The following is a 56,607-nucleotide window of genomic DNA, read 5'->3' as shown; positions in this document are numbered from 1 at the left end:
GCCTCAATGAGATGCCCTCCGTACAGCATACCGTCGGAGTCTCCCAGGGCAACGTGGATATGGGCGAAAGGCTCGCCGTCCTTTACGCTTACGTTTCCTGCGAGGGACACCAGTTCGTATGTGCCGGTCAGCTCGATGACCTTGTACTCGCCAGCGTCCTCGTCAAAGTAACCGATTTTCGGGTTTTTCAAACTTCCAATGGCACTGACGGTTCCGATCAGAACGTTGTTTTTTCTCGCGAACTCGTTTATGAACCCCAGAAGCTCCTCCCCTTCGGGGACCCTGAACAGAAAATTCCTGCCCCTCGAAAACCTCACGGCACTCACCTCAAAGCTAATAAGCCTCTTCCGATTTAACGGTTTGGGTGAGAAAATGGACACAAAAAGAGCAATAATGCGTATCTTCCCGGAGATTCCGGAATTCGAAGAGGTTGACTTCTCCCAGTACTCGACTCCCTACGGGGCCCTGCTGATGGCCTTCCTCGATAGTGGAAAAACCGGTCTGAGAGAGTTTGAGGAGTTCGTTGAGGAAAACGGCGGGACGAAGGCAGACGTTGGAAGGTTTCTGATCTCAATATTCCAGTACCTTCTCATCAGATACCGTCGCTATGGGGACGAAAGCGTGGAGATACCCGCGTTCAAGATTTTCCTGACCCTAAAAGGCTGGCTCAATGAAAACAACTTCAAGAACGACTACAGAAGGCTCCTTCACTCGTTCGTGGGATATCTCGTGGACATAGCAGGCAAGATCGCGGAAAGGTCCGACTGCGAGATAGGTCCAGCATACATGAAAACCGCCTACCTGCTAACGATTGAAGCGGAGGAAACCTTTGGAGGGGAGTATTTCAGGGAGCTTAAGGAGAAGGCCAGAGAAATGCTTGAGGAGGTTTACAGAAAATGCAAAATCGATAGAACGCTTTTCGAAAAACGAAAGAAGGACTGCTAAGCTGCCTCCATAGCTCGAATCATCTCTCAAGGGTTACCTCCGCGTAGCTCCGGGGGTCTTCCCAGATTCTAACCTTTATGCGCTTCACGTTGTCTCCCGCCTTCTCCGCTATCCTTTCGGCGAACCACTCCGCTATGTACTCAGCGGTGACGTTGGGCTTGTCGAGGATTACCGCCTCGTCCACGGGCAGTTCCAGCCGCTTACCGTTCTTCTCAATGATAACAACGTCCTTCTCTCTTTTGACGACCCAGCTCTCGCTTACCAAGATTCGATGATCAAGGAGCTTTATAAGCTTGCTCAGATGGTTGAAGTCAAATATCATTCCGTTCTCGTTGAGTTCGCCCCATATTTCGACGTCGACATTGTACGTGTGCCCGTGTATCCGGAGACATTTGCTCTCGTAGGGAAGAACCAAGAAGTGCGAGCTGTCGAAGTCCTTGTGCCAGCCAATCTTTCTCTCAACCATGCGGAACGCCATTTCTCCCACCAGGCTACGTTTGGGGAGCACAGGTTATAACAGTTACTGGGTCGGAAGGGAGAAAGTCTATAAAGCAAACCACCGTACCGGTTTTGATAGCCATGCCGATGGGAATGGGACCTGGATGGGGCCGAGGCAGGGGCAGAAAAAGGAAGATGCGCATGATCGGGTTTATCCCCCAAGTTAGGCATTTCTATCCTGCCCTACCCCCTGTAGGACAGCCAAAACCGCCGATTTTCATGACGTATGAGGAATTTGAGGCCCTTCGGTTGGTGGACTATGAGGGGCTAACCCAGGAAGAGGCAGGGAAGAAGATGGGTGTCTCAAGGGGGACAGTCTGGAGGGCTTTGAGCTCGGCCAGAAAGAAGGTTGCACAAATGCTGGTTGAAGGAAGGGAACTGATAATCCTGCCTCAGGGAAACGAGATCCCAAAAAATGCTGGCGAAGAAGAGCTGTAAGGATTAAATTTTTGGAAAAATCTGTTATCTGTTGATTATTGGGTCATTTGACTTGTCTCTTGGTCGTTTTATTTTTTAGGTAAGCCTAATTCTCGTTGGGAGGTTCTCTCAAAATTTTCAGTTAGATTTTACGTGATAAAAGAGACATATTCTTAAAACATTTTGAAATGTAACTTAAACTTGTTAAAATTTAAATTTTGATTTAATGTACAAGTTCAATATACACACTAAAAATTATTGCCAAATAAATACGATTTAGAAATGTAAAAATCCCAAAAAATTTACTATTGTGGAAAAGAATTATTGGCCAAAAGTGCACATTAAGACATGTCAGCCAGATGCCACAAGCCCGACACTAGCTACTCAAGAACCTAGAATAATGGTCAAAAGATAAGGTTATCTCAACACCAATATTTGATTACAATTAATTAAAGATGGAAAGATGGTGCAGTTTGAGATAAGCGCGTTCAGCCCATACAGGGTAGAAAAGGAAGGCGCAGTGGGGGTAGCCTTTTGATAGAGGTACTCACTCAGAGCGCAGAGATGGCACATTCAACACCCAAACACCCACTCACGTGATGAATGCTCTGATGCGGAGCGGCGGCTCAACCAGAAAACCGCAACGCCCTGCGCGCCATTATCTTACCTGTTTTAATATACAGTTATGTGCATAAATTTTGGATATAATGTACCTTATATCCAAAATTCATGGACACTTATGAACATTTAAACTCCCACAGGAGGCAATCCAAATGATTCTGATGTCCCTTGCCCTAACATTTAGAGTAGGAGCTAGGCATACTGTAGCGACAACGTGATTTTATAATGTTCCATTTGGGCACAGGGACGCCGTGAGAGTCAGCTCCCGTACTACTCGCAGGGCTTAACAGGACTCTGCACCACCGTCCCTCAGGTCAATGTCTCCAATGCAACTACTGAGAGATCTGTAGCCCGGTCAGTTTCACACTACCTTCAATTGTAACCAATTTTTGGTTCCTGAAAGCCCGATCTCACAGAAAACTTTTGGGGATCTGGAGTACTTTTGAACAACAAACTTCACGCAGGTTGTTCTCAGGGGTTGTGAGGGGAACAAATGCATGTAGCTAGAAATGACGGCTGTTCTCACCACGCACTCATGCACAGTGATGAACATTTTGTTGAGAATTACTTTATATCGATGGTAATAAATAAGCAGAATTTAACATTATTATTAGTAGTTTTTAGATCCATTATATTAAACAAACTTAATAAAAAAGGCAATGTTAAATTTAACTTCTAAATTTTTGGACACATATATTCCTGTTTATCAAAGTAAATCTTCACCCAAAAATCTGAGGATCAACTTGCACCACAAGACGGGGAGTATGAAAAAAGAATACGGGCCCCGGATAAGGAAAAAGAGGGCTCAAAGGCCCTCTTTTTTCTCCTTCTCCTCTATCCACGCGATTACGTTGTCGACTATCTGTGGGGCCATTCCCACGTAGTTCTCCGGCTTCAGGCTTTCGAAATCATTCTCACTTAGGAACTTTTTGACGTCTTTACTCTCCTTAGCCACCTCTATCAGGTCCCTGTTCTCTTCAAACGCTTTCATGGCAAGCCTTCTAACGAGTTCATGGGCTTCCTGCCTCCCCATGCCCCTCTCAGTCAGCTTCAACATCAGCGGCTCGGCCATGATAAGGTTGTTGGTCAGGTGCAGGTTCCTCCTTATGTTCTCCGGAAAGAACTCAAGGCCTGCAAGGACTTTCTTCATGCTCTTCAGCATCTCATCGAGCAGAACAAAGCTCTCCGGAAGGATAACACGCTCAACAGAGGAGTTGGTGAGGTCTCTCTCATGCCAGAGGGGGTTGTTGAGCAGGGCAGGGAAAACGTTTGAGTAGAGAACCCTTGCGAGCCCGCTCACCTTCTCGCTCCTTATCGGGTTCCTCTTGTGGGGCATGGTCGAAGAGCCAACCTGCTTTTTTCCAAAGGGCTCGCTGATTTCGAGTATCTCGGTCCTCTGGAGGTTCCTTATTTCGAGAGCCATCTTGTCGAGTGTTGAGGCAATGAGCGCCAGAACCATCATAAGTTCGGCGTAGACGTCACGCTGGATTATCTGATTGCTTATCCTGGCGGGCTTTAGGCCGAGGTCTTCCATAACGAGGCGCTGTATTTCGGGGCCTTTCTCTCCAAAACTCGCCATAGTTCCAACGGCACCGCTCATCTGGCCGACTAAAACCCTCTCCTTCAGCTCCTCTAGCCTGTCTATGTGTCTTTGTATTTCGTCGAGCCATATGGCAAACTTCATGCCGTAAGTGGTTGGAACCGCGTGCTGGCCGTGCGTCCTGCCGATGCAGACTGTATACTTGTGCTCCCGGGCGAGGCGTTTGAGTATGGAGCGAAGCTCCTTCAAGTCCTTCTCCACTATCTCAAGGCTCTCCTTTATGAGGAGCGCGTTGGCCGTGTCGATTATATCGTTGGAAGTGGCACCCAGGTGGACGTACTTTCCGTGTTCACCGCAGACCTCGCTTAGGGCCTTGACGACGGCCATTATGTCGTGGTGTATTTCGGCCTCTATCTCCTTGACACGCCCCACTTTGACCCACTTCGTGTTAGCCCTTTCTGAGATAACCCGTGCACTTTCTTCCGGAATATTGCCAACTTTCGCGTGGGCCCTCGCAAGTGCGGCCTCAACGTCCAGAAGTTTTTGCAGCTTGTTCTCCTCGTCCCAGATGCGCCTCATTTCCTCGCTCCCATAGCGGTAATCGATCGGGTGAACGGCCATCTTATCACCAAGTCTATGGCAATTTTTGAATCTTAAAATCTTTCGCTTGACATTAATTTGAAGGAGCAAGATTGGCTATTCGATTCGAGCATCGGAGGCACAGGAGTGTCCAATAACGCTATCTAACGACCGAAAAGTATTTAACTGAAACGCCACGATAGCCTAACGACAAAACTTCCGGAGGTGCCAGAAATGGCTGAGGAGCACGTCGTCTACATTGGAAAGAAGCCGGTTATGAACTACGTCCTCGCCGTGATAACCCAGTTCAACGAGGGCGCCAAGGAGGTCAGCGTTAAGGCTCGCGGTAGGGCCATCAGCAGGGCCGTCGACGTCGCTGAGATCGTCAGGAACAGGTTCCTCCCAGAGGTCAGGGTCAAGGAGATCAGGATCGGCACCGAGGAGCTCCCGACCGCCGACGGCAGGACCGCCAACACCTCAACCATCGAGATCGTTCTCGAGAAGCCGTGAATTTGAGTTCCCTTTCCTTTTCCTTCGGGTTCTTCTGCACGCTTCAAATGCGGTTGAAGTTGTGAAAACCTTTAATACGGCCCCACCGTATTTCTTCCAGGTGGCGCCCTTGGACTACGAGACGATAGACATTCACGACGAAAGAGCCAAGGAGCTGGCCCAGATTCTGATGAACGATAAGGCCATAGCCATTCTCCACCTCGTTGAAGACCGGGCGCTGTCGATAAGCGAGATAGCGCGCGAGCTTAACCTTCCAATTTCTACCGTGTCGTACCACGTAGATAAGATGCTCAAGGTTGGCCTGATTGAGGTAGCTGGAAAAAAGTACGGGAAGAGACTCCAGGAGGTCAAGCTTTACCGAGCCTCCAACAGGCCGATTCTCCTCGTTCCGCGGAAGAGCGTCGCAAAGGTTAAGAAAAAGCCGGTCATGGGATTTGAAAGGCTCCACGTCATCAGCCTTGGAATAGCAGGACTGGTTTCTGTGGGGGTTTACGCGGCTTCAACCAGGTTGCTGGCTCCCATGGGGGCATCTGGAAAGGATTCGGCGTACGAGATTGGAAACATCAGCATGATGTCCGCACCCGGAAAATCGCTCGTATCGGTGGTGTCAAACACCAGCACCACCCAGGCCACAGCGCTTCCTTCAGCACCCACAGCCCACACATCTGCGATTTCGGCCCTTCTGGCCATTGTAACCTTCATCCTAACGTTCCTTCTAGTTTCATACATTTTGAAGCGTCGGGCATGAAGAAAGCTTTTTAAGTTTCTCTCCCAACCCCCGGTTGGCGAGGTGGTAAAATGGCACCGAGGATAGCCGTGGGACAAGTGGTTAAGAGAAAGGCAGTCATCGTCAAGCCGGACGACACCGTCCACAGGGTCGCCAGGATTCTCTCAAAGAACAAGGTGGGGAGTGCGGTTGTTGTTAAAGACGACGAAATCGTTGGAATAATAACCGACCGCGACATACTCGACAAGATCGTTGCGAAGGGGAGAGATCCCAAGACCGTCAAGGTCGAGGAGGTTATGACCGAGAACCCGATAACCATCGAGGATGACTATGAGGTTCAGGACGCGATTGACAAGATGATGGACAAGGGCATAAGGAGGCTCCTCGTCACGCGCCTCGGGAAACCCATCGGATTCGTCACTGCAGCGGACCTTCTCGCCGCTCTCAACACGTACAACACAGAGAACGAAGAGGAGACCAACGAGGAGACGGAGGTCTACGGCATCTGCGAGCTCTGCGGCCAGTACGGTCCCCTCTACAAGGTGTACATCGAAGGCGGAGAGAAGTGGGTCTGCGAGAGCTGCAAGGACAGCCTCAACCTCTGACTCCCTTCAGCTCTTTCATAACTTCATCGAGCACCTCAGCGAAGGCCCTGTTCCTGTTCTCGACGCTCAGCGTGTAGAGCTTTCCAAGGGGACGGAATTTATCGGCCATCTTCCTGTGGACGACCGCCAGCAGCGGTTTCTCGGACTTCAGAACCTCTCCGATAACCCTGACGAACTCGTCGCTCTTGTACTCCATCGGGCCGATCTCGTCTATGACTATCAGGTCCGCCTCAACAAGGGCGCGCCTTATCGCCGAAACGCCGACCCACTCAAGCTCGTCAACGTGGACGACGTACTTCCCGAAGGGAACGCCCGGGAGGTGCGAGGTCCCTCTAACGCTGGCCAGGGTTCCCTCCTCCCCGGTGTCGAGGGCAGTAATCCTGAAGCCTACACGCCTTCCGTTTTTCCGCACCTCTCTTGTGATCATTCCACCGACGAGGTAGCCCCAGCGGTCGGCTTCCCTCGCGACCCTCTCCACCAGCGTCGTCTTCCCGACTCCCGCAGGGCCGGTAACGAATATCCTCAGCACCATTTCAACCACCGAAGGAGCTTTAAGCTCCTCCCTTAAACACTTTGGGGTGGTGGCTGTGGAGATAAGGTACAAGCCCGAGGAACTCACGAGACTCCCGAGGAGTGTGCGCTATGAGCGCGGAAAAGTCATCATGATAGACCAGACCCTTCTGCCAAGGGAGTTTCGCATGATTGAGCTGACAACCGTCGATGAAGTTGCTGATGCAATAATCACCATGAAGGTCCGCGGCGCTCCTGCCATAGGCGCTTCTGCTGCATTCGGTCTGGCCCTCTACGCCGACACTTCGAAGGCCAGAACAAAAGACGAGTTCATGGACGGATTTTACCGGGCGTACAACAGGCTGAAGAACACGAGGCCGACAGCGGTTAACCTCTTCTGGGCGCTCAACAGGGTGAAGAAGCTCGTCGAGGAGCACCTTGAGAGCCCGCTCGACGAGATTAAGAGGCTTATCGTCGCCGAGGCGAAGAGGATAGCCGATGAAGACGTCGAGGCCAACCTCAGGATGGGCCACTACGGTGCCGAGGTCCTTCCGGAAGGGAACGTTCTAACGCACTGCAACGCTGGCAGCTTGGCAACGGTCCAGCTCGGAACTGTTGGAGCGGTTCTCAGGGTGATGCACCGCGATGGGACGCTCAAGCTCCTTTGGGTGGACGAGACGAGGCCCGTCCTCCAGGGCGCGAGGCTTTCAGCCTGGGAGTATCACTACGATGGCATGCCGCTTAAGCTGATAACCGACAACATGGCCGGCTTCGTCATGCAGCAGGGGAAGGTCGATGCCATCATCGTCGGTGCCGACAGGATAGTGGCCAACGGCGACTTCGCCAACAAGATAGGAACCTACACCCTCGCGGTTCTCGCCAAGGAGCATGGGATACCGTTCTTCACCGTCGCACCGCTCTCGACGATAGACATGAGCCTGAAGAGCGGGAAGGAGATACCCATCGAGGAAAGGAAGCCCGAGGAAGTCCTGACCTGCGGCGGCTGCAGGATTGCGCCCGACGTTGACGTCTACAATCCTGCCTTTGATGTCACGTCGCACAGGTACCTGACGGCGATAATAACCGACAGAGGCATCGTTTACCCGCCCTTTGAGAGGAACTTGAAGAGGCTCTTTAGGAAGGAGTGAACTCCTTTCTTTTCTCCTTCAACGACCTCCTCAACAAACACACTCTTTATCTCGCCAATCTCCTCCTCCAAAGCGGGGAGGAGCAGGCCCAAGAGCTCCAAAGGCTCAAGGCAATTGCAGTCGGTGGAATACTCGAAAGGTTCTCCGGAAAGCTCGACCCGGAGCGATACTCCCCCCTCAGTTTTCAGTACTTCAAATGGAAACGTGCCGTTTTCTGCAACCACCTTGCCTTTAACGAGCATCATCTGCTAAATTGAGTCCCCAGATTAAAGGATTTCTTAATCGGGAGGTTTTAAACCGGTGGTTAAACCCTCCGAGAATGTTAAAAGCCTTCGGGCATAGGTTTCCTTGGTGGTGCTCATGTTCTGGCTGAAAACCAAAATAATCGAGGGTGAGGGAAGCCTACGAAGGCTCTCAAAGGAAACCAAAGGCCACGAGCGCGTTCTCATACTCTCTTCACGCTCGATGAAGAGGCACGGCTTCCTGAAGGAGGCCGAGGACTACGTAAGAGAGGCCGGGGCGGAGGTCTTTTCGATAGCTGGACTTCCGGCGGAACCTAGCGTCGAGGTCATAGAGGAGTTCCTTCCGAAGGTGAGGGATTTCGAGCCCGATCTGCTGATAGCCCTCGGCGGCGGAAGCGTCATTGACACGACCAAAGCCCTGAAGGTCTTCTACGACGCTCCCGGGCTGAACTTCGAGGAGATAGCCTTCATAGACCGCTTTTCAAAGCCCAAGCCCGTTCCTAAGCTCAGAACACCGCTGATAGCGATTCCCTCGACGAGTGGAGCTGGAAGCGAGGTCTCGGCCGCGAGCGTTCTGAAGAAGGGAGACGTTAAGTACAACATAGTGACCCCGGAGATAGCGCCCGACGTTGCCATACTTGACCCGCGACTGCCGAGGACTATGCCGGCAGAGGTGGCACGCAATTCCGGCCTTGACGTCCTCGTTCATGGAATAGAAGCCTACACGACAAAGGTGGCGAATCCATTCAGTGACGCCATGGCGATTAAGGCAATAAAGACCGTCTATAAGTGGCTGCCGCTCTCGGTGAAGGGCGATGACGAGGCAAGGGCAAAGGTTCACTACGCAGCAACGATGGCGGGCATAGCCTTCCTCACCGCACGCCTCGGCCTCTGCCATGCCATGAGCCACAAGGCGGCATGGATTGGCCCGCATGGACTCCTCAACGCGATATTCCTGCCCTACGTCATGGAGTTCAACATGGAGCGCAGTGATTATGCAAGGAAACGCTACGCGGAGATAGCGAGGGAGCTTGGCTTCTCGACGGCCAAAGACCTCGTGGAGGTAGTACGGGAGCTCAACGAGATGCTCGGTGTCCCGGAGCTGGGTGAACTGGTGGACGAGGAGACTTTCATGGCAAAGCTGGACGAGATGGCGGAAAAGGCCTACCTCGACGGGCTCGTTGCCTTCAACCCCGTTGAACCGAAGCCGGAGGAGATACGGGAGATCTACCTGAGGGCATTTCGTGGGACGCAAAACAAAAACTTTTTTTCTTAAATCTTTTTAACACTCAAGAACTCCAAGACAAACGTGTGCCTTTAACTTGGAGATATCCCTCGTTAATAGCCCAATCAATAAACTCCTTTGCTATAGGACCAAATCTCCTGTAAAGTTCCAAACTAGTCGCAGATCTGACGGTTTTCATATACTCAATGGCATCTTTGTATTTTTCCTCAGGAGGTCTAGGTGCCCCAATTAAAACGCTAGTTCCAACTTGTGCATATTTGAACTCCGAGTGTATTTTATATGCATCTTTTTCATCAAGAGGAGTGCCACTTCCAACAATGCCTTCATATATTACATAACCCGCTAATGAAGTCCCATCTGTAAAATGGAATTCGGCGTAGGGAGACTTCCTCATACGGAAAATATTGGATAATACAAAATATGGGGGAGTAGTATCCGTTTCTCCCTTAGCTGTCCCAGCATAACGAGGACACACAACCACATTAATCTGGGGGTCTACCAGACCTCTCGTAACTAATTGGGCGACAGGAATGTATCTGATTGTGAACATTGAAGGGCCATCGACCCTATTTTTGGGATAAAGTTCTAGCTCAAGAGCATTTCCAAAAAACTTATCTGGAACCCTACTAACCTTTCCATTCCAAAGTTGATATTTAACAAGCTCCTCTGAGTTGTTTCCATGTTCATCTTCGCGATATTCTGTTGAATATGAGAGATGACCAACACGTGGTTGGTTGCCAAATACATAAATATGTTCTATATCCCAACCTTTAGCATTCGCTAGACGATTAATTATGCGAAAATATAACATTAACCGTTCAATATCGCTTTTTCCAAGAGTAGTTTCACGTGTGGATTTTTCATACTTGCCGCTCCTATACTTTGCATCTCCAATAAAAATATGAATGTTTGTTTTTTTCTTTGCAACAAAGAGAAAATCAGGTCGATGTCTATCCTTAGAAAATGGATGGATTACAATCTTTGAAAAATTCCCCGACAGGATTTTATCAGCCGCTTCTTGTTCCCACCACCAAGCCTTACGAGTTTTTCGTAACCAGTCTAGGCGTTTACTGTAAAACCACTTTGTTATTGATTGCTCTAAGAAGATGGCCCCATCCACATTAATAACATACAAATCTTCAGTAGAAAGGCCAGCATTCTCGAACAGCTTTGGAAAAGTAGTTCTAGTATACATCTCCACCAAATGAAGATTCGCCTTATTCAAGAAGTTGTGAATCATACCTTCGATATACCTCTCAAAAACAATTCCTGCAATATTGTGGCGAGAACTCATAACCAAACTGGCTGTATTTGGGTAGTATCTGATTGAAAACACGTAAGACATCTCAACTCCCACCAAGTAATGGTGAGATTAAAGCTTATAAAAGTTCCTACCACAAAAAAAGTAAAGGAAAATATAGAACTCCTCAACCAACGGTTATCTCCTTTTCTCCACCGTTTTCAACCTCGTGTATCTTCCCGCCCTTCATGACCTCGACGATGGCAAGGCTCAGCAGGGCGAGAAAGAGGTAGACGAGCGCCGAAGTGCCGAAGAGCACCTCGTAGGCCTTCTCCGTCGGTATCTTTATCGGCACCGGCACTTGGGGAATGTGCACGAGTATGTAGTAGGTGCTCATGACGGTTCCCGCTATGGCCGGCCCCCAGGTGGAACCGAAGTTTCTGAACAGACTGTTCGCTCCGGTCGCCACTCCCATGACCCTCGGCGGGACAGAGAACACCAGCACGTTGATGAAGGAGACGTTCATCAGGGTTATTCCGGCCCCAACGACCGTTATGAGAGCCACGAACTGGTTGAGGGATAGCTGCGTGGCGTACTGGGAGAGCAACGCCAGACCGACGCTTGCCGTCAGGGCACCGGTTACCGCGAGGGGCTTTGCACCTATCCTGGGCATCAGTTTGCCGGCGAGCGGAGCTACGATCAGCATCGCGAGGGCCATAGGGGTCATGAGCAGGCCGCTCTCGAGTATCGTCTTGCCGAAGCCGTAGGGCGGCTTCATCTGGAAGATGTAGGTGTTTGCCTGGCTCATCATCGAGATGCCAAAGGCCGCGAACATTATGCCGAGGTTCACTATCGCGGGGTTTCGGGAGGATATTATGTCGAGCGGAATCAACGGATTGTCCGCCCGCTTCTCCCAGAGGTAGAGGAGGACGACCCCAACAATGGACACCCCGAAGAGCGCAAGCGTCTGCCCCGCCTGCCAGCCAACGTTCGGGGCGCGCGTAACGGCAACCAGGGCGGGAACAACAGCCCAGACTAGGAAGAGTGCACCAGGCCAGTCGAGCTTTCCGGGGTTCACGTAGCGGCTCTCGCGGAGGATTCTCCACGCAAGGATGAACATGATGACAGCAAACGGTGCCGCCGAGTGGTATGTCCAGCGCCAGCCGAAGTTCTGGGTTACGTACGCGCCAAGGGGAAGAGCGATGACCATACCGACGCCGAACATCGCGCTTATCATTCCCTGAACCTGGGGCACCATCTCGGGCGGGAACTCCTCGCGGACGAGGCTGAAGGCGAGCGGGAATATTGCCATCCCGAGGCCCTGGATTGCCCTGCTGAAGAGGAGCCACTCGAAGCTCGGCGCGAAGCCGTTGAGTATAACCCCCAGCGTGTAGAAGCCCAGAGCGACGAGGAACATCTTCTTCTTGCCGTACATATCCCCGAGCTTGCCGAGGATTGCCGCGCTCACAGTCCCAACGAGGAGGTATATCGTCAGTACCCAGCTGACGTCGTTGGGGTTTATTCCGAACTCCTTCTGTATCGTCGGCAGTGCGGGGGTCAGCATCGCCTCCGTGTACATGACGAGAAGCGGCAGGAGGATGACCACGAGGGTCGCCTTCTTCGCATAGCCGAGGTCGTAGGTTTCCCCGTTCCCCGTGACGTTCATGTCTCTTCACCGATATGTCGAACGATATATCGCTTTATAAAGTTAGCGGTTCGTCAAGCGCTAACTTTTTAGGCGTCCTCCCCATTCAGGTGTGGGGGTTACAATGCTGCTGGATAAAATGACACCAGAGCTCACGGCAGAGATCGTCGAGAAGGCCCTTATCGAAAAGGGTCAGAGGCTACCTCATCACAGCCTTCACCGCTGGTGGTCGAGGCGCTTTGCCATTCTCTACAGGGCAATACTGGCATCATACCTGACAGACTCAAAAGAGCTTGTTCGTAAAAGTCTCGATAATCCAAAAGCTGTTGAAATCCTAGCCAAAGGAAAAGTCTTCTACGAGCCGTTTATGGGTGGGGGAACCGGTCTAATCGAAGCGGCCATAATGGGTTATCATTCCATAGGGATAGATATTAATCCAGTTGCGGTTAGAATAGCCAAATCCACATCGAATCTGCTTAAAGGCAAAGTGGACGCCAAGGAAATTGAGTCGAAGGGAAAAACCATTCTCAGAAAAACCGAAGAAAAGCTAATTGAAACTGGCTGGTCATGGAATGTGGAGGGGAGGATCGTCTCCTACATCTTTGTAACTAGGGGAAAGATTCCGTCGTGGATCGACAAGTACAGCAGAAACGGAAAGCCCGTTAGGATTTTAAGATGCCCCCACTGCGGCACTATCTTTGAATCCGCTAGGGGCTCTGGAAAGGAAACGTGCCCACACTGTGGAAGATCCTTTGAGGTAACTTACAAACCGAAGTTTCAGTTGGGCGAAGGATACCCCACACAGGACGGTTACACGGTATGGGCAGTTGAAGTTCGCGAGCAGGATGGAAAGAAATGGAGAAAAAGGGTCCTCGACGCCAGGGAAATCCTAAATTGGCTTCAGGAGAGTCACTCTAAAGCTATGGAAAAAGCGAACAAAGCCCGTAAAATCCTCGATCCAGTTCCTCTAGAGGATCTGATGGAAGGGAAAAGGCTAAAGCGTGAGGGCATTAAGCAGTTCTCACAGCTCTTCACCACGAGACAGCTGGCAACTTTCGTTGCCTTTGCCGAGGCCTGCAGGGAACTAGGATTAGATGAAGAGCTCATTGAAGTTTTCTCCGTGTTCCTTAGTGAGAGCGCGAAATCGTCAAGCCTTGTCGCCAAGTGGCACTCTCCAATCGGAGAGCCCGTACCGGCGGTTGCCATGAAAACCTACTGGGTTCCCGAGTACACAGTCGAGACTAATCCCCTGGCAAGGGTTCCCGAAAAACTGGTCCCACTTGCTAGAAACGCCTTGGCGTCCTCAATAAGGAGGGCGGTTCGCATAGCCAGTAGCGAGCTTAGGATTAGCAGGGACGTAGCTGTAGAGGCTAAGATAGACGATGCCAGAACGTTTGTGCCGGACAAACCCATTGATATAGCGGTAGTGGACCCGCCATATATGGACACCGTTAGGAGCTACGCCTCGCTCTCGATAGTTCACTACGGTGCAATGCGCGTGTTCGATGAAATCGTTGGAATGTCCAACGATGTAGTCCTGGATAATGTGGAAAGGAACGAGATACCCCGCGATAGGACGGGCTTTGGAAAGGCCATGAAGCTCGTGTTCTCCAACATCGAGAGGGTTTTAACTCCCAGTGGGAGGGTCGTGCTGTTCTATAACAGGAAATCCGTGCTTGACTGGGAGAACATACTTCAGGCCTCCGTTGAGAGCGGACTACATCCGAGCGTTTCCTACTGGGTAATTGGGGAACCCCCAGGAAGGCTTGCTAGGTCCAGGTTGAGGGGTGTCTTTGTAGTCGTACTCACAAGAGAAAAACCTGCGAAAAGCAGAATAGTGTTTACCGAACCCCTACGCAGGGCTTCCGAGGCCATATTCTTGGATAAGAACGTTGAAAAGTCAGCCATGAAGGCGCTCTCAAATGCAATAAGCAGGATTTATAATAATGAGCTGGAGGTGGTGGTTCTCTAAATCATAATCCCTAATCCAATTTTAAGCAGGTTCTCTATTAATAGATCCGCGTCTTTGGAGACCTTCGAAAGGGATACTGGATGGGGAATCTCAAAGAGCGGGTCCCGAGGGTGTCTAAGAATCTCATCCAGAGACTCCTTAAGGGGGTTAATCCCCCATGCCAGGGCTTTCAGAAGAAAGTGCCCCTCGTAAGTTCCCAGCAGGGAGTCAGATTTTTCTACCCATTTTCTATAGAGCTTAAAGAACATTCCCCCGGTCCATGCCTCCCTGAAGTTCATTTTCATGTGAAGCACAGCCAGGGCCTTGTTGAAATCCTCGGCCCAGAGCCTAAAGTCTTCTTCTCCCACGATTCTACGTTTTCCGCCATCTCCAGTGCTCCCAAAGTTTAGGAGGTAGTACATCTCTGAACTGAATGGAAGGCGCCCAAGAATGAGGAAGTAGCCCGGTGAAGATCTGCCTCCATAGATACTACTCACGTATCCGATAGAGTTGCCTCGGAAGGGAAACACCGCAAGCCCAAGGTAGTGGTCAAGAAGTGCCTCCCCAGGTTCAATCCCCACGTTTATCCCGTCCACGTCGGGAACAAATGCTCTAAAGGGTCCCGCAAAGCGGACGTGCCTTCCATCTGTCACGAAGGTGTAGGTCCTGGCACGCCTGACATGAAATGTCTCAGGGAAGTAGGGCACCCACTCCGAAGGGGATTCCTCAACTTCCAGAACCATAACTGCTGAGAAGGGTGAAACCACTAAGGGCTGGTTATCCCTATCAAGAATCGTGAAGATCGAAAGGGGACTGGGAACTATGTTGTTATAATACCTTTTAGATTTGTCGTGGGGAATCCCAAGAGGCTTGGCCCTTAGAACGGCGAAGTACCAAAGAAGTTGAATCAGTTCGGGAGGGATTTTGGAGTCACTAAAAAATTCGTGAACGTTCCCCCAGGTTACAAAACTTCCCGGAAAGTCTGTCCCGTAAGATTTGCCCTTTCTTTTGAGAGTTTCTATATGAACGGCACTACTGGACAAATCTATGTCCGCTGTTGTTCGAATGCCCCTAATTATAGGGGTCCCCAACATAACGACGGGATAGGTTGAATAGGACACAAAGAACTCCCTGATCACGTTAGAGCGTAAATCCACGAATCGTTTGTGGTATGGAATGTAGAGGTCATAAAGAAATGGAACGGCCAGGGCGTTGCCCAGCCTCTCAAGTTCCTCATCTATTTTGGCAACCTCAGCGAAGAACTCCATCACTTGCATCCTCCGAGCTTTATAACGAAACTGTTATAGCTCTCGGATTCAAGGTTCATGTTTGCGGTAGGTTTTATGAGTAGCCACCCGTCAAGGCAGTACCACTTGTCGTGCTCGCCCCTGACCTCAGTGACTTCAATCCCCGCCTCTCTGAGTTTCTCCCCGTATTCCCGAACGAACTCTGGCCTCGTTGAGAGCTTCACGTGAATTCCCTTCTCGACCAGCTCAACGAGGGTTTCAATCCCTTCGTCGTCTAGGTAGGGGGACATTGCCTCTACACTCTCCCTCGCAATGCCGAGGAGCTTTTTAAGGTAGCTTCCCCCGGGCCCGCGAAGGGGATACTCCCCGAGGAGAACCCCAATGGCGAACTCCATGAGCTTCCTCGAAACCGTGTAGGTCTGTCCGAGACCCGCGGTACAGCCCCTGTCAATCACAACACAGGTTGTACAGCCGTCAACGCAGTAGTTGGGAATCGCCGTGAGGAGGACGTCGTCGAAGTAGCGGTGGGCCTTTTGGGTATCAACACTGAGCCCCTTCTCCTCTATCAGCCTTTCAAGGTTACTCTGTCCCGCCGACGAGAGGAGAAGGTGCGTGGACAGGCTGTGAACATCAAGAACGAGGCCCTTCTCAAGGAACTCTTTGTAGAGTTCTATTATCGCCTTCCTGAGGCCCTCCAAGTCGTTCTCCCCGGAGACGGAAGAAACGACTGACTTAACCCTATCGGCGTACTGGACGGTATCTTCCTCGTGGTCGCGGAGGAACCTTAGCTCCCTCCTGAGGAACTCCTCTATGAAGCGCCCGTAGCAGTTCTCGGCGATGCCCTTCGACCTGCACCACTCGTTGAGGGCGCCGATGATGTCTATGGATCCAATTGGGCTGTTCTCGGCCACGAGGACGAGACCTGCTCTTTCGTCGTAGAGGTAGACGAGATTGCTCGTTTCAATCTGAAGCTCCACCGAGACGTAGGACAGGAAAGCGTGGGCAAGGGAGTGGAGTATCGCCTCTGAAGCCCACCGGAGGAACCTTTTGAAGTATAAACGGTTGTATGGCATACTCTTGACGAGGAGATTCTCCCTCATCCTGAGGTAGCTCTCAATCAGGCTCTTGCTCCTTCTCCTGAGGAGGTCGTAGGTCTTGAAGCCCTTCTCGGCCTTATCGTAGATGAAGAACTTGGTCAGCAGGACATCACCGAGCTTGACTTCAGGACCGCCTTTCCATAGCTCGTATTTGAGGACCTTGCCCAGCTCCGGCGACTGAAGGGCCTTCTCGTCAAGGACCGTTCTAACGACCAGCTCAAGGAACTCGGGGGCAATTCTGAAGCCTATAACGTTGGTCTTGGGAAGCGACCTTCTGAAGGGAACCTTGAACTTGAAGACAACCGGGAGGCCGGATTCGGGCATCGAGAGGTGAGCGGAGGGATACTTCTCTTCAATCAGGACGTTCCTCCCGACTATCGGCGAGAAGAAGCCGTTGGTATTGTCAATGCCACTATAACTCCTCTCAACGTCGAGGAAGACCTTCGGGAAGATGCGCCTTGTCCGTTTCCACTTCCTCCCACCGCACTCATTCCCGTACTTGCACCATCCCTTGAAAGGACACCTCACGTCGAGTGGATCGGTTGAGAGACCGTAGCCAGAGGTGCAGTACCAAGCGTAGGTGAGGTCCGTAGGCTCGTAGGTTTTGCCCCTGTGGCCCTTCTTCCGGAGCTCGTTAATGTAGAGGTCTCTGATCGCGCTCCGATTCAGGTTTCTCTTCACTGCCCGCTTGAGGAACTCCGAGCCGTACTTTATGTAGACCCTCTCCTGCCTCCTGGAGTCAAGGGACACAGCCAGAATGATGTAGCCGTCCTTGGCTTCCAGAACGTTCACGGGCTTAATCTTAAAGATGTGCTCCGGGTAGATTGCACCAGTTGTCTCGTAGGCGTTGCTCAGGGATGCGTCGTGAATCAGGTTCCTCGGGTCAAAGCCCAAATCCTTTATTGACTGCGGATGAACGTACATCTTGGGCCCGTGCTTGTAGTAGGCAATGTTTTTGATTTTGACAAACCAGACTCTTGAACCGCTGACGCTGTTCTCGTCCTCAAGGGATATCGGTTCGAAGGGCGGGTAGCGGTAGAAGAGGGTCTGAAGGGGTAGACTGTGCTCCTCCGAATCCTTCATTCTGTCCTTAGATGGGAGGTCAATCTTCACCTCCTTGTCAACGGGGTCAGCGGTTACCGATTTTAAGCCCGTTAGAGCGCTCAGAACTTCCCCAACGTAAGCGCCCGACTCGGCCAGCTCGAGGAGGAGTTTGAGTATGAAAATGGCCTTGTCGTCTATCTCCGCAGGTGCAATAGAGGAACCTGAGACATTGTCGAACACCATAGATATAGCGTTAAGTTCATTTGAGTACTCATCGAGGGACTTGATGAATTCCATTAACTTCTTCGCTTCGGCATGGGCATTCTTGTATTCCTCATGCTTTGACTTTATTAAAGCACCACCCTCGCTTTTCTTTTTGAGTGAGTGGCTTATCTTCTTGAGTTCTGTTTTAGCTCCATGTATGAGGTCATCGGTCACCTCGGACAGAACCTCATAGTGGCAATCAACGCACTCCATATCAACCTCATTGCCAGAGTAGCACTTCTCGGAGTTCTTCTGACACTCTTCAAGCTCCTTCAGGGCTTTATTAAGATCTTCAACTAGCTCCCTCAGAACTCTCCTGGCTTCAGGTGTTTCAACGCTGGAGACGAAGTTCCCAACGTCCTCGATAAGAGTCTCAATCGTGCGTTTTGCCCTCATGACTGCAAAGGGAACCTCGTCCCTCACGCGGGCGCCTTCGATTATTGCATCTAGGGTGGTCTCATCTTGAGAGAGCATCTCAACGACCGAGCGGACCAGGTCCAGGTACTCCCCAGCCATCATCAACCCTCCACGTTGTCGAGAACCTTCTCCAAGAACTCAACCATCTTATCCTTACCCTTTAGCGGTCTGCCGGAAGCGTAGGTTGATTCCCCTGAGAGGGCCATCTTAACCACTGCCTCTGTGAGAAGGTTTCTCACCTTAACCTGGGGGTTCTCGGTTGAAATTATCAGCTCACCCTCGTCCTGCCTCTGCATAGGGTGAAGCTTGTCCCAGATGTTGGGGTCGTAGAGGAGAAACGCCTCGGTTGGCACTTTCTTGGTCAGGATTATTCCGAGAACGGTTCTCATAGAGGCATCTGAACGACCACCCCTTCCAATTCTCTGTCTCAGCGAGATCGGGTTCTCGAAACCAACGTTGAGGATAAAGGAAACCCCGTCGTAGTCAACACCAAGCTCAAGGGACGAGGTTGTCAGAACGGTCGCGAGGTTGGATTTTGGCTCCTTCAGGTTCTTTATGACCTCCTCACGCTCCTCCTTTGGAAGCTCGCTGTACATCACCGCCACCCTACTGAGGAGTTCCCGGAGGTAGGGGTTCTCATTGCTAAAGACAGAGTCAAGGTGGTTCCACAGGCCCTGAGGAACGTAGTGGGTGTAGGAGAACGGGTCGGTGGAGGGTCTTTTACTGCCGAACAGGTAAAGGTGGTCCTTGGGTTCGCCGAGGGAGATGTTGTTGTCGAAACCCCTCTTAACCCTGCGTATCTCCTTGATGTTCTGTATGAATACAAGGGACTTTGGCCAGTAGTTCTTTCCGCCGTTGGAATAGCAGTAGTTGAGAAACGACATATAGACAGTCCAAAGCTGGGCGTAGGTGCTCCAAGAGACGGCCGGGAGGATGTCGTATATCCCCATGAGGACGAGGCGCTTGCCCTTGAACTTAACCCCGTAGTCCCGTTCGAGGGCCTCGACATGCTCCCTGAAATCCACGTGGACGATGTTGCTCCGACCGGAGAGCCTCTCGGCGAAGCCCTTTGGATTTGGAACGGTTGCAGAAGAGAGCACGATATCCAGGGGCATTCTGCTAACCTTTGCCATAAGTCCAATGTTGCCTGAAACGAGGGCACCTCCAAGGCCGGTGTACTCGTGCGCTTCGTCGAAAACAACTAGGGAGACGTTTTCAAAGTACCATGCTCCGATGTCGTTCTTTGTGCTGTCCAGGAGGCGCGTTTCAAGGGCCCACGTGTTCGTGACGAGAACCGTCGGTGGATTCTTGCCCATGTCCCTCCTGAGCGGAATTATGAATCCGTAAACAACGCCCTCCTTGGAAACGACGGCTTTACCGTCCCTTATCTCGTAAACAAACTTCTTTTTGTCCTTTCCGAGTATTCCCCTGAAGGAATCCGACTTCTTGATTATCTCCCTGAGCTCCCTCAAATCGCGGGGTGTTTCGCCGTCCCTGATTCCAAAGGTTATCCTCCTCTCAATGCCGTAGCTTCCAAAGACCTCGTTTAGTAACCTAAGCATCTCGATGAGCCTGCCAGCTTGATCAACGGAGAGGGCCTTCCTAGGATAGACCAGAACGACGCGCTCGTCTCTATCATCCATCACGGCTTTGATGAGCTTGGCTATCATGTAAAGGGTGAATATTTCAGTCTTCCCGGAGCCAGTAGGAGCGGTGATTATGAAGGTCTTACCGACCGGAGGATAGCCCTCCCGTAGAAGCTTGGACAGGGCGAGGGCCTGAAAGGCATCAAGGCCACCATCTCCAAAGTGCTTCTTAAGGAATTCCTCGTATATCTCCGCATACTTCTTCCCATTCCTTCCGAAGAATCCCACTATGCTTTTAGTGAGAACCGTCTCCACCTTTTTAAGGCCCACATTATCATAGTCCCCTCCTGGGGAAATCCTACGGTCCTCCTTTGAAGGTATAGGGATCTCGTAAAGGGCCAGCCTGGGGCTGACAACGTAGGGGGGCGAATTTGGTGCTGTTCTTAGGAAGGCACTTCTAATGGCCACGTCCATGTGAAGAGAGCGATAGCCGTCACCGACTTTAACTAGAAACCCCCTCTTAATGAGTTCATCAAAGCACTGGTGCGGATTGGAGGTGTAGTTGGAAAAGATCTCCTGGATTATCTTACTCTTCGCTAGGCTCTCGCTTTCAACTCCAAGTCTGAGGGTACCTGCTTTATACTCCCCCTCTTCTAGCGTTGTACCTTTAACGTAGATGTCGAACTCATACCTCAAAAGAGCATGATAACACTTCACCAGTAGGGCATTCACATAATCACCTCCATGGCCGGAAGTTATTACTTAGTTAGAAGATCAAAGTTAGGGAATTAAATACTTTTTGATCGCCACATTACTTAAAAGTTCCAGAGTGATTCAAAGAATATGCACCCCCTCCTCAGAAAGGCCATCAAAGAGCGCTTCGGAAGGCTCAACAGGCTCCAGCAGGACGCGTTCAGGGAGGTTAGCTCAGGAAAGGGCGTCCTGATAATAGCCCCCACCGGCTCGGGGAAAACTGAAGCGGCCGTTCTGCCCGTCTTCAATGAAATCCTTGAAGGGGGACTTAAGCCGGTTTCTGCGCTCTACGTCGCACCGCTCAAGGCCCTCAACAGGGACCTGCTCGAGAGGCTTGAATGGTGGGGAAAGAAACTTGGAATAACCGTAGAGGTGAGGCACGGCGACACCTCAGCCTACAGGAAGGCAAAGCAGACGAAGAGCCCGCCGCAGATTCTCATAATCACTCCCGAAACGCTGGGGGTTATCCTGACGGTCAAATCCCTCAGGAAGCACCTGGAGAACGTGAAGTTCGTCATCGTCGATGAGATAGCGGAGCTGGTGGACAACAAAAGGGGAGCACAGCTCCTCTTAAACCTTGAAAGGCTCGCCGAAATTGCCGACTTCAGGAGAATAGGCATGACCGCAACGGTAGGCAACGAGGAGGAAGTTAGGGAGTGGCTGAAGGCGGACGTCATAGTCAAGCCGAACTGGAAAAAGCGCTACCGCTTCCACGTGCTCTATCCAAGGCCAACTGAGAAGGACTTAGAACTCGCCCGGGAGCTGAGCGTCTCGCCCGAGATAGCCTCTCGACTGAGGGCCCTGTGGGGGGTCGTCGAGGGGCACGGGAAAGCTTTGATATTCACCAACACGCGGCAGTTCGCGGAGATTTTAGCGCACCGCCTCAAGGCCTGGGGAAAGCCGGTCGAGGTTCACCACGGCTCGCTTTCGAGGGAAGCGAGGATTAAGGCCGAAAAGGCCCTCAAGGAGGGCAGAATCAAGGCGCTGATCTGCACGTCCTCTATGGAGCTGGGCATAGACATAGGCGACGTTGACGTTGTAATCCAGTACATGAGCCCGCGCCAGGTGAACAGGCTCGTCCAGCGCGTCGGGAGGGCAAAGCACCGGATAGGCGAGGTCAGCGAGGGCTACGTCATAGCGACGAACGTCGAGGACTACCTCCAGAGCCTCGTCATAGCGAAACACGCCCTTGAGGGCAGGTTCGAGGCGGTCGAGCCGATGGGCGGGCTGGACGTTTTAGCTCACTTCGTCGTCGGCCTGCTCATCGAGTATAAGAAACTCCCGCGCGAGAGGCCCTACGAGATAGCGAGGCGGGCCTACGTTTACAGGGATTTGAGCTGGAGTGACTACCTCGACGTCTTGGGAGTTCTCGAAGATGCGAGACTCATAGGCTACGACGAGGAGAGAAACCTTCTCTATCTCCGCCGCGGCGCGTTCCAGTACTACTACGAGAACCTCTCCACGATACCGGACGAGGTTTCCTGGAAGGTTTTCGATTCCAAGAGCGGACACGTCATTGGAAGGCTCGATGAGAGCTTCGTGATGGACCTGGAGGAGGGCATGGAGTTCGTCATGAACGGCCGGAGCTGGATAGTGCTCAAAATCGACGACGAGGCGAGGCTTTTGAAGGTCCGCGAGAGCAAAAGTCTGGAGAGCGCGATACCGAGCTGGGAGGGCGAGATGATCCCCGTTCCATTCAGCGTTGCCCTCGACGTCGGCAGGCTGAAGAGGGAGCTGGCCTTTGACTTCGAGAAGGCGAAGGGGCTCCTTGAGGGGGTGGAGTTCAGCGAGGAGGAGCTGAGGAGGGCGTTTGACGAGATAAAGGACGAGCCCTTCTCCACCGACCGCGACATCGTCGTCGAGAGCACGCCGAAAGCGCTGGTAATCCACGCCGACTTCGGAAGCAGGGCAAACGAGGCCCTCGGGCGGCTCGTTCACTCGCTCCTCATCCTGCGCTACGGCAGGGTCTTCTCCGTGAGGAGCCAGGGGCATGCGGTGGTCTTCAAGACGCCCTTCCGGCTGAACCCGGAGGAGGTGAAGCACTACCTCTACCAAGAGCCGAAAAGCCTTGAGTTCATAGTCTCCCGCGCTCTGAGGGATTCCCACGCCTACCGGTGGAGAATGACGAACGTGGCGAAGCGGTTCGGGGCTTTGCGAAGGGACGCGAAGATAAGGAGGATCGAGCGGCTCTTCGAGGGGACGGTGATTGAGCGGGAGACCTTGAACGAGCTCTATCACGACAAGGTTGACGTGAAGAAGGGCGAGCTCGTCCTTGAGATGCTCAAGAGGGGCACGATGAGGGTGAAAACGGTTCTCAGGAAGGAGCCTTCAACGCTTGCCCGGCTGAACATGACCGTCGGCGGCGAGTTCCTGCTGAGCGGGACGCTGGAGGGGGACGAGGTACTTGAGCTGTTCAGGAAGAGACTGCTCGACCACGAGGTCGTTTTAGTGTGCACCAACTGCGGGTGGCACTCGAGGACGAAGGTGGCGAGGCTTCAAAACATAGAGCTAAGACAGTGCCCGCGCTGCGGCTCGAAGATGCTCGCGGTTGCGCATCCGATAGATGCGGAGGAGTTTCTCCCTGTCCTAGAGAAGGTTCGCCATGGGAAGCCGCTGGAGAAGAGGGCGGAGAGGACATACAGGAAGCTGCTGAAAGCTGCGGACCTCGTGGATTCCTACGGCTTCGAAGCAGTTTTAGCACTGGCCAGCTACGGAACCGGGCCGGACACTGCGGCGAGGCTTCTGGCGCAGTACCGGGGCGAGGCACTCCTCGTTGCCCTCATGGAGCGGGAGAGGCAGTTCATAAGGACGAGGCGCTTCTGGGTGGATAGGAAGGAGAAGGAAGAGGGTGGGGAAGAGGGTTCATGAGGGTCTCATATCAGCCCTCCAAGCCCTGGACATCATAACCATCCGCTGAAACATAAAATATCAACGGCGGGCCCCCAAAACCCCCGGTTCCATGCAGGAAAGGGTTCCACTTTCCGGGGGTTTTGGTGCCCTTAACCCCCCACCAGTTACTGGTGGCCCCCTACCTGAAAGCCAGTTCCACGAGTGGGTCGGGGATCACGTAGCCATCAACGGTCTTTTCGAGGTAGCCGTAACGGACGAGGTTGCTGAGGACGTTGGAGAAGTTCTTGTCGTCTATCCTCTTTCCCTCAAGGATTTCCACGGTCTCCTTTATCTCCTTCCAGCGGTGCTTCCCGTTGGCAACCGCCCGCATCGCCAGCTCGTAGCGGTGGGATAGCTCCCTCAGCCGGGAGAACTCCGCCAGAATCAGCCTCTTAGCGTCCTCCTTGAGCCTCTGGAGCGCCCGGGAGTGGCCCAGCCCGAGGTAGCGGTTGTAGCCGTAGAGGGTGAGCCAGCCGACTATGCCGTCCAGCTCATCGACCGCCTCATCGATCTCCTCCCGTGAAACCCTAAGGCCGAGCTCGTCAAAACCCCTCTCAAGAAAATCCACGCTCTGATGCCTCTCAAAACGCTTCAGCCTGATCTCCAGGTGGGGCCTCCCAAAGAGCGCTGAGCCCGGGTCATGAAGCCTCAGAAAGTCCTCCAGCAGGCCAACCTCCGAGCCCGTCAGGACAAAGCTCACGTTCTCAAGCTCGTCGATGGCCCACGCGATGAGCTCCGGGTAGCGGGAATTCGAAAATCGCAGGTACTGGGCCTCGTCTATCGCGATGACAAAGCGCTCTCCGAGGGAGTTTATGCGCTCAAGGAGGTCGTAGAGGTTTACTCCCCTCTCGACCTCAACCTCAACGCCGAATCCAAGGAGGCGCACGCCCCTGATGCTTCTCGCTAGCTCCCTGGCCCGCTCCTTTCCCGACCTCTTCAGGAAGCCCTCGAGGATGAGCTTTGCCAGGGCCTCCCTCGGCACATTGCCGAACTCGGAATAGACCTTTCTCGCGTCGATCTTGACGCTCCCGTAGGGCAGTTCGTTCAAAGCAACGTTCAGGAGTGAGCTCTTTCCAAGGCGCCTGATTCCGAGGATCGTAACGAGGCCAAGGCCCTTCCTCAGGCCGTCCTCGACACGCTCAAGCTCATCTCTTCTGTCGTACAGTTCCTCCCTTCTGGTCTTCGGCCTCGGGTTGAAGAGCATACCCCCCACCAGTTACTGGTGGGGGGCCTTCCTTAAAAAGGTGATGGGAAGAGAAGGTTCACCCGCTCTTTCCATAAATCTCGTTGAGGGCCTTCAGGAACTCGCTGGCGGTAACAACGTCCCTCACGTCGATGTGCTCGTTCTTGGTGTGGGAGATGTCGAGGTTGCCGGGGCCGAAGACTATGGTTCTGGTTCCGTTGTACATGAAGTTTATGGCATCGGTCCAGCTCCTCATCCCGCCGAACTCGTCTATCTCCGTGACTTCCATCGCCTTTTTAGCCAGCTGGACAATCTCCTCGTCCGGCTCCAGCCGGTAGCCGTCCCATATCTCGGTGTACTCGTACTTCAGCGTGTACTCGTCGAATATCGGGTCGAGCAGGTCGAGTATGTCCTCTACCTCCTGCTCTGGTAAAAGTCTCGCCTCAAGCCTTCCCCTGCAGAGGGCTGGGATCAGGTAGACCGGGTTCTCACAGACCAGCTCCTGGATTCCGATGTGAGGGTCGAAGAACTCGCCCCTGGCCTTGAAGGGCTCGAGCTTCTTCATCTCCTCCAGCATCTTGTAGGTCTCCTCTATCGCGTTCACCCCGCTCTCAGGGCACGCTCCGTGGGCCTCCTTACCGTCCACCTCGAAGTAGGCCTCGATGTTGCCCGCGTGGGCTATGTGAACCTCCAGGTCGGTCGGCTCAAGCACTACCGCCATCTTTGGTTTATACCTCTCCATGAAGAGGGCCGAGCCTCTTCCACCCAGCTCTTCGTCGCTGACGAAGACTATGCCGACGTTGAGTTCCTTCCCTTCCCTGCGGAGGTTCTCCAGCATGAGGAGTATAGCAGCGGCTCCCCCCTTTATGTCGCTCGAGCCGGTGCCGTAGATTATGTTGCCCCTCACGAAGGGTTCGGCGCGGATTGGTATTGTGTCCACGTGCACCTCGTAGAAGAGGTCAGCGTCGGGGTTTACAACAAGGTCTATTATCTCGCCGTCACTCTCTATCCTCACGTTGTAGTCGAGCCTGTGCAGGAACTCCATAATGTGGAGCATTATCCTGTCCTCCTGGCCGGAGGGAGAAGGTATCTTTAAAAGCTGGAGGAGTATCTCCTTCGCTCTCTCGGTTTTCATTTGGGTCACCTAATAGGTTTTGGAGGGTGAGTTTATAAACCCCACCTCGAACTAACGTGGGCGATGAAGAGATTCATCCCTCCTGATGGGTGATGACGCGGTCCTCCCTCGAGCCCATTTGGGGGTGAAAGCATGAGAATAAGCCCCATCGAGGAGTTCCCCCGCGATATAGTGCCCGTTGAGATTCCTCCCCACACCACGATGCTGAGGGGCATAGGCTGGGACTCCAACGTTTACCTTGTGAGGGACGGGAGGGAGGCCCTCGTAGTGGACACCGGCACCGGCGTTAACTGGCACGTCTACGCTGAAATCTGGGAGAGGGAAGGCCTCCTCAACGGCGTTGAGAGGGTCACGATATTCAACACCCACGAGCACTTCGACCACGTGGGCGGGAACATGGCCCTGGCGGACTGGCTGAAGAGGAAGGGCATTGAGGTTCTCTTCGCCGCCCACGAGGTTACCGCAAAAACGCTGGAGAAGGGAGACGACTACGTGATTCTGGCCTACTCCTACGGAAGGAGGTTTGAACCGCAGAAGGTTGATCTCCACATGAGGGAGGGCGATGCGCTCAAGGTCGGCTCACTGGAGCTTGAGCTGATTCACACGCCCGGCCACACGGCGGGAAGTTCGTGCCTTTACCTGGACGATGGTGAGACGAGGGTTATGTTCACAGGGGATACAGTCTTCAATGGCACGGTTGGCAGGACGGATCTGCCGACAGGGAACGGCTGGAAACTTCAGGAGAGCCTCGAAAGGCTCAGGGATTACGACGTTGATTTCGGCCTTCCTGGACACGGCTGGGTCATAAAGGACTGGAGAGAGAACATCGATGAAATCCTGGGGTGGCTCTGATGCGAAAGGGTTCCGTGAAGGAGGTTCTGGCCAAGATAAAGTACGACCCGAGGGAGGACGAAGGGGACTACTACATCGTAATCGAACATCGCGGGGCCTACGGGAATATAAAGAAGATTCCCGTGGGAATGATAGAACTGGGGCACGGTTACTTCTTCGTCGGCGATGCCCAGATTCCATACCACCGCATACTCCAGGTGGTTAGGCGGGACGGAACGGTAATATGGGAGACAAGGAAGCTCTAGCCGGACTCAGGACACCACCGTGAGTTCAGACGTCAGGAGTGCCCACTCCCTCGGCTCGAAGGCTTCCATTACCGCGGATACGATCAGGTAGCCGCCGTGGAGAAGGGCGCAGTCCTTTAGGTAGATGAGTATGTCCACAGCGCTTTTGAAGCCCAGCTCGAGGGCGATGTAGCCGAGGTTCTGAATGAAAACGGCCCCGTATCTCCCGTCCTTCGCACTCTCTCGCAGGAACTGACATAGCCGTTTCTTGAGGGCAGGAAAGGCCTCCGGGCGAATCGAGTGGTCCGAATCAGTTTTGGTGACCCAGATGACCTCAATCTTTCTGTCCATGAACATTTCCAAGAAAACCTCCGGCTTTTCCCTGATCACAGCGATGAGAGGAGTCCACGATGGAAGGTCGAGGAGGAAGTACCTGGCCTTGAGATCATCGGTGAAGAGGTACCCTCCCGGTTTCAGTGATGCAGGGGACAGGTTCTTCTCCTCAAGGGATACTATGAGTTCGTACATCTTTCTTATAGCCTGATAGTGCTCCTCCTCCATTGCCGCGAGGCTGAGGGCAAGGGTTCTTGTGTCTTCATCGTCGGCGATACTGGCCAGCAGCTCGTACGTCTTCTTGGCAAAGAGCTCGCTCTTCATGCAGTACTCCAAGGCCGAGACGTAATCCCCAACTTTCTCGAACTCGGGATAGAACGGTGCAACCTCAACGGAAGGGGCATCGACCTTGGTGGGTTCTTCGTTGGGATATAACTTCTTGAAGAGGCGGTAGAGCCAGTCGCGGTGTTTCCGGCTTTCCTCACTCATCTTGAGAAAAAGGGCCTTCACACTAACTCTACCCGCCTTCTCGGCAAGTCTGGCGTAGTACTTTGCCTCTTCCTCCTCATTGAATATGGCGTAGCTCAAAAGTTCTTTTGGGGACTTGGATCTCAAGGCCTCGACGACTCCCACCATGAGATCCGTGTTACTAATGTTGGGTTCCATGTTATCAGAACCTCCCGTTGGTTAATTATTCGAACAACGGAAAAGCTTTTCTATCCCCCGGGAAACCGGTGACCATGATAGACGCCCACGCCCACTTCGAGTTCTACAAGAAGGACGCGCCACGCATAATCGAGGAGTGCAGGGGAGAGCTGAGGGCGGTCGTGGATTCCATCACAGAATACAGAAAAGCCCACGTCTGGAAGAGCTGGGGGCTGTTAAAGCCCTACTTCGGCTTCGTCTTTCCAACCCTCGGCTACCACCCGAACGAGGCCAGGAGGGGCAACTGGGAGAAGGTGAAGAGGGTGGAGGAGTTCATTCTTGAGCACGGGGACGAGATAGTGGCGGTGGGAGAGATAGGCCTCGACTACCATTACGCGGAAAACGAAAGGCAGAGGGAGAACCAGAGGGGGATTTTCAGGCACTTCCTCGAACTTGCGATCGAGCTTAAATTGCCGGTTGTGATACACGCTAGAGAAGCCGAAAGGGAGGCCTTCGAGCTCGTCCAGAGGGCCGGGGTTAGGGCGTACTTCCACTCCTTCGCAGGGAGCGTTGAGCTCGCGAGGGAAATCATCGAGAACAGCCACGTCGTAGGGATTAACACCGGAGTAGTTTTCATACCCGAGGTGCAGGCCGTTGCGAGGGTCATAGAGGTCGATCACCTCCTCGTCGAGACTGACAGCCCCTACATGAGCCCCGTAAGGGGGCAGCGCAACGTCCCCTGCAACGTGAAGGTTGCTGCCGAGTGGATAGCGAGGCTCCAGGGAATTGAGTTCGATGAAGCCGAGGGGGTAACGGAGAAAAACGCCGTTGAGTTCTTTGGTCTGGAGGTGGGAAGATGAAGGTCGAGGAAGTTGAGAGGGTAAGGGCGCTTTTGGAGGAGCTCGGGGAAGATGCCCTCATCGCGAGGCTTGACTCCTTCGTGAAGCTCAACGAGGGTCTGGAGAGCAAGAAGGGAGAGGACTACGTCCGGCTCTCGGTCCTGAGCTTCCTTGAGGGCCTGCTCATGAGCCTAAAGCTGAAGTACCCCGAGAACGGGGAAATCGGTGAGCTGTACGAGGAGGTTAGGGCAAGGAGGGCCGAGCTGGACGAGCTGTTCAGGAAGCCGGCGATGCAGAACCTTCAGTAGAAGTCCGGGAAAAGCTCGACCTCCTGGACGTAGCTCCTCCTCAGCTTCAGTGCCGTGTAGGCCCTCTCAAGCTCCCTGCCGAGGTAGAAGGCGTGCCTCGGGCTTATCTCAAAGTGCCCCAGAATTGTGTCGATTATCGCGTTCGGCTCGTCCCCGACTACCGTCAGAACTGCTTTGGTTCCCCTGTGGGCGTTCACCCATATCCTTCCGTTTTCGACCCAGATGCGGAAGTAGACCTGCTCAAGCTCCACCGGCCTTTCCCTCGCCTCGACGACCTTTTCAGCGGGCTCGAAGCTCCACTCCGGGCTTCTCTTCTCCTTCAAAATCAGCAGGTCGAAGCCCAAATCCTTCGGCATCTCAAAGAGGTTCATGTCCACAGCCCTTCTAAGCTCCCTTACAGAACCCCTCGCCTTTGCGCTCGTCTCCGTTGTGAGGAGCAGGTTTATTGAAAGCTCCTTCGCGATTCCAGCGAGCAAAGCGTTCATCCCGACGCTGTCGGCGTCGTAGAGCTCGACGACGTTTCCAACCCCCGCCAGAAGAACATCGTCCGGATTCCTCCCCCGGTAGAGCTGGAATGCCGTTACAGAGCGCGCCAGATGGGGGACGTGCTCGAGTATTAAGTCGGGAATCACCGCCTTGTAGCCGAGGTCAAGGGCACTCTCCTTTAACCTCTCAAGGAACTCGACCCTCTCAGCCGGTTTGGCCGGGAAGAATCCCTTCCTCTGGTTGGTCGGGATTAAAACAACGGGCTTTTCGGTTACGAGATCCTCAAGGTTGCCGGCATCAACGCTCAGGAAGAGGTCGGCGTAGCTCAGGGCCTTCTCGATTTCGGCCGTGTTGAGCGAGTCAAAACTTACCGGGACGTCGAAGCCATTCTCTTTAAGCTCCTCGCGTATTTCGGGAATCAGCTCGATGAAGTCGAGGTTCGTCTCGCCCGCTATCATTCCAATGTCGATTATATCGGCTCCCTCGCGGAGGTAGTGGAGGGCCTTCTCAACGATTCCCTCAACTCCGAGCCTCGGGGCATCGACGACCTCGCCGAGTATCCTCGCCGGAAAGTCCCTCCCGACCGGAAGGTTTCCGATGAGAACGTTCCAGGGCTTTTTGAGGGCTTTCTCGATGTAGCACTTATCCTTCGTTCTGTTCCTGATGTCCTCGACCCTCTTGAGCCCATTAATGGAGAAGAGCTTGTCCGCGGGAACCTCTTTGCTCAGTTTGAAGCCGTTTTCAATCGCCTTCAGCGTCTGAGGAATGTCCATCGCGTTCCTCGGCCCCTTGAATGCAGGGATTCCGAGTTCGTCTTCGATGGACTGAGCGGAACCCCTGACCAGGCCAGGAATGAGAATGAGGTCGTAATCTTCGCTCTTTATGCCTCCCTTTTTTAGATAGCCCGCTATCATCTCGGGCGTCAGGAATGCCGCAACGCTCACTGGTGTAACGAAGACGTCGTAGCCCTGCCCGTACTTTCTAACGAGTGGCTCGGCGAGCCTTCCTGTGACGAGGAGGATTCTCATGGTTCCTGGTTGGAAGGGGACTTATAAAGCTCTTCCGCCAGGGACCATCGAAAGGTTTTTGTTCCCGCGGGAAAAAATCAACTCAAGGTGGTAATATGGAGGCCCGGAACGGCTCTGTTGGAATAGTGTTCGGTGAATCGACGACCGACCACTTCACCTTCATCGTGAACCCGAGGAACGAGCTCCCCCGCTTTGGAGAGTTTCTTGTGGTGAGGAACAGAGAGGGCGACGAGGTTCTCGCACTCCTTAAATCGATAAGAAACCTTAACTGGCTCATGGAGGCAGGCAGAGGAAGCTATGACTACGTGGAAAAAACAGTCAACGTTTTCTCCCGCGGAATCCTTGACAAGAGCGAGGAAATCCTCGCAACAGCAAAGGTCCTCGGCGTCCTGAGAACGAGGGACGGGGAGTTCCTGACGAAGCCAGCCCCTAACCGCGTCCCCATAAAGCCGGGCGAGAGGGTTTACCTCGCGAGGGACGAGGACCTGGAGAGAATCTTCGCAAACGGGCACGTGAGGATTGGAAAGCTCATCGCGAGGAGCAACATAGAGGTTCGCCTCGACGCAAACAGGCTCGTTTCCAGGCACTTCGCAGTCCTGGCCGTTACGGGAGCCGGCAAGTCCAACACGATAGCGGTTCTCACCAAAGAGCTGGTGAGCAACGTGAACGCGACTGTGGTGATACTCGACCCGCACGGCGAGTACCAGAAGCTCAGCTGGCCGGGAGCGAGGGTGAACCCGATAAAGGCCACCATAGACCCCGGAAGGATAAGGCTAAGCGAGTTCGCGACGCTCCTCGGCATAGCAGAAAACGCCAGCCTGCAGAGGCGCTTCCTCGGACTGGTCTACAGAACCGTGAGGGAGGAGATGAGAAGAGAAGGCAAGGTCGTCGGCGGAATGCCCTTCATTCACGCGATGGAGGACAAGATAGAGGAGTGGATAAGAATATACGAGAACACCGACGACAAGATAATCCACTACTACGACGAGAAGGGCATCGAGACGCCCAGAAAAATACAGGCAAGGGATTTGGAAGCCCTGATAAGGCTCAAGGACTACCTCAGCGAGCTTAGGGCCAACTTCGGCGAGTTCATCAGCCCAGTTAATGTGCTCAGCGAGATAAGGCCCGGAATGGTGAACGTCATAGACCTCAGCGGAATGGAGGAGGAGCAGATGATAACCCTCGCGAGCTTCGTCCTCCGCGGAATCCTCAAGAACCGCATCGACTACGTCAAGGGCTCAAGAACCGGCGACAGGAACCTGGTGCGGGAAGTTTCGGAGGCGTATCCTGCTCTCACCAAGCCCGTCCTGGTTATAGTTGAGGAGGCCCACATATTCGCGCCGAGGGGCGAGAAGAACCCCGCAACGCTGTGGCTCGGCAAGATAGCGAGAGAGGGCAGGAAGTTCGGCGTCGGTCTGGGCATAGTGTCCCAGAGGCCGAAGAAGCTCGACGACGACATACTCAGCCAGACAAACACCAAGATAATCCTCAAGCTCGTCGAGCCGAACGACCAGCGCTACGTTCAGCAGGCGAGCGAGCAGATAAGCGAGGACCTGCTGAGCGACATAGCATCGCTGGGCGTCGGAGAGGCGGTTATAGTGGGCTACGCCATAACGATTCCCGCGATGGTCAAGATATACAGCTTCGAGAGGGACTTCAAGGGACACTACGGCGGCGGGGATATAGACATAGTGGAGGAGTGGCTCGAGGGGAAGGAGGAAGATGTCAGCGAGGAGGAGGCCATAGCGGCCCTTCCGCTGTGAGGTGTTAGAATGAGGTTCGCGCACATAGCAGATGTTCACCTCGGAAGGGAGCAGTTCAACCAGCCCTTCCGCTACGAGGATTACGTCAAGGCGTTCCGCGAGGCGGTGGATAGGGCAGTAAAGGAGAGGGTGGACTTCGTACTCATCGCCGGCGACCTCTTCCACGTGAGCAGGCCCTCGCCGAGAACCCTGCGCGACGCTATAGAAATCCTTGAGATCCCTAAGAAGAAGGGAGTCCCAGTCTTCGCCATAGAAGGCAACCACGACAAAACGATAAGAGAGGCTTCGGTCTTCGACCTACTCGAGCACCTCGGCCTCATCAGAACTCTCGGCCTCAGGAGGGAAGAGAAGAGAGACGAGTTCCTGAGGAGCAAAAAGGTAGCTGATAGATACCTAGTCTGGGCAGAGGTTGGCGATGCTAAAATCTACGGTCTGAGACACCACACGCGCTGGCAGCTCATAAGGGGAAGCACCAACGTGCTGAGGGCGCTCTTCAAGGGGAGCGACGGCATATTGATGCTCCACCAGGCGGTGGATTATCTCTCAAAGGACACGCCCTACCATGACGCCTTCGACCTCAAGCTGAGCGAACTCCCCGACGGCTTCTCCTACTACGCCCTCGGCCACATTCACGTGAGACGGGTCGCTGAGCCGTCCCAGACCGGCCTGAGCGGGCCTCTGGCTTATCCAGGCTCTCTGGAGAGAACCGATGTGAGGGAAGCCAGCCACCTGATAAGCTACGGCGAGAGGGACAAAAAGCCCAGGGTAAGGGAGAACCGCGACGGAGTTAAGGGGTTCTACATAGTCGAGGACTTCCAGCCGGAGTTCGTCGAGGTTGATGCCAGGCCATTCTACTCAATCCGCGTGGCCGGAAGCTCAAAGGCCGAGCTCAGGAGGAAGGTGGAGGAGGTTGCCTCGCTGATTCCGAAGGAAGCAATAGCCGTCATCTACTTAGAGGGCACCGTGAAGGGCGGGATAAGCCTGGCCGAGTTCGGTGACCTGCTGAAGGATTCGGGCGTAAAGTACTACACCTTCAGGAGCAGGGTAATGGGTGAAGCCATAATCTCGAAGGAAACTGTCACCGCCGAGGAACTCTTCACGGACTGGGAACGGGAGCTGTTGATGCACCTCAGGGCCGAGCCCAGGGAATTCTCAAGCTCTCTCGACGAGTTCCTCGACTGGCTGATGGAGAAATACCGGGCGGGGATCCCGGTGCCCCAGAAGAAGCTGAGTCAGGGCAATGAACAGAGGCCGGGGGTGGAGAGAAAGTCCCCCAAAAAGGTGGAGGAAAAAGAATCCCCCAAGGGGGGAGAGAGTGACGATGGAAAAAAGATGGGGAGGCCCAAGGTGCACAGGCCGGCCAAACCGTCGAGCCTCGACGCCTGGCTGAGGGGGGGTAAGCCGTGAGGGTCAGGAGGATAGAGATTCAAAACTTCAGGGCCCACAAGAAGAGCATCGTCGAGTTCAGCGATGGGATAAACCTCATAGTCGGCCAGAACGGTGCCGGAAAGAGCTCAATCCTGGAGGCAATCTTCGCCACCCTCTACCTCGGCCACCCGAGCTTTCCGAGGGGCTACCTCAAGGCCAACACGAGGGTCGGCAAGGGCGAGCTCTCCCTGACCCTTGAGTTCGAGCACGGGGGAAAGGTGTACCAGATAACGAGGACCACAAAGAAGAACGAGCTGCTGGAGGACGGCCGGCTCATAGCCGAGAAGAGCTCGGACATAGCCAGGTGGGTGGAGAGAAACGTTTACCCGCTCCAGGTTTACACCAACGCCCTCTACATACGCCAGGGCGAGATAGAGGGCATAATAACCAACCGCGAGGTAATGGAGAAGGTCCTCCGCAAGGTTCTGGGAATCGAGGACTACGAGAACGCCGAGAGGAACGCGGCGGACGTGATGAGGGAGCTCAGGAGGAGAAAGGAGAGCCTCTTGAAGCTCATCGAAAGAAAGAAGGAAACCGAGGAGAGCCTGGCCGGGGCGGAGAGGAGGTTCGGCGAGACGCTTAGGAAGATAAGCGAGCTGAGGAAAGAAGAGAGGAAGCTGTCCTCGGAAGTGGAGAGGCTGGAGAAACTCTACGGTGAGCTGAGGGAGAGAAAGGAACTGATAGGAGAGCTGGAGAAGAGGAAGGCCCTCACCGAGAAGTCCATAGCGAGCGAGATGAGGCTTCTGGAGGAGCACGGCAAGCGAATAGGGGAGCTGGAGAAGGAGCTGGGGGAGCTTGAAAAGGCCCTCAAGAGGCTTGAGGAGCTGAAGCCGGTCGAGAAGGAGTACGAGGAACTCAAGAAGCTCCTCAGCCTGAAGGACGAGCTGTCAAGGATCGACGTCAAGACGTCGGCCCTCAGGGAGAAGCTCAGGGGAATCGACGAGCGCCTGGAGAGGGAAAAGGAGCTAAGGAAAAAGCTTGAGGAGCTGGAGAAGGAGGAAAGCTCAGCGAGGAAGGAGTACGAGAGGCTCAAAGAGCGCCACCGCCTCTACCAGAGGGCACTCCGCCTCGTGGAGGAAGCCAAGAGGTACAGGAAGGAGCTCGAAAGGGCCGGCCACACCATCGAAACGCTCGAGGAGGAGTTGAGAAAACTTGAGAAGGCCAAGGAAGATCTTGAACTAATCAGGGAAGAGGCGACGGGGATAAGGGAGAGGATAGCCTCGCTCAGGGGTAAGAAGGCAGAGCTGAAAGGCAACATAGAGAGGCTCGAGGGGGCGAAGATATGTCCCCTATGCCGCAGGCCCATCGGCGAGCACGAGGGCGACGAGATATTCCGGGAGTACGAGACCGAAATCTCACGCATAGATGGTGAAATCCGGAAGCTCGAGAGGGAGCTGGAGAAGCTGTCCGAGAGGGAAAGGGAGCTGAAGAAAATCCTGTCGGGCGAAGCTAAGCTCATACGCCTCAAGAAAACCGCCGAGCTATTGGCAGAGGTCGAAGAGAAGCTGAAGGAGCTGAACATCGACGAGCTAGAAAGGGACGCTCTGCTCTTTGAGGAGACGAAAGAGAGGCTCATAGGCATAAAAAAGGAAATCCGGAGCCTGAAGAGTCAGCTTGAAGAGCTGGAAGGACTCAGAGGAGAAAGGGAAAGGGTGGAGAACCAGCTGAAGGAACTCGAAGAGCGTAGGAGTAACCTGCTCAAACGGCTCAGGAAGGGGGGCTTCGTCTCGTTTGATGAGGTCGAAAACAGGCTCAAGGAGCTGGAACCGGCTCACAGGGAGTTCCTGTCGCTGAGGGGCGTGCCTGAGAGGGCCAGAACCATCGAGAAGCGGCTGGAGACGGAGAGAAGAAAGGCGGAGGAAGCCGAGAAGAGGATAGCCGGGCTGAAAGAAAAGCTGAAGGAGATTGAGAGGGAGCTCGAGAGGGCGAGGGAAGGCTTTTCCGAGGAAGACTTCAGGAGGGCAGAGAAGGATTACGTGGAGGCCTCAAAGGCCCTCGAGAGAACGAGGGCTGAGCTTGAAGGAGCCAAGGAGCTGAGGAACGAGGTGGCGAGGCTCATCGACGAGCTCAGGGCGAAGCTCGGGGAGATACGGGAGGCAGAAAAGGAGCTCGAGCTGGTGGAGAGAGCTCTCGCGGACGTGACGGCGTTCAGGGAAAAGGTGGCAAGGCTCAAGGCGGAGGAGGAACTCAGGGGGCTTGAGGAGGTCCAGAAGCTGGCGGGAGAGCTGTTCTCGGAGATGACCGAGGGCAAGTATCAGGGGGTTAAGCTGAGGCGCGAGAAAAAGTACGGAAAGGAAAGGATTGAGCTAAGGATTCTCTACGCTGGCAACGAGGTTGGAATCGAGTTCCTCAGCGGGGGTGAGAGGATAGCCCTCGGCCTGGCCTTTCGCCTTGCCCTGTCGCTCTACAAGGTGCGCAACCTTGAGCTCCTGATACTCGACGAGCCGACGCCGTTCCTCGACGAGGAGCGGAGGAAGAAGCTGGTGGAAATCATATCCAGCCAGCTCAGGAAGATACCGCAGGTCATCATAGTCTCCCACGACGAGGAGCTGAAGGACGCGGCGGACTACGTGATAAGGGTCACCAACGCAGGCGGGGAGAGCAGGGTGGAGGTGGAGAGCATTGGAGCGTATTGACGACAGGCACCTTGAGGAAATCAAGCGCTTCCTTGAGGAGAGCAGGGGAGAGCTTGGAAAGCTCGTCCCCCTCGTGAGGAAGCACTACGAGTGGGAGAGCCTTCCCGAACTCAAAAAGGCGAGCGTTTACGCCGTCGATGGGAGCAGAATGGCAAAGAGGCTGAGCGGGGCAATAATCTACGCGGTTTCGGCCTCGGCAGTGGGGAATGACCTCTACTACTGGAACGACATCGGGGCGCTGTTCCCCTACAGCAACGCCGACGACAGGATAAGGGTCCACATGGACACCCTCGAGAAGAGAATGGGTGCGATGATAGCCGAGAAGGCCGACCTAGTTCTCATGGACGGCACGATAAGCGGTGCCCTCATAAGACCGCCGAGCTACGCCAACTCGACGACTCAGAAGCTCTACTCCACCCACGGGAGGAACCTGCTTGAGGCCTCGCTGGACTTCCTTGACGCTTTAAACATCAAATGGAAGGAGTGGAGGAGGGAACTCAGGAAGGGCGTCATCTCAGGTCCTTCCCTGCTCGCGCGCGGGAGGGAGGGCAAGAGCATCTTCCAGATACTCATGGAGAAGGGTTCGAAAAGCCTGAAGAGGAACCTCTGGTGGGTCGGTGACACAGAGAACTTAATCGTTCTATTCGAATACCTTGAGTACCTCCACGCCCTCGACAGGCTCCTCGACGGCGAGATAGCCTCGATAGCGAAGACCTTCTACCGCTCCGACGTTATACAGACTGTTGCAGAGAGGGAAAGACTGAAGAAAGTTCCAATAATGGTGGACACGCCGGTGGTCGCTTCCCTCACGGGGAAGAGCGGTTACCTGCGCTTCTCCTACCGGAAGGGACCCAAGGACAGGCTGGCGAAGCTAATCCTCGACCTCATGGAGCACGGCATGTTCCCAAACCTCCGCGAGATTCTTGTGCTTGACGAGAAAAACAACATCGTGGACGCGAGGATAAGGCCAGCGTACATTCGCTTCGCCGACGGCGGGTTAATTTACCTCCTTGAAGTGCCCGAAAAGCAGGACTTCGAGGAGACGCTGGCAAAGCTCCTCTCTGTGGCCGAGGACGAGTATGTGATTCCCCTTGAGTACGCCCATCACTCGGTCGTCATCAAGAAGAGGGAATTCGACGCCTACGTTGATGCAATCCTCAGCGCCATCGTCGGCGAGGACGAGAGCTATCTGAACTTCCTGCGCTACGGAAGGGAACCACTGGAGTGATGGAGATGATCGGGGCTGGAACGTAACTTCTACGATGCCCATTCGAGGTACTTCAGGATTCCAACGCCATAAGTCTAAAACGGTGAGGTATAGGGAAATAACGGTTAGAGTTGTCGCTGGGGAGGACGTCGAAAAACTCCGAAAGATGCACAGATAGTGGCAGCCTGCGTTCTAAATGGAACAGGAAGATAGCGACGTTCGACATAGACTTCGACGATGTTCCCGAGCTCTCCGTTCTCAGATAGGCTCAGGCACGGGTCCAGCTCATCACGGGTCAGGCGAGGGTGTCGTCATCATCGCCCGGAAACGATCCAGTGTAATACACAATGCTTAAATTTGTAGTGCACAATACCCTTTTGGTGAACCACGTGAAGTCCGCCGTCGTGAGCGTTCGGGTTCCACCCGAGCTAAAGCGCGAGATGGAAAAGTACGACATCAACTGGAGCGAGGAGATAAGGGGACTTCATACGCAGAAAGATCGAGGAAGAAGAAAAAGAGGACGCTCCAGGAGGTAATCAAGCTCGTTGAGTCCCTCCCTGGGGTGCCGGAGGGAACGTCAAAGAGACTCGTGAGGGAGGACCGTGAGGGTCATTGACCCCTCGGCCCTCTGCAAGTTCCTCCTCAAGGATGAGGGCTGGAAGGACGTGATACCCTATCTCCAGCCAGACGAGAACCCCCACGCTGTTGAGATGCTGCTCACCGAGACCGCTAACGTGATCTGGAAGAACGTGAAGGTTTATGGAAATCTCAGCCAAGAGGAAGGTGAAAAGCTTCTCCAGGCGCTTGAGCTCCTTGCCGACAAGGAGGTAATCACTATCGAGGAGAACCGGGAATACCTGAGGCGGGCCTTCGAGCTGAGCGTTGAGCACGGAATAGCGATCTACGATGCCCTGTTCATAGCGCAGGCGGAGAAACTCCACGCCACGCTAGTCACCTGCGACAGGAAGCAGGGGACGGTCGCGGAAAAGATAGGGGTGGAAGTTGTCCTCCTTTAATCAAAGCCCGGCTTCCTGACGTTTAGAACTTCTCTATTGACCAGAGTCGGCGGGATTTCACCGTTCTTGAAGGCTATGAGATTCTTAGCGACGAGCTCCACCATTCCCTCCCTGGCTCCAAAGGTCGCACTGCCTATGTGGGGGGCAAGAACCACGTTGTCAAGGCTGAATAGCTCCTCGTTGTAGTACGGCTCCTCCTCGTAGACGTCCAGACCAGCTCCAGCAATCCAGCCCTCCTTGAGGGCCTTGATGAGTGCCTCCGTATCAACCACCTTTCCCCTCGCGATGTTTACCAGTATCGCGGTGCTCTTCATTAGCTTAAGCTCCCGCTCGCCTATCAGGTGGTAGGTTTCCTTCGTGAGGGGAACGGCCAGGACCACGAAGTCGCTCTCCTTAAGGAGTTCCTCCAGCGGTTTAAACTCCGCGTTAAGCTCCCTTTCTACCTTTGGCTTCCTGCTCCTTGAGTTGTAGAGGATTTTCATGCCGAAGCCCCTGGCGCGCCTCGCCACCGCCTGACCGATTCTGCCGAAGCCGATTATCCCTATGGTCTTGCCGTAGACGTCGTAACCCAAAAACCAGCGCGGGTGCCAGGCGACGCCTTTCTTCTTCCACTCGCCGGAGCGGGTGAATCGGTCGGCTTCAACGAGCCTCCTGGCAGTGGCGAGCAGAAGAGCCCAGGCGAAGTCAGCGGTGGCGTCGGTGAGGACGTCGGGCGTGTTGGTGACGTATATCCCCCTTCTGGTGGCCTCCTCGACGTCTATGTTGTCGTAGCCGACAGCGTAGTTCGCCACTATCCTCAGCCTCTGCGCCACATCGAAGACCTCTTCATCAATCCGCTCGCTGAGCATTGTAACGAGGGCGTCCACATTTTTAACCTTCTGAAGCAGGACTTCCCTCGGAATCTCGTGCTCGTCCTCCCAGACCTCGACCTCGAAGTGCTTCCTCAGCATCTCGATGCCGTTCTCGGGAATGGCACGCGTGATGAAAACCCTCGGCTTCACGTTCCCACCCCCGTCGATGGTATGCGAGGGATATAAAAACTCTGACGGTGAGCAGTGGACATGCTGAAAGGAAGAATAGAGACCCTGAGCGACGACGGCCTCGGCCTTCTTCACGCAGGGAACAAAACCGTTCACGTTCCCTTCGCCTACCCCGGCGACAGCGTTCGGGTTAAATCAACGAAAAGGCGGTTTGGAAGGTTAATCGCCCGGGACTTTGAGCTTTTAGAACCCTCCCCGCTCAGGGCAACCCCTAAATGCGGGCACTTCGGTAAATGCGGCGGCTGCCTCTGGCAGGGAATGAAGTATAAGGAACAGCTGAAACTCAAAGCGGAACTCTTCGAGCGGATAACCGGGATAAGCGCCGAGACCAGGGGCTCGCCGAGGATATGGGGCTTCAGGAACGTGAGCAACTTCATAGTTACAACCGCTGGAATCGGCCTCAAGGAGTACGGAAACCCGCTCGGCGTCGTTGGGCTTTCAGAGTGCCCGGTTTTCTCGAAGAGGACGCGCGGGTATCTTCGCGCCTTGAGGACTTTTCTGGCCGAGACCGGCCTGAGGCCCTGGGACTTGAAGAGGAAAGCCGGCGACGTCCACTACCTGCAGGTCAGGGAGGGCAAGTTCATGGGCGAGGTCATGGTGAACCTCATCGCCCACGTCAGGCCTTCAGAGGAAGTTCTGGAGGCCTTCGTGGACTATTTCTCCTTCGCCGATTCCATCTACTGGAGCGTTAAGAGGGACGAAAGGGACGACCCGAGGGGCGAGCCGCTTCACGTTTCCGGGGAGGAGCTGATACGCGAGCGCATCGGGAACGTTACCTACTTCATCCACCCCAACAGCTTCTTCCAGACCAATAGCTACGCCTTAGAATTGCTTCTCAGGGCGGTTGAGGGCTTCGCCGACGGTGAAAAGGTTCTCGACCTCTACTCGGGCGTTGGGACGTTTGGTGTTTACCTTGCGAAGAGGGGCTTTTCGGTTGAGGGAATCGAAGTTAACTCCTTCGCGGTGGAGATGGCCAACAGGAACGCCGAGCTGAACGGCGTTAGCGCCACTTTCCGTGTCGGCAGGGCTGAGGAGGCTCGGATTGGAGACTACGACACGGCCATAGTGGACCCGCCGAGGAGGGGACTGAAGGAAGCGGGTGAGCTCTTGGTGAAGAGAGGCGTTGAGAGAATCGTCTACGTCTCCTGCAATCCGCGGGCGTTTAAACTCGACTACGAGAACCACCTGGCGAAGGCCTATCGCGTTGAAGGGGCGATCTTGGTGGACATGTTTCCGCACACGCCGCACGTTGAGGCCGTGGTGGAGCTCGTGAGGGAAGGGTAACTATCCAGCGGACATTGCTCCCGCAACTTTTAAATAGTTGAAACGCGAGTATTATACTCATGAGTAGACAAAAGTTCATAGACAGGGAACGCGAACTGGAGTTCCTTGAGAGGGCATACTCCAGCGATAGGGCCGAGTTCCTTGTGATCTATGGCAGGAGGAGAATCGGCAAGACCGAACTGCTGCTGCACTTCGCAAGGGATAAGCCACACGTCTACTTCCTGGCAACGGAGAGGCCTTACCGTGACAACCTGAGGGAGCTCCAGAGACTCCTGTCGGAATTCCTCGGGGACAGGCTCTTCGGGAAGGTGACCTTTGAGGACGTAGACGAGCTCCTCATGGCGTTCGCCGAAAGGATTGGGGACGAGAAGGTAATCTTGATAATCGACGAGTTTCCCCTGTTAATCGAGCACCATCGCCCGGTCCTCTCGCTCCTTCAGAAGGCGTGGGACCTGAAGCTGTCTGAGACAAGGATAATGCTTATCCTCTGCGGTTCAAGCGTTTCGGCGATGGAAAGCGAGGTTTTGGCCTATAAAAGCCCCCTTTACGGAAGGAGAACAGGACAGTGGCGCTTAACCGAGATTCCCTTCTTCCACATCGGGGAATTTCTGCCCGGCTACACCGTTGAGAACCTTGTGGAAGTGTACGGCATCACTGGGGGAATTCCGGCGTACCTGCTCCAGTTCGACCCGAAAAAGGGCTTCGACGAGAACGTGGTTGAAAACGTACTCTCGAAGGGCGCCTTCCTCTACGAGGAGGCGGAGTTTCTGCTCCGCGAGGAGCTCCGCGAACCGGCCAACTACTTCGCGATACTCCAGGCCATAGCGAGCGGAAGGAGCAGGTTCGGGGAGATAGCGAACTCCACCGGACTCGACAAGAGCCTCGTGTCGAAGTACCTAGCCGTTCTCCAGAGGCTCGGAATTGTGGAGAGGGAGGTTCCCGTTACCGCGACGCTTAAGGAAGCAAGCAAGAGGGGGCTGTACTCGATAGCCGACAACTACTTCGCCTTCTGGTTCCGCTACGTGCTGCCGAACAAGGGCTATCTTGAGGCAGGGCTGGCGGAAGAAGTCTGGGAGCGCTCAAAGAGCGACTTTAACGCCTACATGGGTTCCGTCTTCGGGAAACTCATCAGGATTCCGGAAGTTTTCTTAAGGCTCACGGGGTTCCGCTTCACGAAGCTCGGCCGCTGGTGGAGAAAAGGCGAGGAGATTGATTTGCTGGCCCTGAACGAGATGGAGAAGAGGGCTTTGCTCATTGAAGTCAAGTGGAAGGAGCTGAGCGAGAGAGAGGCCAGGGGGATTTTGAAGGATTTGGAGGGAAAGGCAGGACTTGTTGGCTTGGAGGACTGGGAGAAGAGCTATGGACTGATGGCCAAGAGTTTAGAGGGAAAAAAAGAGCTGAGAGCTGAAGGCTGGCTCGTCTGGGACTTGGAGGATTTCAAGGAGAAAGGATAGAAATCCAAGAACTCAAACCGCCTTCCAGAACGGGTCGCCCTGGGCCTTTACCTTCGCCGTCATCTTCAGCGCCTTTATGTCCGTCTCGTCCAGCTCGTTCTTGAGCTGCTTGGCAAGGATTATGACGTCGTTCTTGCTCAGATCGACGTAGAGGGTCTCTCCCGGGTGTATGTGCCTGCCGACTATCGCTCCCTCAATCGCTATCGCCACCGCGTCGCCCTTCTTGGCCTCCTGGACGAAGTCGTTCTTGTTCTTGATGGACTTGATGACGCCGACCTTCTGGCCGTTCTGCTTGATGAGCGTCACTCCGGGCCTAATCCTGCCCTCCACCACCTCGATGCCGACTATGGCCGGGTGGCTGCGCCTGAATACGTAGCGCTCGTCCGGGTAGAGCCTGATAACGCCGGGGAATGTGACGTTCTTGAGTAGCTCGCGCTTCCTCTTCTCCTCCTCCGCCTTGACCCAGGCCTCGTAGTCCTCGATGAGCTTGTAGATGATGTTGCCGGTGAATATTGGAACACCCTTGGCCTTGGCAACCTCTGCAGCGTCCTCGTTCACCTTGACGTTGAAGCCGAGGACGACGCCGTACTTCTCGTCCTCCTCGCGGACGCTCAGGGCTTCCATCACGTCCGTCTTGCTGATGTTGCCAACGTCGGCCTTCCTTATCGGTATGTTCTTCTCGCTCAGCTCCTTGCTGAGGGCCTCGAGCGAGCCGAGGGTGTCGGCCTTGACTATGACGCCGACCTTACCGGTGCTTATGACGACGCTCTGTATCTGACTCAGGATCTCCTGCTTGGCCCTTTCGATCTCCTCCTCGCTCCTTGCGGCGATGACCGGCGAGCCAGCGAGGGCCTCCTCAAGGCCCGGGGCGGCTATCTTTATTCCCGAGGCGGCGGTGACCTCTTCAACCTGGTCGAAGCGGAAGCGCGGGTCCCTAATCTCGTCCAGCGGTTTCGGCTTTAGCAGGGCGCGTATCTTGGTGACTATCGCCTTGTCCTTGCCGCCAACGACTATCGTGTCGTCCTTCCTGAGCGTCCCGTCGTAGATTATGACGTCTATTGTCGTCCCGAGGCCGAGCTCCTCGCGGACTTCGAGGATCGTGCCACGGGCCGGTCCTTCAACCTCGATCTTGAGCTTCTCCTCCAGGTACTTCTGGCTGAGACCCGCGATAAGGACGAGGAGCTCTGGAACGCCGATGCCGTACTTGGCTGAAATGGGAACTATCGCCAGTTCGCGCGTGAAGTCTTGGACGCGGTCGAAGCGGTTCGCCTGGAAGCCCATCTCGTAGAACTTGCCTATCAGCTCCCAGAGCTTTGTCTCAAGCTCCTGAACGGCGCGTTGGTCCTGCTTCTTGATGTTCACCAGGAACGGCTCGTCCTCCTCGACCTTCCAGCCCTTTATCCTGTCTATCTTGTTCGCCGCCACTATGAAGGGCGTCCTGTTCTTCCTGAGGATCTCGATACTCTCTATCGTCTGCGGCTGGAAGCCCTCGTTGATGTCCACGATGAGAACCGCAAGGTCCGCCAGGCTTCCACCCCTCGCGCGCAGGCTCGTGAAGGCCTCGTGACCGGGGGTGTCTATGAAGAGCAATCCGGGGAGCTTTATCTCGCCCTTCCAGAGCTTGATGAGCGGGCCTGCGAGCTGCTTGACCGTCTCGATGGGAACTTCAGTGGCACCTATGTGCTGGGTTATTCCGCCGGCTTCTTTTCCAGCGACGTTGGTTCTCCTTATCCTGTCAAGGAGAGTGGTCTTTCCGTGGTCAACGTGACCGAGAACCGCTATGATCGGCTGCCTAATCCTCTTCATCTTCCTCACCTCTAAGCCTAACTCGGGCGTGGGCTTTTAAAGGGTTCGGACGCAAGGATTAAAAGCCACCATAGTAATCCTCTCCGGTGGTGGAATGATAGCGCTCGCAATAGGAGTGGCTGTAGGAATCCCAGTGGCCTTCATTCTGGGGAAGCTCCTCGGAAAGGCCAGCGAGGCCCTAATCGCCATCACGGGGGTTCCGCTCATAACCTACGCCCTCGCTCTCCAGGAGCTCGGGCCCTTCGCCGGCCCCAATGTCTCAATAGAGGGTTCTCCGGAATTCACTGCGGGAACCGAAACGTTCCTGGGGCTAATCATAGCCCTGACGTATGTGGAGCTCAGGACAAGAAAAGGACTGAGAATCGACGACTTCATTCAGATCAGCTTTATCTCGCTGCCCTACATCTCCCTCGGGGTCGCCCTGGCGTCCCAGTTCTGGCGGGGATTTCTTGCAGTCGGGATTGCTCTGATAGGCATCGTGGTGGCGCTATCCATGAAAACCCCGCTCAGAGGACTAAACGTGAAGCCGTGTCCGCAGGAGATTGGGGATTGCCTGACCGATGAGGACAGCCTGATGGGTGCCGTAATTGGGGGCGCAGTCATTGTAGGCGGCAGGACGCTGAGGGAGTTCCCAAGGGCCAGGGAGCTCGTGGAGTGCATGAAGCGCGCCGGAAAGCCCCCAAGCTTAAGAAAAGCCACGGGGCTTCTCGTTTCCCTGTTGCCACTTCTTGCCGTGTTACTGCCTCCCGGAGACATCACCGTTATAGCAGGCCTGGCGACGGCTTACATATCCACGCTCATCGGCGCCGCGTTGGTTACAAAGGGGCAACCTGCTCCGTGCCCCGAAGTCGCAAGGGAGTACAGGGAGTTCCTCAGGAAAAGAAAGAGGAAGATTGACGTGGCAGTTTAACGCTCAAGGCAGTCCGTGCTGTCCAGGTACTCCTTCTTTCCCTTTGCGTGGGTGTGATAGAACCAGTCAGCGGCCTTGCAGTACTCGAAGAGTTCCTCAGGTTTGAAGTAGAGGTTTATCTCCCTCTCGGCGCTCTCGGGGCTGTCGGAGGCGTGGATTATGTTGTAGATTGCATCTCCAACGTCAAGACCGTAGTCGCCCCTTATGCTTCCGGGCTCGGCGTCCTTTGGATCGGTCGCCCCTGCCATCTTCCTGACGACGCTTATGGCGTACCTGCCCTCGACCACCATGACGACGCTCGGGGCCTTGGTGATGTAGTCGATGAGGGGCTCGAAGAAGGGCTTGCCCCTGTGCTCCTCGTAGTGCTTCTCCGCCAGCTCGCGGGTGATCCATATCATCTTCATTCCAACGATTTTGAGACCCTTCTTTTCAAACCTGCTTATGATTTCGCCCATCAGTCCGCGGACGACGGCGTCGGGCTTCAGTATGACGAGAGTCCGTTCTATCCTCCTGTCCGCCATCGGCAACACCGGAGGTAGTTGGTGGGGTGGTTAATAGACTTTTTGGAAGCGGTCGAGAAAAGCACCAAAACAGGTAAGGAAAAGAAAGGGCTCACTTCCTCTTGGCCCTCTGGAGCCTTGCCTCCTGGAAGGCCTTGGTCCACTTGAGCTTTCTCGGGTTCCTGCCCATGAAGTAGTACTTCTCGCACTTGCTGGAGCAGAAGAAGAGCACTCTGCCGTCGTTCCTGACGTACATCTTGCCGGTTCCCGGCTCGAACTCCCTTCCGCAGTAGGAGCAGACGTTCCAGCGAGCCATCTTTACCTCCTCCTCTTGATCTCTCTGGCCTCACGCTCGGTCTCCCTGAGTATGACTATGTCGCCGACACGGACCGGGCCCTTGATGTTCCTCCTTATGACGCGGCCCTTGTCGCGGCCCTCAAGAACCCTAACCTTAACCTGAGTAACGCCACCGGTGACTCCGGCCCTGGCGACTATCTCGATAACCTCAGCCGGGTATCCTTCGTCGCTCATTTCTCACACCCCTTAACCTAGAAATCCCCTCGCAGAGATGAACTTAAACCTTTCTATGGAATGAAGGGGAAAGGAGCTCACTTCATGAGCTCCCTGACCTTCATAGCGATGTCCTCAACGAGCTCGCGGGCCTTGCCGGGCTCAATTATGGCAACGCTAGCAGCGGGAACCTCGAGCCCGGCGGCGGCACCGAGCTCCTTCTTGCTCGGAACGTAGATGTACGGGATCTCCTTCTCCTCGCACAGCGGCGGGAGGTGGGCAACTATCTCCTCTGGGTCAACGTCCTCGGCGATGACAACGAGCTTGGCCTGGCCCCTCTCGACGGCCTTGGTGGTCTCGTTGGTGCCCTTCCTTATCCTTCCGGTGTCGCGAGCGATCTCAACGGCCTCGAGAGCCTTCTCGGCAAGCTCCTGGGGAACCTCAAACTTCACATAGCTCGGCTTCGCCATCTTTCATCCCTCCGGAATCCTCATCGTTCATCTGGTTTTGCATGCTCGAATCCGGGGGAGGCTTTAAAAGGATTTCGATATCAGCAGCGGCCAAGCTCTTCATTCCCTAAGGGGTCAGAAAGGAAAAGAAGACTCATCACCGCCGGCCACATCAGCCGGACTCCCTAGAGTAGCCCCGGTATATCTCCAGACTCCTCCTAGCCCTCGCGCGCGGGATCTGGTGGCCCATTATGGCCACTATTTCGTCCGCCCTGGCCTTCCCGTGGTGGAGCATCTTCCGCTCGGTCTTTATCTTTTCGACCTTGAAGGTGTAGCCCCCGACTTCCAGAACTTCACCGACGACGAACTCTTCATCGCGCGGCACCTTGACTTTGAAGGCCTGGGTTACTCCCTTCGGCAGGTATATGGACACCTTGATGACCTTGGGGTAGGTGAGGCTCTCGCCCCAGAGTGCCTTTATCTCCCCTATCCTGCCCTTGTTCACCCTTTTGTCTCCTTCAAGCTCTATTCCAGTAATCCTGACCTCATCGTCTTCGGTCTCGACGATGTCGCCGACCTTTATCTCCTCGCCCTCCGGTAGCTCGACCTCGCTCTTAAAGCTCCTCTCGTGCTTGCTGACGATGAGCGGGACCTTCACGAGCTTGGGAAGCGTTATGATCCAGACGTTGCCGCACTCATTGCAGCGGAGGGTGAGCTCTCTCCCCCTCTCCTTGATGACTTCAACGTCATCGCCACCGCACTCTGGACAGATGAAATACTCCTCCATGTCTCTCACCAGAGGGAAGAGGAGGGGAGCGGTTTATAAAGTTGGTGTATATCCAAAAAGTTGGACCTGGGCAAAGAAAAATAAACAAGTCACGTTGCACCCAGCAACTCTAAAATTCTAAGGGCAAGGTATGTTTCTTGGAGACCACCGTACGAAGTGCTTCCCTGATAAAAGTTAAATCCACCGTATTTATACTTCAAGGAACGAAGGAAAGCTATTATGTCACTAATGTCTTTTGGACAGTAATTCATGTAAATTAGTGCCTGTACAGCTCCAAAAGTGTTGTACAGATCAGGCCCTCCCCAGCCTCCATCGTGCATCAGGCTGTTGAGATACTGGATGGTTTTGTCATCTCTGTAATCGTATCCGAGCTCATGAAGCAGTACAACCGCGTTTACAGTCTGGAAAAGAGTCATTGGGGTGTCGTTTTTATAGGTTCCAAATGTCCCATCAGGATTCCGCTTTGAGAGTATAACATTAACCAGATCCGCTTTGGTTTTTGAACTAAATGTTACTCCAAGCGCATTCCCAAGTCTAATAAGTGATATCCAACTTGGATCATAAAGGATTGAATCAACTCGACCACTGGAATAAAGTTTCATTAGCCTGACTGTCTCGTTTTTTAGGTACTCTCTGTCATTTTGCCCCATAGTCAAGTTGAGTCTCTCATAGGTTAGATAAACATAATACAGAGGATTAGGATCATCTTGGGAGTATGGCCTCCGATTATGGAGAGCGTTTTCCAGGTACTTCCTGATCGTAGCCCTATTAAGATCCATCCCTAGTTTCTCAGCCACGTAAACACCCATATATGTAAGTACAGGATCTCCAAACTTCTGGAAGGTGAAGGCGAACCCACCAAGGGGACTTTCCCAACTGTGAACAAAGCTTATTGTTCTATTGTCGGGCTTTTTCCCCGCTAGTACAATGGCCTTCACAGCATAATACGTACCCTGAAACTCACCATAGTCCTTCCCAAATAAATTAAATCCTCCATCGGGAAGTTCATGTGATTTGACATACGTGTAAATGGCTTCTGAAATGTTAGCCTCCATAAGACCATTCTCCCTCAATGCCTGGGCCAAATCTGCCACCAAAAAGAGTGGGGGATTTATCGTTAAAATGGTACTGATATTCTGGGACATATTTCGTATGAATGACACATCTTCCTTATACTCCCGTGTTGTAGTATAGTTGATCCCGAGCAAATCCATTGTTCTTGTGTATCTGTTAAACTCTGAAACAAACTTTAATGTCCTGAGATTATCGCCCTCAGGGGGCAGGCTTAAGTTCTTGAATTTTGTGAACTCATACCCCGCAGTATCGTTCAAGTTGCTGACGTTGTAGCCGAGAATGTGAAGTATCTCAATCGCCTGCTCTGTCACGTCAAGGCCATCATACACAAAGGCACCATTTTCCCTTTTGGCACTCAGAACAAAATCTATAATTTTATCCGAGTCTCTAGGAGTTGAGTTCAGCATTTTTAGGGCCATGACTCCATGGTATAAATTTCTAAACCCATACCTTGCCTTCGAGGCATTTTTAAATAAGTTCTCTTCCTGAGTATGGAGCCAAACTATCGTTTGGACTCGGTTGGAAGGTGTTTCATTGATTATCCAAAGGGTGGCCACGAAATAATAAGTTGAGTGCAGGTCAGGAGTGATTGTATCCACGATCTCGGTGAACCCGCCATCGGGACATTTAGCGAGGTTCAGCCGCTTAATCGTGTAGTCTATCCACTCTCCCCCCAGAAACGCCGAGAGGTTTAAAGTTTGGTCAGTGCAGTGTATCCCTGAGGGAGTTTCTGGTGTATTGATCTCCGAGGCAGGATTTTTATAATAATAGATACCAGTAGATACTCCCCCAACTAGAACGAAAATTAAAAAAAGAGAAAGTGCTCGTTTCAACTTCCACTCCCCCTGACTTTATATAAATTGGCACCTTGATCGTAAAATTCCGTTCCTCCAAAGTAGAACGAGCTGAGGGTATGGTCTTCTATCCTCCATATTCCCCAACTTGCCCCTTGAAGCGTTGTTCCAATCACCAAAAGTACAACAAACCACACTACATAGCTCCGCATTCGCTCCCTCCCAAGGAATAGTTAAAGTTACCTTGTAACTAAGATATTTAAACTTTTTGCTTTATAGTTACCAGCGTACAAATTTGAGGCATCGTTATATATGCACAAAATTAAGTAGTAAAAAATGGTTTCCCAAGAAGCCAGCGCCAGAGGGGAACGAACCTAACGGTCTTTCCCTCAATCTGGCGAACGTCTTCGTAATCCATGTCACAACGGTCAGTTTTTTTACACTTCAAAGACTCTGAGGCACATATGAGGGCATTAATTTCGCGGTTCCCTGTCAAGGATCATCAACGTCGTAACTGACCTGTAAATAACATTGAACCCCTTCGAAACCCCGAAATCAACCTCGTCCTTTCTACCGTCCCAGTATTGAACCTCCGTCGAGAGTTATGTAGTACTCCCTCCTCATAAGTTCCACCGCCACTATGTTTTCGACTCTGTAGCAGATATCCTCAACGCCCAAGACGCTTGCCAATCCAGTATAGGCCAGCTGACCTTCACCCGCCCTAAAGGACAAGGCTTTCAAAAGGAAAATGTAAACTCGACTGTACTATATTCTAACCATTGGTAAAATGAACTTGACCGGTTCTGCCTCACTCCCTCAGGAAGACCCTGTAGGTCCTTCCCTCCTTCACGCGCGTGATGAGGCCCTTCTCCTCCATCTCGCGGAGGATTATGCTGACCTTTGCCTTTGAAACGCCGAGCTTATCGGCGAGTTCACTCTGGAGAACCGGACCCTCCTTCAGCAGGGCGAGTATCTTCTCCTCGTCGCTCCGCAGGTGGGTCTTCTCCTCCTCGCGCTTCTTCTCGCGGTAAAGGATATAGCCGTAAACGGAGCCGCCGCCCACCAGCAGGCCGGCCAGGAAGACTCCAGCGTAAAGAAGCGGCGAGGGACTTGAAGGAACAGCCATCTCACCGGAGAATCCAACTATGAAGTAGAACTCGTCGCCCGGGCGAATATCGCGCCTGGTCCACTCTAGGAGAAGCCTCTCGGTGGAGCTCTCCACCTTGTCGGGGGAGGGTATGATTGGGGACAGCACGGCGTAGCCCCTCGGAACGACGAGCTGCACGTGGAACAGCCCAACAGGCTGGCTGAAGCGAACGTAGTAGGTGAACTGCTCCTTGCCGTCGCTCTCGGTTATCATTCCTCTTGTGGTGAAAGTCAGCCGTATCCTCGCGCTCTCGCCTGGGCCGAGGGTTGGGAAGGACATGTAAATCGCGTTCGTCCCGCCGAGGACCTCCCGAACGGTGACGTTTATGGCCTGCACCCCGGTTTCAAGCTCGATGACCGCGTGGGGGTTCTCGACGGGGTAGTCGGTGTATATGACGTACCCGCTGAGGTTGGTGTGGGCGGTCAGGTCTATCTCCACCGTCTCCTGGACGTTATCGGGGGAGACGACGTCAAAATAGACGGCGTAGGCGTTTATCTCGTAGCTGTAGTCCTGCGCCCCCGCCGTCGGAAGGACAAGGAGGACGAGAAGGGAAAGGACTAGCCCGATTAAAGCTGGCTTCCTTCCTCCGGGTTTTTGATTTTCAGGAGCGGGCATACGTCCATACACTCCCTGCAGTGGGTGCAGAGCTCGGGGTTCACGAGGATTTTCTTGCTCCTCGGGTCAATGCTGAGGGCATTCTCGGGGCACTTGCCGACGCAGACGCCGCAGCCAACGCACTCGTAGGCCCTCTTGACGAGGTAATAGGCCTGCACTCCCTCGTTGAAGTCGTCCGTGTAAGCCCCGTCCGGTCTGAATGTAACCTTCCCCGCCCTTATGTAGTTTTCGCCTTCCTCAACCTCGCCGAGGATCGAGGCGACTTCCCTGATTCTCTCCAGGTTCACGATGGTGTTGAAGCGGACGGTGAAGGTGCCGTCATCGTTCTCCACCATTGAATACTTTACTGGCTCCCACGAGCGCTCCTCCGGTATCTCGACGCCCAGATCCCTCGCTATCGCCTTCTCGCCCTTGCTCAGCTTCTTCCACCGCCAGAAGCCGTAGGTTATCCACTCGTCGGGCATTCCAAAGCGTTTCTGCCAGCGCTTGAGTTCGCCCTCCCACTTGGCCCACAGCTCGGGTTTCTCCTCCTTGAGGGTGTATATCTCAGCCAGGGAGGCGCTCGGGCAGAGGAAGCAGCCTATTCTGTCAAGCCTGTCCTCGTAGAGCGGATTGTACTTAAGGTTCCTGCTGAAGATGTAGAGCCAGACCTCCAGCGCGCGCCAGTGGAATATCGGCGATGCCCCTGTCTCGTTCGGCACCCAGGGGTTCCTCCACACCCTCGGCTGCTTGAACCTCTTTATGCTCTCGTACTTCCTCTGGCCGACGAACATGAGGACGCCCTTCGGGTAGTTCTCCTTGATGGAGAGGGTTATGGGGCCGAGCTTGGTGACCTTACAGCACCAGCGGTAGTCCCTGCCCGGCGGGGAAAAGACGTGAAGGGCGCGCCAGAAAGCGTCGCCGGCATCGGCAACTATGAACTTAATCCCCTTTGGCTCAAGCTCCCTCCTCAGCTCCTCGACGTATTCAAGCGTTTCCGGGAACTCTATGCCCGTGTTGTTGAAGAAGACGGTGAAACCCTCGTCGCCGAACTCCTCCAGCGCCAGACCAAGAACGGCCAAGCTGTCCTTCCCGCCCGAGAAGGCAACGGCTATCGGGAGGTCGGAGTACCTGGTGGCGACCTTCCTCATGAAGCGCCTCGCTTCCATCACCTTCCTCTCAAGCTCGATGGAGTTGGCGCGGAGGACGTCCTCCATGGTGGCTTTCCTTCCCTCGCGGTAGTTGATGCTTCTCTGCCTCCTCACCTTGACGCCGGTTCCGCGCTCCTTGCTGGCGAGTCCAGAGTAATCCTTCTTCGCTATGCCCGTTGCGATGACCTCGCCGGCCTGGGAGACCAGTATCACGTCATCGTTCCGCCTTATGCTCTGCTCGGCCTCGATTATACCAACCGGCAGGAGGTTGGAGCCGTTGAGGATCGGCTCTATGGCACCTTCATCGACGACTATCCACTTCTTCATCGCCTTCCCGAAGCGCTTCCAGAGGGCAGTTGCCCCCTCGACCTTCAGGCCAGGCTTCCATTTCAGCTCCAGCGGGTCGAAGCGTATCCAGCCGAAGACGTAGCCGTCGAGGATTATCTCGTAGGAGTCATCTTCCCCGGGCGTCTTGTTGAGGAGGACGATCTTGCCATCGAAAATCTCGCCCACGTCGACGCCGTAGTGTTCCTGGAATATCGAGCGGATCAGCTCGATGTCCCTCTCGAAGGCGAAGCGCAGGTCGCCGGGAGGTGTGATGTTGAGCCTGAAAACGCTCTCCTTTCCGTGGACGGCACAGCTATCACCGATGAGCGGGACGTTGCACTTCTCGCACCAGTTTATGTAAGCCTTACCGAGGTAGACCGGCCTTCCCATCTCTCTCACCTGGGGCAAGAAGGGAGCGGGGGTTTATAAAGCCTCGCCGACTGGCAACCGGCAAGGGTTTTTAAAGGGTGACCGGTTATCAACCGGCAAGCGATGGGGGTGTTTTCATTTCATAACTGGCAGGTACAATACCTGCGACATCAGCCAGGAAAGCTGTTATTTAATACCATCTACCGTGTGGGGAAACGCAACGTCTCCAGGGGAGGTTCCACAGTACGCCAAACAAGGTAAAAATTCGGAGGTTGAGTGGGACTTATAGAAGAATACAGCAAGGCTTATAAGAACTTCCATTCTTCAAGGTTTGAACAACAACCGGAGGCGATAGTAATGCCCTTTGCCGGAACCGCCCTGGTTATCATAGGGGTTTTTCTTTTGATAATGCTCCTGCTGAGCGTGAAGGTGATAAGGCCGTACCAAAAGGGCCTCGTCGAGCGCCTTGGAAAGTTCAACAGGATCCTAGAGCCGGGAATACACTTCATAATCCCCTTCATGGAGCGGGTCAAGGTCGTGGACATGCGCGAGCACGTCGTTGATGTGCCGCCGCAGGAGGTCATCTGTAAGGACAACGTCGTCGTTACGGTTGATGCCATCGTTTACTACCAGATACTCGACCCGGTAAAGGCCGTCTACAACGTCAGCGACTTCCTCATGGCGATAATCAAGCTCGCCCAGACCAACCTGCGTGCCATTATAGGTGAGATGGAGCTCGACGAGACGCTGAGCGGGAGGGACATAATCAACGCCAAGCTGAGGGAGGAACTGGATAAGATAACCGACCGCTGGGGGGTTAAGATAACCCGCGTTGAGATACAACGCATAGACCCACCCAAGGACATTCAGGACGCGATGGCCAAGCAGATGACGGCTGAAAGGGAGAAGAGGGCCATGATACTCCTCGCGGAGGGTAAGAAGGAGGCTGCAATCAAGGAAGCAGAGGGCCAGAAGCAAGCTGCTATACTGAAGGCGGAGGGCGAAAAGCAGAGGCAGATACTCGTGGCCGAAGGCCAGGCGGAGGCAATAAGGAAAGTTCTCGAGGCCCTCAAGATGGCGGACGAGAAGTACCTGACGCTTCAGTACATTGAGAAGATGCCCGAGCTGGCCAAGTACGGTAACCTCATTGTCCCGTACGACACGGAAGCCCTCATCGGCCTGCTGAGAATCCTCCAGAAGGTGAAGGACGCTCCGATGCCAGAGCCTCCGAAGGGAGATTCTGAACGGGCGGTTTCCCAGGAAGAGGGAAGCTCCCTCACCCCTGAAAAGACTTAAAGCCCTTTCTACTCAATTTTTAACGGTGGTGATCATGGAGACGCTTCCTATTTCCCTCCTTATCCTTGGCCTTCTCGTGATAGCCCTTGACATGATGGTCACGGCGTTCATAACGCCGATAGGAGTGGCCATGGTCGTCCTTGGGCTCCTCATGGGCTTCGGAGTTAGCTTCACAGAAAGCTTTGTCATAGCCCTCATAGCGGCGATAATCTCGTACATCATCGTGGGCCGCTACATAAAGAAGGACGTCCAGGACGCGGGAAAGGGTAAATACACTTTCGAGCTCAAGGGCAAGCGCGGGAAGGTCGTCGAGATAGGAAAGGATCACTACATAGTCGAGCTCGAGGGAGACAGGTGGATAGCGCTCAGCGAGAACGACGAAAAGCTGAAAATAGGCGAAGTTGTCGAGGTCTCTGAGGTGGACGGGGTCAAGCTGATAGTCAGGAGGGTGTGAGCTTTAGGCCTGTGCTTTTATCAGCCTTTTTCAGTCTTCTCCCGGCCCCTTCTCGTACACCACCCTGCCGTCCACCACAACGACCTCGACGTCGCTTCCCCTTGCGGAGTAAACGAGGAGTGAGTAGAGGTTCTCCATCGGTCTGAACCAGGGTTTTTCGGCGTTTATGAGAACCAAATCGGCGAGATAACCCGGTTTTATCAGTCCAGCTCTCAGACCGAGCGCCCTCGCCCCGAAAAGCGTTGCCATGCCGAATATCTCCCTTGCCGGAACGGCATGGGGCTTTCCTGCTGTTAGGTTGGCAACGATTCCGGCGGTTCTCATCTCCAGGAAGGGGTCGAGGATTCCGGTCGGGTTCGGCGAGTCGTTTCCCAGGGCAACGTTGAGGCCGAGGTCGAGGAGCTTTTCAAGGTTAATCGTCCTTCCCTCGAGCTTTACGTTGCTCGTCGGGCAGTGAACGAGAGTCGAGCCGGCTCCAGCGAGTCTGGAGAAGTCCTCCTCTCCGAGGTAAACGCCGTGGACGCCTATGAGTTTTTCGTTCAGCAGGCCTGCCTTTCCAAGGAGGCCGACGGGGGAAGTGCCGTGACGCTTTTTAACCTCCTCAACCTCGGCCCTGCTCTGGGCGAGGTGAAGGTGAACCCTCGCATCGGTTTCCTCCGACAGCTCCGCGGTTTCTCTAAATAGGTCGAGCGAGACGGTATTGGTCGCGTGCGGAGCTAGGACTGGGGTAACGAGTTCGCTCCTTCCGAGCCACCTCCTGAAGAACCGAAAGCCCTCCTCGGGACTCGCGAGGGGGAAGTCAACTTCGTCCATCATAGTTTGTCCGATGAAGGCCCGAACGCCGAGCCTCTCGGCAACCTCGGCTATTTCATTGGCAAAGAAATAGTGATCATTTATCGTCGTCGAGCCGTTTGCGAGGGCCTCCCGGATTCCAAGCCCCGCCCACTTCCTGATGTCCTTCCGCGTCCACCCTTGCTCCATTGGCCAGATTATTCTCTCAAGCCATTCCTCCGTCGGCAAGTCTTCACCGAGGCCCCTAAAGCGCGCCATCGCCACGTGGGTGTGGGCGTTTATAAGACCAGGGACCACAATGTGGTTCCCTCCACCGTATACCTCATCGACACCGTATTCCCTGAGCTCGTCAGCGGGGACAACGGCCCGAATGGCCTTCCCCTCGACGATTACCGCGGCGTTCCTTCTGACTGACTCCGCATCGACTGCGGTTCCGATGAGCGCAAACATTCCATCACCTTTTGGAGATTTGCCATCAGAATAAATAAAACTTCTGACACATCGACATAAATTTGCCCAAAGAACTTAAATGCCACCCCCGAGGATTAAGTACCATGCCGCTCCTTGTGGTCATTAGAAAAAGGTCCCGCACCCTTGCCCTGTGGACGAATTGACTCTTCTCGCTTAGACCAATCGCTACCGTTATAAAGTCACTTTCAAAGCCTCTGGAGGTGGTAAAGATGATTGATAAAGTTTACTGCGCAGACCTTCGGCCCGATATGGAGGGCAAGCGCGTCAAGCTCGCAGGCTGGGTTTACAGAAAGAGGGAAGTCGGAAAGAGGGTCTTCATAGTGCTGAGGGACTCGAGCGGAATCGTTCAGATCGTCTTCGCCAAGGATAGGAGTGAAGAAGCCTACAAGGCAGCCAAAAAGCTCGGCATTGAGTCGAGCGTCATCATCGAGGGAACCGTCAAGGCCGACCCCCGCGCGCCGACGGGAGTCGAGGTTCAGGCGGACGTGATAGAGATAATCCAGAACGTGGACTTCTTCCCGATAACGAAGGACGCGAGCGAGGAGTTCCTGCTCGACGTGAGGCACCTGCACCTCCACTCGCCCAAGGTCGCGA

50 protein-coding genes (2 of these 50 running past the window's edge) are annotated in these 56,607 nt (G+C 54.1%); 25 read left to right on the top strand and 25 right to left on the bottom strand.

The genetic code is table 11. The annotated features are described in order from the left end of the window. Positions 1-317 carry the 5' portion of a PPC domain-containing DNA-binding protein gene (locus tag E3E27_RS01190; protein WP_088864825.1) on the bottom strand. Its footprint begins 106 nt before the window's first position, so only the first 317 of its 423 coding nucleotides appear in the window; the start codon lies at positions 315-317; its stop codon lies beyond the left edge, outside the window. 55 nt (positions 318-372) lie between these two features. Here E3E27_RS01190 and E3E27_RS01185 point away from each other — a divergent pair, with 55 nt between their 5' ends. After that, complete coding sequence (locus E3E27_RS01185; RefSeq protein ID WP_167773153.1) at positions 373-945, top strand: hypothetical protein; 573 nt, start codon at positions 373-375, stop codon at positions 943-945. Between the two features lie 19 nt (positions 946-964). Here the strand turns inward: E3E27_RS01185 and E3E27_RS01180 are convergent, their stop codons facing one another. Continuing rightward, positions 965-1,423 (bottom strand): 6-carboxytetrahydropterin synthase, encoded by a 459-nt coding sequence (locus tag E3E27_RS01180; RefSeq protein ID WP_167773670.1) that lies wholly within the window; start codon positions 1,421-1,423, stop codon positions 965-967. Between the two features lie 101 nt (positions 1,424-1,524). On the opposite strand from E3E27_RS01180, the gene E3E27_RS01175 reads away from it, so the two are divergent. Next, positions 1,525-1,881: a DUF134 domain-containing protein gene (locus E3E27_RS01175; protein ID WP_014789606.1), complete on the top strand. Its 357-nt coding sequence runs from the start codon at positions 1,525-1,527 to the stop codon at positions 1,879-1,881. A 1,405-nt stretch (positions 1,882-3,286) separates the two neighbouring features. Here E3E27_RS01175 and purB read toward each other — a convergent pair. Then, positions 3,287-4,642, bottom strand: coding sequence for an adenylosuccinate lyase (gene purB, locus E3E27_RS01170; protein ID WP_167773152.1), 1,356 nt, complete (start codon positions 4,640-4,642; stop codon positions 3,287-3,289). A gap of 192 nt (positions 4,643-4,834) precedes the next feature. Here purB and albA point away from each other — a divergent pair, with 192 nt between their 5' ends. The 3 genes from albA (at position 4,835) to E3E27_RS01155 (ending at position 6,442) form a co-directional block, all read left to right on the top strand. Continuing rightward, entirely contained in the window at positions 4,835-5,110 is a 276-nt protein-coding gene (gene albA / locus E3E27_RS01165; protein ID WP_014789603.1) for a DNA-binding protein Alba, read from the top strand. 109 nt (positions 5,111-5,219) lie between these two features. Next, positions 5,220-5,858 carry a transcriptional regulator gene (locus tag E3E27_RS01160; RefSeq protein ID WP_014789602.1) on the top strand — a complete coding sequence of 213 codons (639 nt, stop codon included), beginning with the start codon at positions 5,220-5,222 and terminating at the stop codon, positions 5,856-5,858. Positions 5,859-5,908: 50 nt separating this feature from the next. After that, positions 5,909-6,442, top strand: a complete 534-nt coding sequence (locus E3E27_RS01155; protein ID WP_167773151.1) for a cyclic nucleotide-binding/CBS domain-containing protein — start codon at positions 5,909-5,911, stop codon at positions 6,440-6,442. Here the strand turns inward: E3E27_RS01155 and E3E27_RS01150 are convergent. After that, positions 6,432-6,974 carry an NTPase gene (locus tag E3E27_RS01150; RefSeq protein WP_167773669.1) on the bottom strand — a complete coding sequence of 181 codons (543 nt, stop codon included), beginning with the start codon at positions 6,972-6,974 and terminating at the stop codon, positions 6,432-6,434. The genes E3E27_RS01155 and E3E27_RS01150 overlap by 11 nt on opposite strands. Before the next feature lie 55 nt (positions 6,975-7,029). Between E3E27_RS01150 and mtnA the strand changes: the two genes are divergently transcribed. Continuing rightward, on the top strand, positions 7,030-8,100 hold the full coding sequence (gene mtnA / locus E3E27_RS01145) for an S-methyl-5-thioribose-1-phosphate isomerase (protein WP_167773667.1): 1,071 nt from the start codon (positions 7,030-7,032) through the stop codon (positions 8,098-8,100). Here the strand turns inward: mtnA and E3E27_RS01140 are convergent. Then, a complete protein-coding gene (locus E3E27_RS01140; RefSeq protein ID WP_371731540.1) occupies positions 8,052-8,345 on the bottom strand; it encodes a hypothetical protein in 294 nt (97 codons plus the stop codon). The two genes, mtnA and E3E27_RS01140, sit on opposite strands and share 49 nt — an antisense overlap. A gap of 115 nt (positions 8,346-8,460) precedes the next feature. Here E3E27_RS01140 and E3E27_RS01135 point away from each other — a divergent pair, with 115 nt between their 5' ends. Further along, positions 8,461-9,618, top strand: a complete 1,158-nt coding sequence (locus E3E27_RS01135) for an iron-containing alcohol dehydrogenase (protein ID WP_167773666.1) — start codon at positions 8,461-8,463, stop codon at positions 9,616-9,618. A 13-nt stretch (positions 9,619-9,631) separates the two neighbouring features. On the opposite strand, the gene E3E27_RS01130 is transcribed toward E3E27_RS01135, so the two are convergent. Then, a complete protein-coding gene (locus E3E27_RS01130; protein WP_167773150.1) occupies positions 9,632-10,945 on the bottom strand; it encodes a hypothetical protein in 1,314 nt (437 codons plus the stop codon). Positions 10,946-11,015: 70 nt separating this feature from the next. Next, complete coding sequence (locus E3E27_RS01125) at positions 11,016-12,494, bottom strand: MFS transporter (RefSeq protein ID WP_167773149.1); 1,479 nt, start codon at positions 12,492-12,494, stop codon at positions 11,016-11,018. Positions 12,495-12,597: 103 nt separating this feature from the next. On the opposite strand from E3E27_RS01125, the gene E3E27_RS01120 reads away from it, so the two are divergent. Continuing rightward, the gene (locus E3E27_RS01120; protein ID WP_167773148.1) at positions 12,598-14,445 is read left to right on the top strand and encodes a hypothetical protein; all 1,848 of its coding nucleotides are present in this window, start codon (positions 12,598-12,600) and stop codon (positions 14,443-14,445) included. Here E3E27_RS01120 and E3E27_RS01115 read toward each other — a convergent pair. The 3 genes from E3E27_RS01115 to E3E27_RS01105 are packed head-to-tail and all read right to left on the bottom strand — an operon-like array spanning position 14,442 to position 20,811. Next, a complete protein-coding gene (locus tag E3E27_RS01115) occupies positions 14,442-15,701 on the bottom strand; it encodes a hypothetical protein (RefSeq protein WP_167773147.1) in 1,260 nt (419 codons plus the stop codon). The two genes, E3E27_RS01120 and E3E27_RS01115, sit on opposite strands and share 4 nt — an antisense overlap. Further along, positions 15,692-18,595, bottom strand: coding sequence for a hypothetical protein (locus tag E3E27_RS01110; protein WP_167773146.1), 2,904 nt, complete (start codon positions 18,593-18,595; stop codon positions 15,692-15,694). Before E3E27_RS01110 ends, E3E27_RS01115 begins: the two co-directional genes overlap by 10 nt. Then, on the bottom strand, positions 18,595-20,811 hold the full coding sequence (locus E3E27_RS01105) for a DEAD/DEAH box helicase (RefSeq protein ID WP_167773145.1): 2,217 nt from the start codon (positions 20,809-20,811) through the stop codon (positions 18,595-18,597). Before E3E27_RS01105 ends, E3E27_RS01110 begins: the two co-directional genes overlap by 1 nt. 111 nt (positions 20,812-20,922) lie before the next feature. On the opposite strand from E3E27_RS01105, the gene E3E27_RS01100 reads away from it, so the two are divergent. Further along, positions 20,923-23,700 (top strand): DEAD/DEAH box helicase, encoded by a 2,778-nt coding sequence (locus E3E27_RS01100; RefSeq protein WP_167773144.1) that lies wholly within the window; start codon positions 20,923-20,925, stop codon positions 23,698-23,700. A gap of 160 nt (positions 23,701-23,860) precedes the next feature. Here E3E27_RS01100 and E3E27_RS01095 read toward each other — a convergent pair whose 3' ends face one another. Together E3E27_RS01095 and E3E27_RS01090 are read right to left on the bottom strand one after the other, a co-directional pair. Continuing rightward, positions 23,861-24,925 (bottom strand): ATP-binding protein, encoded by a 1,065-nt coding sequence (locus tag E3E27_RS01095; RefSeq protein WP_167773665.1) that lies wholly within the window; start codon positions 24,923-24,925, stop codon positions 23,861-23,863. 58 nt (positions 24,926-24,983) lie between these two features. After that, the gene (locus E3E27_RS01090; RefSeq protein WP_167773143.1) at positions 24,984-26,039 is read right to left on the bottom strand and encodes a M20/M25/M40 family metallo-hydrolase; all 1,056 of its coding nucleotides are present in this window, start codon (positions 26,037-26,039) and stop codon (positions 24,984-24,986) included. Between the two features lie 132 nt (positions 26,040-26,171). Here E3E27_RS01090 and E3E27_RS01085 point away from each other — a divergent pair, with 132 nt between their 5' ends. Together E3E27_RS01085 and E3E27_RS01080 are read left to right on the top strand one after the other, a co-directional pair. Beyond that, positions 26,172-26,891: an MBL fold metallo-hydrolase gene (locus E3E27_RS01085; RefSeq protein ID WP_167773142.1), complete on the top strand. Its 720-nt coding sequence runs from the start codon at positions 26,172-26,174 to the stop codon at positions 26,889-26,891. After that, positions 26,891-27,136 (top strand): DUF504 domain-containing protein, encoded by a 246-nt coding sequence (locus E3E27_RS01080; protein WP_167773141.1) that lies wholly within the window; start codon positions 26,891-26,893, stop codon positions 27,134-27,136. The genes E3E27_RS01085 and E3E27_RS01080 overlap by 1 nt, the downstream gene beginning before the upstream one ends. 6 nt (positions 27,137-27,142) lie before the next feature. Here E3E27_RS01080 and E3E27_RS01075 read toward each other — a convergent pair whose 3' ends face one another. After that, on the bottom strand, positions 27,143-28,114 hold the full coding sequence (locus E3E27_RS01075; RefSeq protein ID WP_167773140.1) for a DUF835 domain-containing protein: 972 nt from the start codon (positions 28,112-28,114) through the stop codon (positions 27,143-27,145). A 74-nt stretch (positions 28,115-28,188) separates the two neighbouring features. Between E3E27_RS01075 and E3E27_RS01070 the strand changes: the two genes are divergently transcribed. Together E3E27_RS01070 and E3E27_RS01065 are read left to right on the top strand one after the other, a co-directional pair. Then, positions 28,189-28,953 (top strand): YchF/TatD family DNA exonuclease, encoded by a 765-nt coding sequence (locus E3E27_RS01070; RefSeq protein ID WP_167773139.1) that lies wholly within the window; start codon positions 28,189-28,191, stop codon positions 28,951-28,953. Further along, the gene (locus E3E27_RS01065; protein WP_014789584.1) at positions 28,950-29,240 is read left to right on the top strand and encodes a DUF3216 domain-containing protein; all 291 of its coding nucleotides are present in this window, start codon (positions 28,950-28,952) and stop codon (positions 29,238-29,240) included. Before E3E27_RS01070 ends, E3E27_RS01065 begins: the two co-directional genes overlap by 4 nt. On the opposite strand, the gene E3E27_RS01060 is transcribed toward E3E27_RS01065, so the two are convergent. Next, entirely contained in the window at positions 29,234-30,754 is a 1,521-nt protein-coding gene (locus tag E3E27_RS01060) for a dihydropteroate synthase-like protein (protein ID WP_167773138.1), read from the bottom strand. The genes E3E27_RS01065 and E3E27_RS01060 overlap by 7 nt on opposite strands. Positions 30,755-30,849: 95 nt before the next feature. On the opposite strand from E3E27_RS01060, the gene E3E27_RS01055 reads away from it, so the two are divergent. From E3E27_RS01055 to E3E27_RS01030, 6 genes are all read left to right on the top strand, one after another. Next, a complete protein-coding gene (locus E3E27_RS01055; protein ID WP_167773137.1) occupies positions 30,850-32,517 on the top strand; it encodes an ATP-binding protein in 1,668 nt (555 codons plus the stop codon). Positions 32,518-32,526: 9 nt separating this feature from the next. Beyond that, positions 32,527-33,924, top strand: a complete 1,398-nt coding sequence (locus tag E3E27_RS01050) for an exonuclease SbcCD subunit D (protein ID WP_167773136.1) — start codon at positions 32,527-32,529, stop codon at positions 33,922-33,924. Further along, positions 33,921-36,581 carry a DNA double-strand break repair ATPase Rad50 gene (rad50, locus tag E3E27_RS01045; RefSeq protein ID WP_167773135.1) on the top strand — a complete coding sequence of 887 codons (2,661 nt, stop codon included), beginning with the start codon at positions 33,921-33,923 and terminating at the stop codon, positions 36,579-36,581. The genes E3E27_RS01050 and rad50 overlap by 4 nt, the downstream gene beginning before the upstream one ends. Further along, positions 36,568-37,809, top strand: a complete 1,242-nt coding sequence (locus E3E27_RS01040; RefSeq protein WP_167773134.1) for a DNA double-strand break repair nuclease NurA — start codon at positions 36,568-36,570, stop codon at positions 37,807-37,809. Before rad50 ends, E3E27_RS01040 begins: the two co-directional genes overlap by 14 nt. Before the next feature lie 359 nt (positions 37,810-38,168). Then, positions 38,169-38,324 carry a hypothetical protein gene (locus tag E3E27_RS10675; protein WP_240910632.1) on the top strand — a complete coding sequence of 52 codons (156 nt, stop codon included), beginning with the start codon at positions 38,169-38,171 and terminating at the stop codon, positions 38,322-38,324. Positions 38,325-38,390: 66 nt separating this feature from the next. After that, the gene (locus E3E27_RS01030) at positions 38,391-38,804 is read left to right on the top strand and encodes a type II toxin-antitoxin system VapC family toxin (protein ID WP_167773133.1); all 414 of its coding nucleotides are present in this window, start codon (positions 38,391-38,393) and stop codon (positions 38,802-38,804) included. Here E3E27_RS01030 and gyaR read toward each other — a convergent pair. After that, positions 38,801-39,805, bottom strand: a complete 1,005-nt coding sequence (gene gyaR, locus E3E27_RS01025; protein ID WP_167773132.1) for a glyoxylate reductase — start codon at positions 39,803-39,805, stop codon at positions 38,801-38,803. The two genes, E3E27_RS01030 and gyaR, sit on opposite strands and share 4 nt — an antisense overlap. A 60-nt stretch (positions 39,806-39,865) precedes the next feature. On the opposite strand from gyaR, the gene rlmD reads away from it, so the two are divergent. Continuing rightward, entirely contained in the window at positions 39,866-41,128 is a 1,263-nt protein-coding gene (gene rlmD, locus E3E27_RS01020) for a 23S rRNA (uracil(1939)-C(5))-methyltransferase RlmD (RefSeq protein WP_167773131.1), read from the top strand. Positions 41,129-41,187: 59 nt separating this feature from the next. After that, the gene (locus E3E27_RS01015; RefSeq protein WP_167773130.1) at positions 41,188-42,582 is read left to right on the top strand and encodes an ATP-binding protein; all 1,395 of its coding nucleotides are present in this window, start codon (positions 41,188-41,190) and stop codon (positions 42,580-42,582) included. A gap of 12 nt (positions 42,583-42,594) precedes the next feature. Here the strand turns inward: E3E27_RS01015 and infB are convergent, their stop codons facing one another. Beyond that, a complete protein-coding gene (gene infB / locus E3E27_RS01010) occupies positions 42,595-44,388 on the bottom strand; it encodes a translation initiation factor IF-2 (protein ID WP_167773664.1) in 1,794 nt (597 codons plus the stop codon). A 94-nt stretch (positions 44,389-44,482) separates the two neighbouring features. Between infB and E3E27_RS01005 the strand changes: the two genes are divergently transcribed. After that, on the top strand, positions 44,483-45,298 hold the full coding sequence (locus E3E27_RS01005; RefSeq protein WP_167773129.1) for a hypothetical protein: 816 nt from the start codon (positions 44,483-44,485) through the stop codon (positions 45,296-45,298). Here E3E27_RS01005 and ndk read toward each other — a convergent pair. From ndk to E3E27_RS00965, 8 genes are all read right to left on the bottom strand, one after another. After that, complete coding sequence (ndk, locus tag E3E27_RS01000) at positions 45,295-45,819, bottom strand: nucleoside-diphosphate kinase (RefSeq protein WP_167773663.1); 525 nt, start codon at positions 45,817-45,819, stop codon at positions 45,295-45,297. The genes E3E27_RS01005 and ndk overlap by 4 nt on opposite strands. Positions 45,820-45,910: 91 nt before the next feature. Further along, positions 45,911-46,114: a 50S ribosomal protein L24e gene (locus E3E27_RS00995; protein ID WP_014789570.1), complete on the bottom strand. Its 204-nt coding sequence runs from the start codon at positions 46,112-46,114 to the stop codon at positions 45,911-45,913. A 2-nt stretch (positions 46,115-46,116) separates the two neighbouring features. Continuing rightward, entirely contained in the window at positions 46,117-46,329 is a 213-nt protein-coding gene (locus tag E3E27_RS00990; protein WP_014789569.1) for a 30S ribosomal protein S28e, read from the bottom strand. A gap of 77 nt (positions 46,330-46,406) precedes the next feature. Further along, a complete protein-coding gene (rpl7ae, locus tag E3E27_RS00985) occupies positions 46,407-46,778 on the bottom strand; it encodes a 50S ribosomal protein L7Ae (protein WP_014789568.1) in 372 nt (123 codons plus the stop codon). Positions 46,779-46,929: 151 nt separating this feature from the next. Next, positions 46,930-47,544: an HVO_0476 family zinc finger protein gene (locus tag E3E27_RS00980; RefSeq protein ID WP_167773662.1), complete on the bottom strand. Its 615-nt coding sequence runs from the start codon at positions 47,542-47,544 to the stop codon at positions 46,930-46,932. Between the two features lie 89 nt (positions 47,545-47,633). After that, positions 47,634-49,451: a prenyltransferase/squalene oxidase repeat-containing protein gene (locus tag E3E27_RS00975; RefSeq protein WP_167773128.1), complete on the bottom strand. Its 1,818-nt coding sequence runs from the start codon at positions 49,449-49,451 to the stop codon at positions 47,634-47,636. A 769-nt stretch (positions 49,452-50,220) separates the two neighbouring features. Beyond that, positions 50,221-51,174 (bottom strand): MarR family transcriptional regulator, encoded by a 954-nt coding sequence (locus tag E3E27_RS00970; RefSeq protein WP_014789564.1) that lies wholly within the window; start codon positions 51,172-51,174, stop codon positions 50,221-50,223. Further along, positions 51,126-53,021, bottom strand: a complete 1,896-nt coding sequence (locus tag E3E27_RS00965) for a phosphoadenosine phosphosulfate reductase family protein (protein ID WP_167773661.1) — start codon at positions 53,019-53,021, stop codon at positions 51,126-51,128. The genes E3E27_RS00970 and E3E27_RS00965 overlap by 49 nt, the downstream gene beginning before the upstream one ends. A gap of 336 nt (positions 53,022-53,357) precedes the next feature. On the opposite strand from E3E27_RS00965, the gene E3E27_RS00960 reads away from it, so the two are divergent. Continuing rightward, positions 53,358-54,296, top strand: coding sequence for an SPFH domain-containing protein (locus tag E3E27_RS00960; protein ID WP_167773660.1), 939 nt, complete (start codon positions 53,358-53,360; stop codon positions 54,294-54,296). Between the two features lie 34 nt (positions 54,297-54,330). Then, positions 54,331-54,750 (top strand): NfeD family protein, encoded by a 420-nt coding sequence (locus E3E27_RS00955; RefSeq protein ID WP_167773659.1) that lies wholly within the window; start codon positions 54,331-54,333, stop codon positions 54,748-54,750. Between the two features lie 30 nt (positions 54,751-54,780). Here E3E27_RS00955 and E3E27_RS00950 read toward each other — a convergent pair whose 3' ends face one another. Continuing rightward, positions 54,781-55,992, bottom strand: a complete 1,212-nt coding sequence (locus E3E27_RS00950; protein WP_167773127.1) for an amidohydrolase family protein — start codon at positions 55,990-55,992, stop codon at positions 54,781-54,783. Between the two features lie 230 nt (positions 55,993-56,222). Between E3E27_RS00950 and asnS the strand changes: the two genes are divergently transcribed. Beyond that, positions 56,223-56,607, top strand: the 5' end (the start) of a protein-coding gene (gene asnS, locus E3E27_RS00945; RefSeq protein ID WP_014789540.1) for an asparagine--tRNA ligase. Its footprint extends 908 nt past the window's final position; only the first 385 of its 1,293 coding nucleotides appear in the window; the start codon lies at positions 56,223-56,225; its stop codon lies off the right edge, out of view.

It is taken from the genome of Thermococcus sp. MV11, from assembly GCF_012027285.1.
Classification (GTDB): domain Archaea; phylum Methanobacteriota_B; class Thermococci; order Thermococcales; family Thermococcaceae; genus Thermococcus; species Thermococcus cleftensis.
This window is presented reverse-complemented; position numbering and strand designations above follow the sequence as displayed.

Excerpts from the sequence above, each read along its gene's own strand:
- E3E27_RS01185 (WP_167773153.1), top strand. The coding sequence starts at position 373 with ATGGACACAAAAAGAGCAATAATGCGTATCTTCCCGGAGATTCCGGAA.
- E3E27_RS01180 (WP_167773670.1), bottom strand. The coding sequence starts at position 1,423 with ATGGCGTTCCGCATGGTTGAGAGAAAGATTGGCTGGCACAAGGACTTC.
- E3E27_RS01175 (WP_014789606.1), top strand. The coding sequence starts at position 1,525 with ATGCCGATGGGAATGGGACCTGGATGGGGCCGAGGCAGGGGCAGAAAA.
- purB (WP_167773152.1), bottom strand. The coding sequence starts at position 4,642 with ATGGCCGTTCACCCGATCGATTACCGCTATGGGAGCGAGGAAATGAGG.
- albA (WP_014789603.1), top strand. The coding sequence starts at position 4,835 with ATGGCTGAGGAGCACGTCGTCTACATTGGAAAGAAGCCGGTTATGAAC.
- E3E27_RS01155 (WP_167773151.1), top strand. The coding sequence starts at position 5,909 with ATGGCACCGAGGATAGCCGTGGGACAAGTGGTTAAGAGAAAGGCAGTC.
- E3E27_RS01150 (WP_167773669.1), bottom strand. The coding sequence starts at position 6,974 with ATGGTGCTGAGGATATTCGTTACCGGCCCTGCGGGAGTCGGGAAGACG.
- E3E27_RS01140 (WP_371731540.1), bottom strand. The coding sequence starts at position 8,345 with ATGATGCTCGTTAAAGGCAAGGTGGTTGCAGAAAACGGCACGTTTCCA.
- E3E27_RS01135 (WP_167773666.1), top strand. The coding sequence starts at position 8,461 with ATGTTCTGGCTGAAAACCAAAATAATCGAGGGTGAGGGAAGCCTACGA.
- E3E27_RS01125 (WP_167773149.1), bottom strand. The coding sequence starts at position 12,494 with ATGAACGTCACGGGGAACGGGGAAACCTACGACCTCGGCTATGCGAAG.
- E3E27_RS01120 (WP_167773148.1), top strand. The coding sequence starts at position 12,598 with ATGCTGCTGGATAAAATGACACCAGAGCTCACGGCAGAGATCGTCGAG.
- E3E27_RS01115 (WP_167773147.1), bottom strand. The coding sequence starts at position 15,701 with ATGCAAGTGATGGAGTTCTTCGCTGAGGTTGCCAAAATAGATGAGGAA.
- E3E27_RS01110 (WP_167773146.1), bottom strand. The coding sequence starts at position 18,595 with ATGATGGCTGGGGAGTACCTGGACCTGGTCCGCTCGGTCGTTGAGATG.
- E3E27_RS01100 (WP_167773144.1), top strand. The coding sequence starts at position 20,923 with ATGCACCCCCTCCTCAGAAAGGCCATCAAAGAGCGCTTCGGAAGGCTC.
- E3E27_RS01095 (WP_167773665.1), bottom strand. The coding sequence starts at position 24,925 with ATGCTCTTCAACCCGAGGCCGAAGACCAGAAGGGAGGAACTGTACGAC.
- E3E27_RS01090 (WP_167773143.1), bottom strand. The coding sequence starts at position 26,039 with ATGAAAACCGAGAGAGCGAAGGAGATACTCCTCCAGCTTTTAAAGATA.
- E3E27_RS01085 (WP_167773142.1), top strand. The coding sequence starts at position 26,172 with ATGAGAATAAGCCCCATCGAGGAGTTCCCCCGCGATATAGTGCCCGTT.
- E3E27_RS01080 (WP_167773141.1), top strand. The coding sequence starts at position 26,891 with ATGCGAAAGGGTTCCGTGAAGGAGGTTCTGGCCAAGATAAAGTACGAC.
- E3E27_RS01075 (WP_167773140.1), bottom strand. The coding sequence starts at position 28,114 with ATGGAACCCAACATTAGTAACACGGATCTCATGGTGGGAGTCGTCGAG.
- E3E27_RS01070 (WP_167773139.1), top strand. The coding sequence starts at position 28,189 with ATGATAGACGCCCACGCCCACTTCGAGTTCTACAAGAAGGACGCGCCA.
- E3E27_RS01065 (WP_014789584.1), top strand. The coding sequence starts at position 28,950 with ATGAAGGTCGAGGAAGTTGAGAGGGTAAGGGCGCTTTTGGAGGAGCTC.
- E3E27_RS01060 (WP_167773138.1), bottom strand. The coding sequence starts at position 30,754 with ATGAGAATCCTCCTCGTCACAGGAAGGCTCGCCGAGCCACTCGTTAGA.
- E3E27_RS01055 (WP_167773137.1), top strand. The coding sequence starts at position 30,850 with ATGGAGGCCCGGAACGGCTCTGTTGGAATAGTGTTCGGTGAATCGACG.
- E3E27_RS01050 (WP_167773136.1), top strand. The coding sequence starts at position 32,527 with ATGAGGTTCGCGCACATAGCAGATGTTCACCTCGGAAGGGAGCAGTTC.
- rlmD (WP_167773131.1), top strand. The coding sequence starts at position 39,866 with ATGCTGAAAGGAAGAATAGAGACCCTGAGCGACGACGGCCTCGGCCTT.
- E3E27_RS01015 (WP_167773130.1), top strand. The coding sequence starts at position 41,188 with ATGAGTAGACAAAAGTTCATAGACAGGGAACGCGAACTGGAGTTCCTT.
- infB (WP_167773664.1), bottom strand. The coding sequence starts at position 44,388 with ATGAAGAGGATTAGGCAGCCGATCATAGCGGTTCTCGGTCACGTTGAC.
- E3E27_RS01005 (WP_167773129.1), top strand. The coding sequence starts at position 44,483 with ATGATAGCGCTCGCAATAGGAGTGGCTGTAGGAATCCCAGTGGCCTTC.
- ndk (WP_167773663.1), bottom strand. The coding sequence starts at position 45,819 with ATGGCGGACAGGAGGATAGAACGGACTCTCGTCATACTGAAGCCCGAC.
- E3E27_RS00995 (WP_014789570.1), bottom strand. The coding sequence starts at position 46,114 with ATGGCTCGCTGGAACGTCTGCTCCTACTGCGGAAGGGAGTTCGAGCCG.
- E3E27_RS00990 (WP_014789569.1), bottom strand. The coding sequence starts at position 46,329 with ATGAGCGACGAAGGATACCCGGCTGAGGTTATCGAGATAGTCGCCAGG.
- rpl7ae (WP_014789568.1), bottom strand. The coding sequence starts at position 46,778 with ATGGCGAAGCCGAGCTATGTGAAGTTTGAGGTTCCCCAGGAGCTTGCC.
- E3E27_RS00980 (WP_167773662.1), bottom strand. The coding sequence starts at position 47,544 with ATGGAGGAGTATTTCATCTGTCCAGAGTGCGGTGGCGATGACGTTGAA.
- E3E27_RS00970 (WP_014789564.1), bottom strand. The coding sequence starts at position 51,174 with ATGCCCGCTCCTGAAAATCAAAAACCCGGAGGAAGGAAGCCAGCTTTA.
- E3E27_RS00965 (WP_167773661.1), bottom strand. The coding sequence starts at position 53,021 with ATGGGAAGGCCGGTCTACCTCGGTAAGGCTTACATAAACTGGTGCGAG.
- E3E27_RS00960 (WP_167773660.1), top strand. The coding sequence starts at position 53,358 with ATGCCCTTTGCCGGAACCGCCCTGGTTATCATAGGGGTTTTTCTTTTG.
- E3E27_RS00955 (WP_167773659.1), top strand. The coding sequence starts at position 54,331 with ATGGAGACGCTTCCTATTTCCCTCCTTATCCTTGGCCTTCTCGTGATA.
- E3E27_RS00950 (WP_167773127.1), bottom strand. The coding sequence starts at position 55,992 with ATGTTTGCGCTCATCGGAACCGCAGTCGATGCGGAGTCAGTCAGAAGG.